This is a genomic window from Kitasatospora sp. NPDC056800 (assembly GCF_042789775.1).
Lineage (GTDB): Bacteria > Actinomycetota > Actinomycetes > Streptomycetales > Streptomycetaceae > Kitasatospora.
Window position 1 is genome coordinate 1 of the sequence record NZ_JBHUAL010000019.1, and the last position, 55,192, is coordinate 55,192.

Sequence of the window (55,192 nt, forward strand, 5' to 3'; positions counted from 1 at the left end):
CAACTGCTTCTACTGTAGCACGGTGCCCCGGGGGTGGACCGGGCTTTTTCCCGCCCCGGAGATCACGTTGGGTGCCCTCGCAACCGGGGCCGCGCCGCCCCGCCGTTGGGGGCCCCCGCCTGTTCGTACCGACCCGGTCAGGGCCGGGTCAGGGCACCGTTCACACCGACCCGGTCGGCTCAGCGCCGGCCGGCCGGCTCCGGCATCCCGTGGGCGCCGGCCACCGGGGCCGGGCCCTCGCCGTGACCGTGGCCGTGGCCGTGGCCCGGGGCGTCCGCGTGGCCGGGCCACCAGGCGCGGTGGCCGAGCAGCGCGGTGAGCGCCGGGGTGAAGAACATCGCCATCACGAAGGCCGCGATGAGGATGCCGATGGCGATCGAGAAGCCCATCTCGCTCATCATCGTGTTGCCGGCCAGCAGCATGGTGGCGAAGGTCGCGGCCAGGATGAACCCGGCGGCGGCCACCGTCGGGCCGGCGTGCCGGATCGCCTGGCTCGCCGCCTCGCGGGGGCTGCGGCCCTCCTGGGCCTCCTCGCGCAGTCGGGCGATCATCAGGATGTTGTAGTCGGTGCCGAGCGCGACCACGAACAGGTAGATCAGGATCGGCAGCATGAACATCAGGCCCTGCTCGCCCTTGATGTTCTGGAACAGCAGGGTGGTGGCACCGAGGGTGGCGCCGAAGCCGAGGCCGACCGAGGCCATCAGGTACCAGGGGGCGACCACGCTGCGCAGCAGCAGTCCGAGGATCACCATGATCAGGACGGCGGCTATCGGGAAGACCAGGCTGTAGTCGTGGGCCATCGCCGTGTTGATGTCCTTGTACACGGAGGTGGTGCCGGCGACGTAGGCCTTGGTGCCGGCGGGCGCGTGGTCGTGGGCGACCTTGCGGACCTCGCCGATGGTGTCGATGGCCTTGTTGCTGGCCGCCTCGTCCTTGAGGACGACGGTGATGTCGGCGGTGAGCCCGTCCTTGCTGACCCCGTGCTCCGGGTCCGGCAGGGCCGCGCTGGAGACGCCGTCCACCTTGCCCAGGTCCGCCACGTAGCCCTTGAGCCCGGCGACGTCGATCTTGTTGCCGTTCTGGCTGGTCAGGTAGATGTGCGCGGGGTCGGCGGCACCGGCCGAGTAGGCCTTGATCATGGTGTCCTGGACGACCATCGACTCCTTGGTCTTCGGCATCGAGCTGCCGGCCATGTCGAAGGTGCCCTGGTAGCCGAGCGCGGCGACCGCGAGGCCGGCCATCACCAGGCCGGAGAGCAGGGCGGCGGCGCCCGGGCGGCGGCCGACGCTGCGGCCCATCGCGGCGAAGCGGGCGTTGGACGGCTCGCGCTGCCAGGCCTTGGAGGGCCAGAACAGGACCTTCTCGGGGATCAGGCAGAGGATCGCGGGCACCAGGGTGACCGAGGCGATCGCCGTGACGGCCACCGCGATGGCCAGCGACGGGCCGAGCGCCTTGAACATGCCGAGGCTGGACAGGACGAGCACGGCGAAGGCGACCACGACGGCACCGGCGGCGGAGGCGATCGCCTCGCCGACCCGGCCGACGGCGTTGGCGACGGCCTGCTTGCGGTCGTCACCGGCCCGCAGCCGCTCGCGGTAGCGGAACATCAGGAACAGGAAGTAGTCGGTACCGACGCCGTAGAGCACGACGGTGAGGATCTGTTCCATCGAGTTGTCGGCCTTGAGCCCGAACAGCTTGCTGGCGTCCGCGATCAGGCCGTTGGCGACCATCGAGTAGATGATCACCGAGAGGATCGGCAGCAGCGCGATGATCGGGCTGCGGAAGATGATCCCGAGCGTGAGCAGGATGATCACGACCGTGCCGAGGCCGATGAGCATGCCGGCCGTCTTGCCGGCGTCCTTCTGGTCCAGGTTCATCGCGGCCGGGCCGCCGACCTGGAACTTCAGGGTGCTGCCGGAGGCGAGCGCGGTGCCCTCGTCGCGGAGCTTCTTCGCGGCGTCGGTGAACTCGTCCGACTGCATCTTGGTCTTGTCGATGGAGACCATCGACATCGCGTACTTGTGGTCCTGGGAGTAGGACGCCGGAGAGACCGGGACGACCAGCTCGACCAGCGGGATCTTCTTGTCGGCCAGCCCCTGGGTGACCTTGGCCATGGTCGCCGCGTCGCCCTCGTCCAGCTTGCCGCCGTCGGTGCGCTCGAAGAGCAGCAGCGCGGACGGCGAGATGTTGGACGGGAAGGCCTTCTGCTGGAGCTCGGCGGCCTGGATGGACTCGTAGTGCTTGGGCAGGAAGGCGGCCTCGTCGGTGTTCGCCTTCAGCGGCGGGGCGGTCGCGACGATCGCGACCGCGGCGATCAGCCATGCGCCGATCACCCACCAGGGGCGGCGTACGACGAATTGTCCTAGTCGGTGGAACATGCTCGTGTGCCTCCTGGGCATGGTTCACCGCAGCCCTTGGGGGACGGGACGCTGGGCGACGGCAGGACCGGCGCGGGGAGTGCCGAGGGCACTCCCTTGCCGGTCGGCAGGTAAGTAGGTTTGGGGCATCATCCTACGAGTACTTGCTTGCCGCCCGGCAAGGAGCCCCCGTGTGCTTCAACCCCCGTCGGGCCGCCCGAAGCGGCCCCGGCCCAGTCTCTCCCGGACGCACCCCTCCTGACCTCGTGCTCCGGGTGGAGTCATCTCCCCCTCAGGGTGGAGGAGCATCCCCTACCCCCCAGGAGGAGATCTCGGGGTCGGAGGGTAGGGAAAACCCCACCCGGGCCCCGAAGGAAGCACCAGGAAACGGCCACCCGCCAGCCGGATTACCCGTCAGGACCGGCTTCCCTACTGTCGATCGGGACGCCGGAGCGCAGCCGGCGCACCCCAGAGCGGCGGTCCCCCGACCCAGGGCCCCCGCCGCTCCCGTCCGGCGACGACCGCCGCTCTCCCAGGGGGGGAAACCACCGTGAAGCCCGTGAAGTCCAGACTCGGCCTGGCGGCCGCGATGGGCGCCTGGAGCGCCCGGCACCGCAAGACCGCCGTGTTCGGCTGGCTGCTCTTCGTCGTCCTGGCCGCCGCGCTCGGCTCCGCCCACGGCAGCGTCAGGATCACCGACGCCGAGTCGGTCCCCGGACAGGTCTCCCGGGCCGCGCGGATCCTCGACGAGGCCGGGCTGAAGAGCCCGGCCGGCGAGACCGTCCTGGTCCAGAGCGCCACCCGCACCGCCGACGACCCGGAGTTCCGCACCGCCGTCGGCCAGGTGGTCGCCGCCGTGAACGGCACCGGCCGGGCCGCCGAGGTCCGCTCGCCGTACGACACCAAAGCGGTCTCCGCCGACGGCCACTCCGCGCTCGTGACGCTGACCCTCAAGGGCGACCGCACCGAGGCCGCCGACCAGGTCCAGCCGGTGCTGGACGCGGTGGCCGGCGTGCAGAGGCAGCACCCGGGCCTCACCGTCGTCCAGCTCGGCGACGCCAGCTCCGGCAAGTGGATGCGGGACCAGGTCGGGAACGACTTCGCCCGCGCCGAGTGGACGGCCGTGCCGCTCGCCCTCGGCATCCTGCTGGTCGCCTTCGGCGCGCTGGTCGCCGCCGTGCTGCCGGTGGTGCTCGCGCTCACCGCCTTCGTCGCGGCCGCCGGACTGGTCGCGCTCGGCAGCGGCTTCCTGCACACCAGCGGCGACGCCTCCTCGGTGATGCTGCTGGTCGGCCTCGCCGTCGGCGTCGACTACTGCCTCTTCTACCTGCGCCGCGAACGCGAGGAGCGGGCCGCCGGGCGCGACGCCGCCACCGCGTTGGCCGTGGCCGCCGCCACCAGCGGCCGGGCGGTGCTGGTCTCCGGCGTCACCGTGGTGGTCGCCATGGCCGGGATGTTCCTCACCGGGATCGCCACCTTCAAGGCGATGGCCTTCGCCACCATCCTGGTCGTGATCACCGCCGTGCTCGGCTCGCTCACCGTGCTGCCCGCGCTGCTGTCGATGCTCGGCGACCGGGTCGAGAAGGGCCGGGTGCCGTTCCTCGCCAAGCTGCGCCGCCCGGACGCCGCGCGGACCGGCGGACGCTTCTGGAACGCGGTGCTGACCCCGGTGCTGCGCCGCCCGCTGGCCGCCACCCTGCTCGCCGGCGCCTTCCTGCTGGCCCTGGCCGCGCCGCTGCTCACCATGCACACCGCCAAGCTGACCTTCCAGCAGCAGCTGCCCGCGGGCAACGCCCTGGTCGCCGCCTCGCAGAAGATCGAGGCCGCCTTCCCCGGCAGCCCCGCCCCCGCCACCGTCGTGATCAAGGCCGCCGACATCGACTCCCCCGCGATGACCGCCGCGATCGCCGACCTCAAGGCGAAGGCCCTGGCGAGCGGGCGGATGCACGGACCGGTGGAGGTCACGGTGCACGCCGACAGGAACGTCGCCACCGTCGACATCCCGCTCAACGGCACCGGCAACGACGCCACCAGCAACGACGCCCTGCGGACCCTGCGCGAGGAGCTGGTGCCCGCCACCGTCCTCACGGTGCCCGGCACCGAGGCCCCGGTCACCGGCGACACCGCCGGGTCGTACGACTTCAACCGGAAGATGGGCGACTCGATGCCGCTGGTCTTCGGCTTCGTGGTCGTCCTCGCCTTCCTGCTGATGCTCACCACCTTCCGCTCCCCGGTCGTCGCGGCCACCGCCGTGGTGCTCAACCTGCTCTCGGTCGGCGCCGCGTACGGGGTGCTGACCCTGGTCTTCCAGCACGGCGTGGGCGCCTCGCTGCTGGGCACCGCCGGGGTCGGCGCGGTGGAGTCCTGGGTGCCGCTGTTCCTCTTCGTGATCCTCTTCGGGCTCTCGATGGACTACCACGTGTTCGTGGTCTCCCGGATCAAGGAGGGCCACGACCGCGGCCTGCCGACCCGGGCCGCGATCGCCGACGGCATCCGCTCCACGGCCGGGGTGGTCACCAGCGCCGCGGTGATCATGGTGGCGGTGTTCTCGGTCTTCGGCTCGCTGTCCATGCAGGTGATGAAGCAGATGGGCGTCGGCCTCGCGGTCGCGGTGCTGATCGACGCCACGGTGATCCGCGGGGTGCTGCTGCCCTCGGTGATGACCCTGCTGGGCGACCGCAACTGGTACCTGCCGCGCTGGCTGAACTGGCTGCCGGACCTCTCGCACGGCGAGCCCGTCCCGCCCGCCGGCGCCGACCGGGGCCTGCCCGCCCAACCCGTCGGGCCGACGGAGGGGGCCCGCCACCGCCGGGCCGGGGTCTGAGCCTCCCCGGCCTCCCCGACCCGTTCGACCTGTCCGACCCGTCCGGCTTGTCCCACCCGCCCGACGCGTCCGGTGCCGGGCCCCGCAGCGCGCGGGGCCCGGCGTCCGTGCGTCATGATGATCACCGTCCGGGGTCCCCCGGATGAACGTCGGCGGAATGGGAACCCCAGTCATGATCCCCTTCGACGAGGGCCGCGCCCGGCTGCTCCTCGCCCAGGCCTGCGAGTCGGCCGGGCTGGCCGCCCCCGACGGGGCCACACTGCTCGCGCTCGGCGAGAACGCCGTCTTCGACCTCGGCGACCCGGCCGTGGTCGCCAAGGTCGGCCGCGGTCCCGAGCTGTACGACCGGGCGCACCGGGAGCTGGCGCTCGCCCACTGGCTGGCCGGCCAGGACGTGCCGGTGGTCCGCCCGTACGACGCGGTGGCGCCCGAGCCGCAGCTGGCCGACGGCCACCCCGTCACCTTCTGGCACCGGCTCGCGCCCGCCGTCCGGCCCGCCCGCCCGGTCGACCTCGCCCCGCTGCTGCGCGCCCTGCACCAGCTGCCGCCGCCGCCCTTCACCCTCGGCCGGCGCGACCTGCTGGCCCCGGTCGAGCGCTGGCTGGCCTCCGCCGAGGGCCACGTCGACCCGACGGACGTCGCCTTCCTGCGCCACCGCCGCGACGCCTTCGAGGCCGCCCTGCCCGACCTCGTCCCGCGGCTGCACCCCGGGGTGATCCACGGCGACGCGCTGCCGCGCAACATCCACGTCGGCCCGGACGGGCCGGTGCTGCTCGACCTGGAGTTCATGGCGAACGACCTGCGCGAGCACGACCTGGTGGTCCTCGCGCTCAGCCAGGACCGGTACGGCGTGCCCGCCGAGGAGTACCGCGCGTTCACCGAGGCGTACGGCTGGGACGTGCGCGAGTGGCCGGGCTTCACGGTGCTGCGCGGCGCCCGGGAGACGGCCAGCGCCTCCTGGGTGGCGCAGCAGGCGGCCAGCAACCCGGCCGCGCTGAAGGAGTTCCGGCGCCGGGTCGACTCGCTGCGGGACGGGGCCACCGAGGTGCGCTGGTACCCGTTCTGACGGGCGCCTCCGGTACCCGCGGCGGCGCGGGGCCGCCACCGGGGCGAGTGTGAGAAGACTCTTACGGCGGTTCGGTCCGGTCGGCAACCGGTGCACGTACGATCGGCGTCCTATCGGACAGTCATCCTGACCCGAGAGATCGGCACCGTACTCGCACCTCAGGAGCCGCCGCCATGCACCGGACCGCCCGCCGCCCCTCCGCCCCGAACCGACTGTCCCGATCCCGGCGCCGGCTGCTCGCGGGCTGTGCCGCGGTGGCCGCCGCCCTGGGGCTGACCGCGTGCGGGACCGCCAGCGGGGCGCTCCAGCCGCCGAGCGCGGCGGCGACCTCCGGGACGGCGTCCCCGGCCGACGCCCGGCCGAGCGGGACGGCGGCGACCGCCCTCACGCCGACCCCCGGCTCCGACGCCGTGCCGCCGGGCGCGGGCTCCCCGGCCGCCTCCCCCGCCTCCCCTTCCTCCCCGTCGGCGCCGGCCAAGCCGCACCCGCCCGCGGCCACCGGCACCCCCCTCTCCACCACGCCCACCGCACCGGCCACCCCGACCGCACCGGCCGCCGACCCGTCCTCGCCCGCCGCGCCGCCCCCGCACACCGGGGCGGGCACCGTGATCGGCTCCACCGCCTCCGGCGGCCGCACCGTCGCGCTCACCTTCGACGACGGCCCCGGCCCCGCCACCGGCCAGGTCCTCGACCTGCTGGCCCAATACCACGCCAAGGCCACCTTCTGCCAGATCGGCCAGAACGCCGCCGCCAACCCCGCCATGGTCAAGCGGATCCTGGCCGCCGGGCACCGGCTCTGCGACCACAGCGTCCACCACCCGCAGCCCTTCGCCAAGCTCCCCCACGACAAGGCCGCGTACGAGATCACCGCCGCCCGGAACATGATCCTCCAGGCGGGCGGCCCCGGCACCGAGGTCGGCTGGTTCCGCGCCCCGGGCGGCGGCTTCAACGCCGACAACGAGCACATCACCGCGAGCCTCGGGATGTCCTCGCTCGGCTGGTCCGTCGACCCGCGCGACTGGGCCCGCCCGGGGACGCCGGCGATCGTCTCGGCCGTGCAGAAGCAGCTCAAGCCCGGCGGCGTGGTCCTGATGCACGACGGGGGCGGCGACCGCGGCCAGACCGTGGCCGCGCTCAAGCAGCTGCTGCCCTGGCTGGTCGCCCAGGGCTACACCTTCGACTTCCCTGCCGCGTAGGGCCGTCGGGGCCCGCCGCCGCGGAGTTTCCCCCTCGTTCACCGACCGGACCGCGGGCGCGCGTACCGCCCGCCCCGGCCGTCGCACTAGCCTCCGGGCATGACTGCCGGTCCCCCGTCGAGCAAGCAACTCCCGTACCTGGAACCGCGCCTGGGCTTCGGCCGGGCGATCGCGGCACTGCTCCTGCTGGCGCTGTGCGCGGTGGCCGGCCGGCTGTTCGCGGCCGGGGTGGTCGCCTACCGGGAACCGGAGACCTGCACCCAGCAGCTCTGCCTCGGCTCGGCCGCCACCCAGGCGTACTGGGCCGGCGCCCTGTTCTGCTGGCTGACCGGCATGCTGGCGGCGGGCCGGGTCGGCCGCTCCCCCGGAGCCGGGGCCCCGAACCGGCTTCCCCCCGGCGGCGTGCTGTTCCTCGCCCTGCTGCTCGGGCCGCTCGGCGCGGCCTTCGGCCCCGGCGGACCGTACCGGCCCGCCCTGCCCGCCCTCGTGATCCTGGCGGCGCTCACCCTGCCGCTGGTCGTCCACTCCGAGTCCCGGCTCCGCGCGCAGCACCGCGCGTACCGCGCCGCCCGGACGGTCGCCGACCGGCTCGCCGCCCACGGGGTGAGCACCGCCGGCACCGTCACCGCCGTCCAGCCCGGCGAGCCCAGCGGCTACGCCCAGCCCCAGTTCCGGCTCACCGTCGGCTACACCACCCCCGACGGCGTCCAGCGCAGCCTGGTCTGCGCGATCCGCATCCAGGCCTACCTCGCGCCGAGGGTCGGACAGCTGATGACCGTCCGCTACGACCCGCTCGCGCCGGACACCGCCGAGGCCGCCATCGTGCCCCCGCCGGAGGGTGTCCGACCGCAGGCCTAGGTGTTCCGTCCCGTGAGGTCGGGGACGCGGCCGGCGGGCCTCACCGGGCGGGCCAGCGCGGGTCGACCACCGCCTGCGGGTCCTTGCCGCGGCGCAGCCAGGCCTGGAGGCCCTCGGCCCACTGCCGGTACCAGTCGATCTGCCGGCGGTGCAGTTCCGCGAGCGGCACCGCCCCCACCTCGGCCGGGTAGCGCCCGGCCAGCGCGACGGCGACCCGGACGGCGGCCAGCGCGTCGCTGCCCGCCTCGTGGGCGTCCGTCAGCTCCACCCCGTACAGCTCGCAGACCCGTTGCAGGGTGCGCGAGCCCTTGCGGTACTTGTCCACGGCCCGGTCGATCACCAGCGCGTCCAGCACCGGCCCGACCGGCCGCCCCAGGCGCTCGGCGAGCGTCGCCAGCCCGTGCCGGCGCAGCTCGGCGTCGAGCAGCGACAGGTCGAACGGCGCGTTGAACGCCACGACCGGCCGCCCGGCGGCGATCCGCTCGCACAGCGCGGCGGCTATCTCCTCCACCGCCTCCTTCGCCGGCCTGCCCTTGCTCCGCGCCACCTCGTCCCCGATCCCGTGGATCGCCTCCGCCTCGGCGGGTATCGGCACCCCCGGGTCGATCAGCCAGTGCGCGGCGTCCACCCGGGCGGCCCCGACGGTGTCCACGAGCGCGGCCGTGACGATGCGGTCCACGGCCGGGTCGGTGCCCGTGGTCTCCAGGTCGAAGCCGACCAGTGGCTGCTGCCACCAGCTCATCAGGTGTGTCCTTCCGTCCTGCCTCTCGAAACAGCCCCTATCATCACCCGCCCCACCGACAACCCGTCCCGCGGGGAGCCCGATCATGGACCCGGTCGCCCTACGCTGTCCCTCGGACCCGCACGAAGGAGCCGACCATGAGTACCGCCCCGAACCTGCCCGTGCCCCCTCACCGGCACGACGAGCCCCATCCGCTGCGGACCATCAGAGAGATCCGCGGGTCACTGCCCGAGGACCAGGTCGAACACTTCGACGCCGAGCTCGCCGACACCGACATCGACGCGCTTCCCGCGATGCTGCACCGCTGGGCGACGCTGGGCACCGACGGCTTCCTGGACTTCCTCCTGACGACGCCCTTCGACGGGCTGGAGTTCGGGGCGCGCTCCTACGACGACGAGGGCGACCCCGAGTGACCTATCTGCTGGACACGAACGTGGTCGCCGAAATCACCACGCGGCCGAAGCCGGCCCCCGCCGTCATCGCATGGGCCCGGTCCGTCCCGGCCACCGAGCACTCCCTCAGCGTCATCACCGTCGCGGAGATCGAGGCAGGCGTCAGAGCCGTCTCCGACCCGGCGCGTCAGGCCGCTCTCGGACGGGTCCTCGACGGCCTCCGGGCGGAGTACGAGGGGCGGATCGCCGTCATCGGAGAGCGGGAGGCCGCCGCATACCTCTCCGTTCACCGTCGACTCAAGAGCCTCGGGGCCACCATCGATCCGCCCGACGCGCTGATCGCGGCCACGGCCATCGCGAACGGCTGGACGCTCGTCAGCCGCAACGTCAAGCACCTGGCGCGGACCGGTGCGACCGTGCTGAACCCGTGGACGTACTGACAGCCCGTCACGCCCGACCCGGCCGGGCGTGACGGGAGGCACGCGCTACCGGGCCGGGGGCCGGGTGGGGAGGGCGAGGCGGGTGGGGAGGACGCTGGAGGCGACGGCGAGCAGCAGGCACAGGAGGGTACTCGCGGCGAGCGGGGTCCAGGGCAGGCGGAGGGGGACGGCGGCCTGGCCGGCCAGGACGCGGTGGTTGAGCAGCGCGGTGGTGCCGTACTGGGTGAGCGCGGTGACGGCGAGGGCGAGCAGGGCGGCGGTGGCGACGACCAGGACGGCCTCCAGGGCGACCATCCACGTCACCTGGCGGCGCACCGTCCCGGCCAGCCGCAGGACGGCGAAGTCGCGGCGGCGGTCGGCGGTGCTCATCACCATGGTGTTGACGATGGCGATCAGCGCGTAGAGCAGGGCGGGCCCGAGGATCGTGGTGGTGGCGATCCAGGCGTAGTGGGCGCCGGGGTCGGGTCCTGGGTCGCGCGCGTCGGTGAGGGTGCCGCCGAGCCGGTCGGCCGGTTCGGCGTCGAGGTGGACGGCGGCGGGGCGGGCGTCGGCGAGGTGGCCGGCGGCGGCCTCGCCGCTGAGCAGGACCTCGTCCAGGCCGAGCTGGGTGCGGTAGACCAGGGCGAGCCGCAGGCTGGTGACGGTGCCGTCGGCGAGGCGCAGGTTGACCTGGTCGCCGAGCTTCCAGCCGTGGCCGCGGGCCTGGTCGGTGGAGGCGGCGAGGGTGGCGCCGTGCAGGTCGGCGGCGCTGCCGTCGACGGCGGGCAGGGTCCAGGCGGTGGCGAGGTCGCCGTCGACGACGGTGGCGGCGGAGGGCACGCTCGCGGGCGAGTCCTCGCCGTGGTCGTCGAAGTCGGCGGTGGCGGCGCCGAGGCCGGTGACCACGGTGGCGGTGGTGGCGGTGGCGTGCAGGTCGGGCCGGGCGGCGGTGAGCCGGTGGGCGGCGTCGGCGGGCAGCGGGGCGGCGGCGGGGCGCAGCACGTACCGGGCGGCGGTGGTGGCCCGGTTCTGGGCGGTCATGGCGTCGGCGAAGGCGGCGGTGGAGCCGATCACGGTGCCGGTGAGCGCGATGGTGAGGAAGGCCGGGGTGGCGGTGGAGACGGTGCGGCGCACGGCGGTGAGGGCGTTCTGCCGGGCGAGCAGCGGGGCGGCGGCGACGGCCCGGGTGAGCGGGGCGCTGAGCAGCCGCAGCAGCGGCGGGACGACGGCCGGTGCGAACAGGGCGAGCACGGTGATGGCGAGCAGGTCGGCGCCGAGGACCCACTGGGAGGCGAGTTGCGGGTCGGCGGGCTGGTCGCCGGGGGCGGCGGGCAGGGTGGGCGCGGCCAGGTAGTAGCCGACGGTGGCGGCCAGGGCGGTCAGGCCGAGCAGCGCGCCGGTCCAGCGCAGCGGGGTCATGACCCGGCGGTCGGCGGCGGCGTCGCCGAGCGCCTCGACGGCGCGCACCCGGCCGGCCCGCAGGGCGGCGGTGACGGCGCCGAGCAGGGCGACGAGCAGGCCGACGGCGGCGGCGAGCAGCATCGGCCCGGCGGCGGGGCGCGCGGTGAACCCGTCGGGGGCGGCGCCGCGGGCGGCCAGCCAGGCGGCGAGGGCGGGGGCGCCGGGCAGCGAGAGCAGGCAGCCGCTGACGGCGGCGGCGAGGGCGACGGCGGCGGCCTCGCCGGTGATCAGCTGGACGATCTGCCGCGGTGTGGCGCCGACGGCGCGCAGCATCGCGATCTCCTGGCGGCGCTGGGCGACGGCGAAGGCGAAGGTTCCGGCGACGACGAAGACCGCGACGAAGGCGGCCATCGCGGCGGTGAACTGGAGCACCTTGTGCAGGGAGGGCGCGCCGAGCGGGGAGTCGTCGCCGGCGGTCTCGTTCAGCAGGCTGCCGGTGGTGGCGACGAGCAGGACGCCGAGGGTGAGGGCGACGTAGGAGCCGGCGAAGGCGGCCTTGCGGCGGCGCAGGCTCGCGGCGGCGACGGGCAGCAGGGTGAGCGGTGAGGTCATGCCGCCGTCTCCAGGGCGGTCATCCGCTCGGCGACCTGCTGGGCGGTGGGGCGGGGCAGGTCGTCGACGATCCGGCCGTCGGCGAGGAAGAGGACGCGGTCGGCGTAGCCGGCGGCGACGGGGTCGTGGGTGACCATGACGGTGCTCTGGCCCTCGCGGTCGACGAGGTCGCGCAGCAGGGCGAGGACGTCCCGGCTGCTGGCGGAGTCGAGGGCGCCGGTCGGCTCGTCGGCGAACAGCATCCGGGGCCGGGTGATCAGGGCGCGGGCGATGGCGACGCGCTGCTGCTGGCCGCCGGAGAGCTGGGAGGGCAGGTGTCCGGTGCGCTCGCCGAGGCCGACCTGGGCGAGGGCCCGGCGCACCTGCGCGGGGTCGGGTCGGCGGCCGGCCAGCCGCAGCGGCAGGCCGACGTTCTGTTCGGCGGTGAGCGAGCCGACCAGGTTGAAGGCCTGGAAGACGAAGCCGATCCGTTCGCGGCGCAGCACCGTCAGTTCGGTCTCGCCCATCCCGGAGAGGTCGGTCCCGTCCAGGGTGACCCGGCCGCTGTCGGGCCGGTCGAGGCCGGCGCAGCACTGCAGCAGGGTGCTCTTGCCGGAGCCGGAGGGGCCCATGACGGCGGTGAACCCGCCGCGGGCGAACTCGACGTCCACCCCTCTGAGTGCCCGTACGGCCTCCGGCCCGGTTCCGTAGGTGCGGTGTACGTCGTCGAGGCGCAGTACGGCCCCGCTCTCCCCCGTGATCTTCACGGGGGCTACACCTACCACGGGGGTCACGGCCCTGACCAGGACGTTTGGGGGAATCGTTATGCCGCCAGTTATGCCGTCAGCTGCGCCGTCGGTTACGCCGTCAGCCGTCGTGTCCCGGCGTGGACTTCGGCGCGGGCTTCGGCTTCGCGGACTCCGGTCCCGCCGACGGGGCGGTGCAGGTGGACGTCGACCGGGTCCTCGTGGACGACGGTGAAGCCGTGGCGTTCGTACAGCCGCTGGGCGGCGCCGCCGCGGAGGACGACGAGGCGAAACGGTTCTCCGGCGGCGTCGGCCTCGGCGAGGAGGTGGCGCAGGACGGCGGTGCCCAGGCCCCGCCCCTGGAGGTGCGGGGCCAGGTAGAACAGCTCCAGGTGGCGTCCGCCCCGCTCGTCGGGGCGGACGGTGACGCAGCCGGCGAAGGCCCGGTCGACCAGGAGTACGGAGGTGTACCTGGTCGAGAAGGACGCCCGCACCCGCTCGCGGGAGCGGGCCGGGTCCCAGCGGCCGAGGCGTTCCAGGTCGGCGCGCATGACCCGGGCCTTGAGGTCCGTGACGGGTTCGAGGTCGTCGGGGGTGGCGGGGCGCAGGCTCCAGGCGGGGTCGCTGTTCACGGCCCGCAGTCTGGCAGCCGCGCCGCCGCCCCGACCAACCGGCCTAGGAGACGGACCGGGAGTCGGCCCAGATGCCCTCGAACTCCTCGCGGTAGACCTCCAGCAGTCCGGGCTCGGTGCCGCCGGGCTGCTGGCCGGCGCCGCCGCGCAGCACCAGGGCCGGGGACTCCATGCCGCGGGCGCGGCGCAGGTAGGGCTGGATGACGCCGAGGTCGCGGCCCTGGCGGCGGCCGCCGGCCTGGCCGGGCGTGCGGGGGCCCTCGACCAGGTAGGCGGTGAAGCGCGGGGTCTCGTCGAAGACCCGGATCTCGAAGCCGCCCTGGTCCCGCAGCCGGGCCCGGACCCGCCGTACGTGCATGATGTTCATCTCGATGGAGCGGGACAACTCGCTGCGCCCGAGGCCGAGTTCGCGTTCGCGGCGGCGGACGGCGCTGCTCGCCGGGTTGAGGAAGAGCAGCCGGACCCGGCAGCCTTCGCCGGCGAGGCGCACCAGGCGCTTGCCGGTGTAGTTCTGGCAGAGCATGCCGAGGCCGATGCCGAGCGCGTCCAGCCGCCGGGCGCCGTCCAGCAGGTCCTCGACGGGCAGGTCGCGCTGGAGCCGGACCCGGTCGGCGTGGACGGCGACGACGTCCGCGTACCGGCCGGCCACCAGGGACTCGACGACGTCGGCGGGCACCCCGCCGGCGCCGCCGTCCAGCACGGCCAGCAGCCGGGCGGCGGCGCGTTCGGTCTGGGCCAGCACGGTCTGGGTGAGCACCCGGTTGCGGGAGACGACGTGCCGGGCCACCTCCAGTTCGTCCAGCGCCAGTTCGATCTCGCGCCGGTCGGCGAGGTACGGCTCGAAGCAGGGCCAGTGCTGCACCATCAGTTCGCGCAGCTGGGGCAGGGTGAGGAAGACCAGCGGGTCGTCGTCGGCGGGGTCGAGCAGGTAGCCCTTGCGGCGGCTGACCTCGCGCACGGCGCCGGCCCGGTGCGCCCACTCCTCGCCGGCCGGGCCGGCCGCGGCGGTGACCCAGTCCTCGCCGTGGGCGGGGGCGTAGATCGGGTGCAGCACCTCGTCGACGAGGGCGCGCAGCCGCTGTTCGACCAGGTTGAGCCAGACGTAGGCGCGGCCGGACAGCCGGACCCGCTGGTAGGCGTCCTCCCACTCGGCGGCCGACCAGGCCAGGGCGGGTATCTCGACGGGGCCGCTCTGGGCGGGCACCAGGGCCCGGCCGGTCAGGGTGGGGCGCATGACCACCGTGGGCGCCTCGCTGCGGGCCGCGCCCCGGCCGGGCCCGTCGGGCCCGGTGCCGCGGCCGCCGGCGGGGAACACCATGCGCCACCTCATCTGGTCGCCGCACCGACCCCCGCGGGCGCGGGGACCGTTGACGGGCTGTCGGGAGTCGGCCCAGGCGGCCGGACGATCAAGGGTACTGCCCGTCGCGAGCCGCCCGCAGCCGGATGCCCGGGGGCTCTCCCGCACCACCGGGAGCACTCTTCACACGAATGCCCGACGGGCGCTCGTTCGGCCCAACCCGGGCCGGATCTCCCGGACGCCGGGGGAGGGCTCGGGGAGTATGCGCTGTGCCGCGCGTCACGGCGACTGTGCCGTGCGTCACGGCGCACGCTTGCGCACATGCCCGGCCGTCCGGCCGGGAAGAGAGCGTCCGGGTCCGGGCGGACGGCCGGGCCACTCATCGGACTACACGTCAGTTTCCGTCGGCAGCAAGGAAGTTGAGGAGTCATGCAGGTCTGGCCCGGTACTCCCTACCCGCTCGGCGCCACCTACGACGGGGCCGGCGTCAACTTCGCGGTGTTCTCCGAGAGCGCCGACCGGATCGAGCTGTGCCTGATCGCCGAGGACGGCTCCGAGACGGCCGTCGAGCTGCGCGAGACGGACGCCTTCGTCCGGCACGCCTACCTCCCGGGCATCCAGCCCGGCCAGCGCTACGGCTTCCGCGTGCACGGTCCGTACAACCCGGGCCTGGGCCAGCGGCACAACAGCGCCAAGCTGCTCCTGGACCCGTACGCCAAGGCGATGAGCGGCCACATCGACTGGGACGAGTCGGTCTACGGCTACCACTTCGGCGCCCCCGAGCGCCGCAACGACCTCGACTCCGCCCCGCACACCATGCACTCGGTGGTCGTCAACCCGTACTTCGACTGGGGCACCGACCGCCCGCCGCGCACCGACTACCACCGCACCGTCATCTACGAGGCCCACGTCAAGGGCCTCACCCGGCTGCACCCGGGCATCCCCGAGGAGATCCGCGGGACGTACGCGGGCCTGGCCCACCCGGCGGTGATCGAGCACCTGGCCAAGCTCGGCGTCACCGCGATCGAGCTGATGCCGGTGCACCAGTTCGTCCGCGACCACCGGCTGCGGGACCTGGGCCTGGCCAACTACTGGGGCTACAACACCGTCGGCTTCTTCGCCCCGCACTCCTCCTACTCCTCCACCGGCGACCGCGGCCAGCAGGTGCAGGAGTTCAAGTCCATGGTCAAGGCGCTGCACGCGGCCGGGATCGAGGTGATCCTGGACGTCGTCTACAACCACACCGCCGAGGGCAACCACCTGGGGCCGACACTGTCGCTGCGCGGCCTGGACAACGTCTCCTACTACCGCCTCGCCCGGGACCAGCGCTTCTACGAGGACACCACCGGCACCGGCAACAGCCTGCTGATGCGCAGCCCGCACGTGCTCCAGCTGATCATGGACTCGCTGCGCTACTGGGTCACCGAGATGCACGTCGACGGCTTCCGCTTCGACCTCGCCGCCACCCTCGCCCGGCAGTTCCACGAGGTGGACCGGCTCTCCTCCTTCTTCGACCTGGTCCAGCAGGACCCGGTGGTCTCCCAGGCCAAGCTGATCGCCGAGCCCTGGGACCTCGGCGAGGGCGGCTACCAGGTGGGCAACTTCCCCCCGCTGTGGACGGAGTGGAACGGCATGTACCGGGACACCGTGCGGGACCTGTGGCGCGGCGAGACCGCCGCCCTCGCCGAGTTCGGCTCCCGGCTCACCGGCTCCTCCGACCTCTACCAGGACGACGGCCGCCGGCCGATCGCCTCGATCAACTTCGTGACCTGCCACGACGGTTTCACCCTGCGCGACCTGGTCTCGTACAACGAGAAGCACAACCAGGCCAACGGCGAGGAGAACCGGGACGGCGAGTCCTTCAACCGCTCCTGGAACTGCGGCGTCGAGGGCCCCTCCGCCGACCCGGCCGTCGAGGAGCTGCGGGCGCGCCAGCAGCGCAACCTCATCGCCACCCTGATGCTCTCCCAGGGCGTGCCGATGCTCTCGCACGGCGACGAGCTCGGCCGCACCCAGCTGGGCAACAACAACGCCTACTGCCAGGACAACGAGCTCACCTGGGTGCACTGGCCGCAGGACGACGGGCCGCAGGCGCGGCTGCTGGAGTTCACCCAGGGGATGATCTGGCTGCGCCGCGACCACCCGGTGTTCCGGCGGCGGCGGTTCTTCCACGGCCGGCCGGTGTCCGGGCGGCCGGGGGCGGCCGGGCCCGCCTCCGCCGTACCGGGCCGGGGCGGGCACGGCCCCGGCGCGCTAGGCCCGGGCGGGCCGGCCGTCGGCGGGTTCGACGACCTCACCGACATCGCCTGGTTCACCCCGGCCGGGGAGGAGATGACCAAGCGCAACTGGGGCGCCAGCTACGCCAAGTCGCTGACCGTCTTCCTCAACGGCTACGCGATCTCCGAACCGGACCGGCGCGGCGGGCGGATCGTCGACGACTCCTTCCTGCTGCTGTTCAACGCCCACTTCGAGCCGCTGGAGTTCACCGTGCCCGCCGACCACGGGCAGGAGTGGCAGGTCGTGGTCGACACCGCCCGGTCCCGGCTGCCCGCCCCGGGGACGGGCGCCCGGGTCAAGGCCGGGGACTCCCTCTGGCTCACCGACCGCTCGCTGATGGTGCTGCAACGGCCCGCGTAGCACGGTGACGGCGGCCCCGGACCGGCTCGTACGGGGGCGCGCGGCGCCGTCGGACGGCCGGGGCGGTCACCTGTTCGGGTCAGCAGCGGGTCTTGGCGGCGGCCTCCCCCGGGTACCTATGGAGCTATGACCCCCGCCGCCGAGCCCGCGCAGCCCCGCCCGGCCGCCGCCGTCCCCTCGTCGTCGTACCGCCTCCAGCTCCAGCCCGGCTTCACCCTCCGCGACGCCACCGCCGCCGTCCCCTACCTGGCCGCCCTCGGCGTCTCCCACCTGCACCTCTCCCCGCTGCTGGAGGCCGTCCCCGGCTCCACCCACGGCTACGACACCGTCGACCACACCAGGATCAGCGAGCAGCTCGGCGGCGAACCGGCGCTGCGCGCGCTGGCCGCCGAGGCGCACCGCCACGGCCTGCGGCTGATCGCCGACGTGGTGCCCAACCACATGGCCGTGCCCGCCCCCGAACGGCTCAACCGGCCGCTGTGGCAGGTGCTGCGCGACGGGCCCGACTCGCCGTACGCGCACTGGTTCGACATCGACTGGACCGCCCAGCCGGGCCCCGCCGACGCCCCCGGGCGCGGACGGGTGCTGCTGCCGCTGCTCGGCGACCGGCTCGGCGCCGTGCTGGACCGGCTCACCGTGGACGGCGACACCCTGCGCTACCACGAGCACGAGCTGCCGCTGCGCCCCGGCACCTCCGGGCTCCCGCTGGAGGAGCTGCTCGCCCGCCAGTGGTACCGGCTCGCCTGGTGGCGCCTGGCCCGCACCGAGCTCAACTACCGGCGCTTCTTCACCGTCAACGAGCTGATCGCGCTGCGCGCCGAGGACCCGGAGGTGTTCGCCGCCACCCACGCCGTCCTGCTCGCCCTGCACGCCGACGGCGTCCTGGACGGCTTCCGGATCGACCACCCCGACGGGCTCGCCGACCCGCGCGGCTACCTGCGGCGCCTGGCCGACGCCACCGGCGGGGCGTACGTGGTGGTCGAGAAGATCCTCACCGGCGAGGAGCGGCTGCCCGAGGACTGGCCGGTGGCCGGCACCACCGGCTACGACGCGCTGCGCCGGATCGACGGCGTGCTCCTCGACCACGCGGGCGCCTGCCGGCTGGCCGGGGCGTACGAGTCCTTCCTGCACGGCGGCCCGGTCCGGGACCTCTGCGCGGACCCGCACCCCGCGGTCGCCGAGGCCCGGCGCGGGCGGGCCGACATGACCGGGCCGGACGGCGAACTCGCCGCCGAGGTCGAGCGGCTGGTCCGGATCGCGCTGCGGATCGGCGCCGCCGAGCCCGCGCACGCCGACCACGCGCCGGGGCAGCTGCGCGCGGCGCTCGGCCGGCTGCTCACCGGCTACCCGGCGTACCGGCCGTACGCCCGGCCCGGCGAGGCCGTCCCGGCCGCCTCGGCGCGGCAGCTGCGGGCCGCCCTGGACGGCTCCGCCGACCCGACCGACCGGCTGGTGGCCGCGCTCGCGCTCGGGGAGCTGGGCCGCGGCGCGGACAAGGACGAGTTCTGCGCGCGCTTCGCCCAGACCGCCGCCGCGGTGGCCGCCAAGGGCGTCGAGGACACCGCCTTCTACCGCTGGAACGCCCTGCCCGGCCTCAACGAGGTCGGCGGCGAGCCGGCCCGGCCCGGACTGCACCCGGCGGAGTTCCACGACTGGTGCCGCGCCCAGGAGCGCACCTGGCCGCACGGCATGACGGTGCTCTCCACCCACGACACCAAGCGCAGCGCCGACGCCCGGGCCCGGCTCGCCGTGCTCGCCGAACGGCCGGACGCCTGGGCCGCCGAGGTCGACGCCTGGTCTACCGCCGCGGGCCCCGCCGCGCCCGGCCTCGACCGGGACGCCGACTGGCTGCTCTGGCACACCCTGGTCGCCGCCTGGCCGATCGACCCGGACCGGCTGGCCGCCGCCCTGCTCAAGGCCGTCCGCGAGGCCAAGCTGCACACCTCCTGGACCACCCCCGACCCCCGCTACGAGCGGGCCCTGGAGCAGCGCGCCCGCTCCGTCCACGGCAACCCCGGGCTGCTCCCCCGGGTCGAGGGCGCCGTGCACGCCCTCGCCCCGTACGCCCGCGCCAACACCCTGGCCGCCGCGCTGCTGCACCTCACCGTGCCGGGCGTGCCGGACCTCTACCAGGGCGGCGAGGAGCCGCTGTACACCCTGGTGGACCCGGACAACCGGGGCGTGGTGGACCTCGGCGCGCTGGCCGTGCGGCTCACCGACGCGGCCGCGCCGCGCCCCGGCGACCTCGCCCGGGAGAAGCTGCACCTCACCGCCACCGCGCTGCACCTGCGCCGCTCCCGGCCGCTCGGCTCCTACCGCCCGCTGCCCGCCGCCGGCCCGGCCGCCGACCACCTGCTGGCCTTCGCCCGGGGCGCGGACGTGGTCACCGCCGTCACCCGGCTGCCGTACGGGCTGGAGCGGGCCGGCGGCTGGCGCGACACCGTGCTGGAGCTGCCGGCGGGCGGGCCGTGGACGGACGAGCTGACCGGGCGGGGCTTCCCGGCGGGCGCGGTGCCGGTCGCGGAGCTGCTGACGGCGCTGCCGGTGGCGCTGCTGACGAGGAGGGGCTGATGCCGGTCTACCAGGTGTGGGCGCCCCGCGCCGCCACCCGGGTACGGGTCGAAGTCGACGGCACGGCCCACGAGTTGGCCCGCTGCCCGGACCGGGACGGCTGGTGGTCCGGCGAGGCCCCGGCGGGCGACTACGCCTTCCGGCTGGACGACGGCCCGCCGCTGCCCGACCCGCGCTCGGCCCGGCAGCCGTACGGCCCGGACGGGCCCAGCCGCGCCGTGGACCACGCCGGGTTCCGCTGGTCGCGGACCGGCTGGCACGGCCGGGCACTGCCCGGCGCGGTGCTGTACGAGCTGCACGTGGGCACCTTCACCCCCCGCGGCACCTTCGAGGCCGCCGCCGAACACCTGGACCACCTGGTCGAGTTGGGCGTGGACTTCGTCGAGCTGATGCCGGTCTGCCCGTTCCCCGGCAAGCACGGCTGGGGCTACGACGGGGTCTCGCCCTGGGCCGTCCACGAGCCCTACGGCGGGCCCGAGGGGCTCAAGCGCTTCGTGGACGCCGCCCACCGCAAGGGCCTCGGCGTGGTGCTGGACGTCGTCCACAACCACCTCGGCCCGTCGGGCAACTACCTTCCCGCGTACGGGCCGTACTTCACCGACCAGCACCACACCCCGTGGGGCGCGGCGGTCAACCTGGACGCGCCCGGCTCGGACGAGGTGCGCGCCTACCTGATCGGCAGCGCGCTGGCCTGGCTGCGCGACTACCGGATCGACGGACTGCGGCTGGACGCCGTGCACGCCCTCGCGGACGACCGGGCCGTCCACTTCCTGGAGGAACTCTCCACCGAGGTCGGGACGTTGGCGGCCGCCACCAACCGGCCGCTGTTCCTGGTCGCCGAGTCCGACCGCAACACCCCGGCCACCACCACCCCGCGCGAGGCGGGCGGGCAGGGCCTCACCGCCCAGTGGAGCGACGACTTCCACCACGCCCTGCACTGCGCGCTCACCGGCGAATCCCACGGCTACTACCGGGACTTCGCCCGCGAGCCGCTCGCCGCCCTCGCCCGGACGCTCACCCGGGGGTTCTTCCACGACGGCACCTGGTCCTCCTTCCGCGGCCGCACCCACGGGCGCCCGTTCACCCCGCTCGACGCGGGCCACCGGCTGCTCGGCTACCTCCAGACCCACGACCAGGTCGGCAACCGGGCGCTCGGCGACCGCGTCTCGGCCGGCCTCTCCCCCGGCCGGCTCGCCTGCGGCGCGGCCCTGGTGCTCACCTCTCCGTTCACCCCGATGCTCTTCATGGGCGAGGAGTGGGGCGCCGCCACCCCCTGGCAGTACTTCACCGACCACACCGACCCGGACCTCGCCGAGGCCGTCCGACAGGGCCGGCGGCGGGAGTTCGCCGAGCACGGCTGGGCCGCCGAGGCCGTCCCCGACCCGCAGGAACCCGCCACCGTACTGCGCTCGGTCCTCGACTGGACCGAGCTCCGGCGCGCCCCGCACAGCGAACTCCTCGCCTGGTACCGGACGTTGATCCGGCTGCGGCGCGAACGGCCGGAACTGTCCGACCCCGACCTCGGCGCCGTACGGGTCACCCACGACGAGGCGGCGGGCCTGCTCGTGGTGCACCGGGGGCCGTACCGGATCGCCGTCAACCTCGGGCCGCGGGAGGCCGCACTGCCGCTGGGGGCCGCCGGGCGCGAGGTGGTCGCGGCCTTCGGGGCGGCGGAACTGGACGGGACGGCGGTGCGGGTGGCGGCGGACGCGGTGGCGATCGTGCTGACCTGAGCCGTCGGACCCGACCGGCTCACCCGGCCGGCTACCAGAGGAAGGTGCCGATCCGCTCCCGCAGCGACGGGGCGTCCAGGCCGTAGGCGGCCAGGTGCTCCTCGATCGAGCCGTAGTGCCGGTGCTCCTCACGCGGCACGCCCAGGCCCAGCACCCGGTGCGGGCGGTCGGCGAGCGCCGCGTGCGCCTCGTTGGCGGAGGTGCCCGCCAGGTACGGCTCGACCAGCACCACGTCCGCCCGGTCACCCAGCGCCGCGCGCAGCCCGGCGGCGTCGAAGGGGCGCACCGTCGCCGCGTACAGCACGGTGACGTCCAGGCCCCCGGTGGCCGCGAGCACCGCGTCCAGCATCGGCCCGACGGCGAGCACCACGCCGCGCGAGCCCGTCCGGACGGTGGCGAAGCGGCCCGGCTCGACCGGCACCGCGGCCGCGTTCTGGTGCCCCGAGAGCCGCACGTAGACGTTGCGGTCGCCGTCCGCGTAGGCGTGGCGCAGCAGCCGCTCGGCCTCGTCCGGGTGGCCGGGGACGTGGACCGTCCAGTCCGGCAGGGTGTCCAGCAGGGCGACGTCGCCCGGGGACATGTGGGTACGGCCGCCGGCCGGCCAGTCGTACGAGCCCGCCGCGCTCACCAGCACGGCGCCGACGCCCTGGTGGACGAGGTCCAGCTTGACCTGCTCGAAGGGCCGCTCGATCAGGAAGCTGGCGAAGGTGTGGGCGATCGGGCGCATCCCGGTGAGGGCCAGGCCGCCGGCCGCGCCGACCAGCAGCTGCTCGCGGATGCCGACGTTGACGACCCGGTCGGGGTGGCGCTCCTGGGCCGGGGCGAAGGCGGCCGCGGTGATGTCGGCGAGCACCACGGCCAGCCGGGGGTCCTCGTCCAGCAGGCGGGTGGTGACGTCCACGAAGCGGTCGCGCATGGTGTCCATCGGTGAAGTGCCTTTCGTTGCGGGGGTGGTCGGTGGTCGGGTCCGGCGGGGGCGGGCCGCCCGCTCAGGAGTCCTTGGGCTCGACCCGGGCGACCACCACGTGCGGGCGGCCCGGATGCTCGGCGGTGTAGGCGCGGTGCAGCGCCTCGTGGTCGCGGCCGTCCACCGTCGCGGTCGACCAGCCCTCGGCCGCGAACCGCTGGGCGAGGCCGCCCTGCCAGCCGTGCGTGGCCGAGGAGTTGTCGATCACCACCACGTGCAGCCGGTCCAGTCCGTACGCCCCGGCGAAGGCCACCGCCTCGGCGTTGGAGCCCTCGTCGAACTCCGCGTCGCCGACCAGCACCCACACCGCCGGGTCGGTCAGGCCCTGCGCCCGCAGCCCGAGCGCGGTGCCGACGGCCAGCGGCAGGCCGTGCCCGAGCGAGCCGGAGGCGATCTCCACGCCGGGGACCAGCGTGCGGTCCGGGTGGTGGCCGAGCGGCGAGTCGTAGCCGCCGAAGCTCGGCAGCACCTCCGGGGAGATGAAGCCCTTGGCCGCCAGCACCGCGTAGTAGGCCATCGGGCCGTGGCCCTTGGAGAGCAGGAAGCGGTCCCGGTCCTGGGCCTCGGCGGTGGCGGGGGTGACCCGCAGCACCCGGTCGTACAGCACCCAGAGCGCGTCCAGGGTGGAGGTGGCGGCGGGGCCGTGCTTCTCGTCGCCGGTCATCAGGCCCATCAGGGCCGAAAGGTCCTCGAACCGGGCCCCGGTGGCGGTGCCCGCAGTCGCGTTCGTCGTCATGACCACGATGGTGCAACTTAAAGCCAGCTTGAGGTCAAGCGGTTACAGTGGGCTCCCATGACCGCCCATTCCGACGGCCGTCGGACCCCCGGCCCGCACCACACCGACCTGCTCACCATCGGCCAACTCGCCGACCGCAGCGGCCTCGCCCCCTCCGCGCTGCGCTACTACGAGAGCCTCGACCTGATCCAGGCCACCCGCACCACCGGCGGCCAGCGCCGCTACACCCGCGGCACGCTGCGCCGGATCGCCTTCATCCGCGCCGCCCAGCGGGTCGGCCTCTCCCTGGACGAGGCCCGGGTCGCCCTCGACCGCCTCCCCGAACGCCCGGCCCCCAGCGGCACCGAGTGGGACCGGGTCGCCGGGTCCTGGCAGAGCCGGATCGACGAGCAGATCGCCGAACTGGAGCGGCTGAAGGCCAAGCTCACCGGCTGTATCGGCTGCGGCTGCCTCTCGCTGACCCGCTGCGCCCTCTACAACGCCGCCGACCGCGCCGGCGAGGCCGGCCCCGGCGCCCGCTACCTGCTCACCCGCGACCCGGACACCGGGCCCGAGCCGGTCCCGCCGGCCGTCGAGGCCTGCGGCACCCGCCGGAGCGGGCGCTGACCGCCGGAGCCGACACTGGCCGCCGGAGCGGGCGCTGACCGCCGGAGCCGGTGCTGAAAAGCCTTTGCGCTGCGGGTGCCCGCCTGCTTACGGTGCCGCCGTGCTGCCCTTGGTGCTGACGGACGAGGAGTGGGACGCGGTCGTCCCCGACGAGACGGTGATGCGCCCCGGCGCGGAGGCGCTCTGCGCCCGGCTGGGCCTCGCCGGCCTGCCCCTGGAGCGCTTCCCGGAGGGCTCCGTCCCGGTGTACGCGGTCGGCGACGCCCTCGTGCTCAAACTGTTCCCGGCGGCCGGCGCCCGGGACGCCATCGTCGAGGAGCGCGTGCTCACCCGCCTGGACGGCGCCCTGCCGATCCCCACCCCGTCCCTCCACCAGGCCGGCGAGGACGCCAACGGCTGGCGCTACCTCCTGATGTCCCGGCTGCCCGGGCAGGGCCTCGCACCCGCCTGGCCGCGCATCCCGCGGCCCGACCGCGAACGGATCGGCCGCCGCTGCGGCGAGGCGCTCGCCGCCCTGCACGCCCTCGACCCCGAACCGCTCGCCGACACCCTCGGGCCCGGCGACTGGCCGGCCTTCCTCGCGCGCCAACGGGCGGGCGCGGTGGACCGCCAGCGCGAGCGCGGGCTGGCCGAGGAGTGGCTGGAGCAGATCCCGGACTTCCTCGCCGCCGCCCCGCTCCCCACCGCCCCCGGGCGCGCGCTGCTGCACACCGAGTTCATGCGCGAGCACCTGCTCACCGACCCCGCCGACGGCTGGCGCCTCACCGGCCTGCTCGACTTCGAGCCCGCGATGATCGGCGACCCGGCCTACGACCTGGTCGCCGTCGGCCTCTTCACCACCCGGGCCGACCCGCACCTGCTCGGCCACCTGCTGGACGCCTACGGCCGCGCCGTCGACCCGCGCCTGCTGATGGCGTACACGCTGCTCCACGTCTACAGCAACCTGCCGTGGTACCTCCGGGAGTTGAAGCCCTCGGCGCGGACGCTGGACGCCCTCGCCGAGGAGTGGTTCGGGGTTTCCTAGGGACGTTTTGCGGACGCTTTGCGACGCGGGTCAGGGACGCGGGTCAGTGCGCAGCAGGCTGTACCGGACGACGTCACGCCACTCGCCGCCGCGGAAGGTCACCGCGCGCTGCACGCCCTCCCGGGTGAAGCCGAGCTTCTCCAGGACGCGCTGCTCCGCCAGGTTGCCCGCCTCGGTGTCCGCCTCCAGCCGCATCACCGGCGAGTGCGCGAACAGGTAGTCCACCAAAAGCCGTTGGGCCCGGGTGCCGATCCCCCGCCCGCGCGCCCCCGGCACCAGCTGCACACCCAGGCTCCAGTACGGGGCGGACGGCCGCACCCCGCTGCGGTTGGCGGCGACGAAGCCGCCGAACCCGCCGTCGACGACGACCGCGAGCATCACCTGCTCGTCCTCCAGCAGCCCGCTCGCCGCCCAGCGACGACGGTGCCGCTGCGGGTCCCGCCAGCCGTACCACTGGAATTCACCCAGCGCCTGCGGATCGTTCACCAGCTCCTCGAGGGCGCCGAGGTCGGCCTCGACCATCGGGCGCAGGGTGACGCTTTCTTCGCTCATGTCGGCGTCAACGCAGGATCCGGTGGCACCGGTTCCTCATTCCGTCGGAAATTCCGCGCGCCCGCCCCGCGCCTGTCCCATCGCCTCGCGATTCACCGCGCCGGGCACGACGTCGGCGCCGCCTTCACAGGACGATCGAGCGGGCGAGCCGGAATCCGACGTCGTCGATCCGCAGGGTCGGGTGGCTGCGGCGGCGGACGGAGGCGCGGCAGCTCCAGTGCTCGTCGAACCAGCCGCCGCCGCGCAGAACGCGGTAGTCGCCGTACACCTCGGGGTCGTAGCGCTCCCAGCACCACTCCCAGACGTTGCCGAGCAGGTCGTACAACCCGTAGGCATTGGGGAGCAGTTCGCCCACCGGGTGCGGCCGCTCGTCCGAATTGCCGCGGTGCCAGGCGATCTCGTCCAGCGGGCCGTAGCGCGGGCCGTCCGTACCGGCGCGGCAGGCGTGCTCCCACTCGGCCTCGGTGGGCAGCCGGTAGCCGCCGGCGGCGCGGTCCCAGGAGACCTCCTCGCCGTCGACCCGGTAGGCGGGGGCGAGGCCTTCGCGCCGGGAGAGTTCGTTGCAGTAGTGGACGGCGTCGAACCAGGAGACGCTGTGCGCGGGCCGCCGGTCGCCGCTCGCCCCCTCGTACTGCTCACGGGTCACCGGACAGGCCGCCAGCTCGTACGCGGCCACGTCGACGGCCCAACTGCGCTGGGTACGACGGTCGGAGAGGGTGACGCGGCCGGCCGGAACGGTGATCATCCACCGATCCTAGGCGGCGCCCCGCAGCAGGGCGATCGCGGACTGCTCGGCCAGCTCCTCCGCGTGCGGCGGCAGCGGCGCACCGGCGTGCAGGGGGCCGCGGACGACGGCGAGCGGCAAACCGGTGACGGCCAGGGTGACCCGGTCGAGGTCCAGCGGCGTGGCGGCGCCGAGCCGCCCGGCCAGCCCGGCCAGGGCCTCCCGCACCCGGAGGCCGCCCTGCCGGTCGCGCAGCCGCTGCTCCTCGGACCACTCCGCCCGACCGAAGGCCTCCGGGCCGTGCAGCAGGACGACAGCCCGCTCCCGGTGGGCCCGGCACCAGGCGACGACCTGCCGGGCGAGCGCGCCCGCCGCGAGGTGCGGCTCCTCGTGCGCGTCGATGGCGGGCAGGCAGGCGCCCTGGAACTCCTCGACCGTCCGCAGCCACAACTCGGCCAGCAGGGCGGCCCGTTGGGGGAATCGGTGGTAGACGGAGCCGTTGGGCGCACCGCTCTCCCGGGCGACGGCGGACATCGTGACGGCGGCCGGCCCACCGGCGGCCGCGAGCCGTACGGCGGCGTCGAGGAGGGCGGATTCGTCATGGCGGGGTGGCCTGGGCATGTAGTAGAGAGTACTCTCCAATTCAATTGGAGGGGATCATCCAAAACCAGGAGGGGAGCCCCGGCATGGCCGTGCTCAACATCCACGAACGCACCGTCCCGGCACCGGCGGAGACCGTCGGCGCCCTCATCGACAGCCTCGCGAGCCCGGACGACCGGCTCTGGCCGGGCCCGCGCTGGCCCCGGATGCGGTTCGACCGCCCGCTCGCCCCCGGCGCCACCGGCGGCCACGGCCCGGTCCGCTACACCGTCTCCGACTACGCACCGGGCCAGTGGGTGCGCTTCCGCTTCGACGGCCCGCGCGGCTTCGACGGCCACCACGAGTTCACCGTCCACCCGGCGGGCGACACCACCGTCCTCCGCCACACCATCGCCATGCGCCTGCACGGCCCGGCCCTGCTCGCCTGGCCCCTCGCCTTCCGCTGGCTGCACGACGCCCTCCTGGAGGACTGCCTCGACCGGGCGGTACGGTCGGTCGGCGGCACCGTCCCCCACCCCGCCCACTGGAGCCCGTACGTCCGCCTCCTGCACCGCCTGATCCCCCACTGACCGGCGCCTGCCCGACCGAGGCCCGAAGCCGGAGGCGGCCCTGGCTTCCCCTGCCTGCCCGCGCACGTGAACGCGTGCGCGGGCACGGTTTCCCACCGCCCAGCGCCCCGTCTCCTCAAGCAGCCCCGCGCCCAACGCGGGGCTGCCCACCTCGGTCCAACCGCCAACCGGACCGTGGGCTCAACGCCCGGCCACGAGGCGGGTTGTGTCTTGGGTTGCGAATTTCAAGCAGGTATCCGACCGTCAGTTTTCGGGTGGCCTCGTACCGAACACGAGGCCACCCTCACTTGACGTCTGTAGCGGTGTCACGACACGGTGTTACCCACACGGACTTGCAGCCAACTTCGCGGAAGGGGCAGTCATGACACTTCGCTTCATCGGGATCGACCCGGACTCGCCGAACGGTGGCTCTCCGACAGTCTGGCTCGAAGACGAAGCCGCGGAGATCGTCGTACAGGGGCTGCTCCCCTCCACGGACACGCTCCGCACCATCAGCGAGACCGAGTGGGTTCCTGATCACCCCGTCGGCATCCCGGACCACGAGGGCGTCGTCCGTATCCCTGTTCGGATGATTCCGGCTTTGCGGAAGGTGTGCGATGACGCAGAACGTGCCGGACTTTGGCGCCCTGCTGCGGAGCGCTGAGCGCTCGGCAGTCCACCTGGAGATGCGGGACTCCTATGCGGACGACCCGGTCTTCGCCGACTGGCGCGCGGGGCTACCGGTCGACCGCCCCGACGCCTACGAGCTTCCCGAGGAGTACCAGGCCTGGGCTGAGCTGGTGAAGGAGACCGTGGCCCGGGGCGTGATCATGCGTCGTGCCCGGATCGTCTCCGAACCCGTCACCGACTACATCCGTTGGGAACACGCCATCACAGAACGGCACAACATCGCCCTCGGCGAGCACGTGCGCTGGCTCCCCCGCCGCCTGGCGTCCGATCTCTCACTGCCTGGAAATGATCTTTGGCTGATCGATGACCGCCTGGTCCTCTTCCACTGGTTCACCGGCGACGGCGACTGGGCCGGCCACGAGTTCACCGAAGACCCGGCCACGGTGAAGCAGGTCACCGCCGCGTTCGAAGCGGTGTGGGATCGCGCTACGCCACACGCGCGGTATCCCGTCTGACTCACCATCGGCACCGGGCAGTCCATCACATGTCGTCGTCCCCGTCGTCCAGTGTCGTCGAGGCCCGCAAAGCCCTCGCCAATCGACTGACCGAGATCCGCAAGGACGCCGGGCTCACCGGCGACGAGCTCTCTGCCCGGTGCGGGTGGCACCCTGCCAAGACCAGTCGTATCCAGAGCGGCAAGTCCGCACCCTCCGAGGACGATCTCCGCGCCTGGTGCACTGCATGCGATGCCGAGGAGCAGCTCCCTGACGTCATCGCCACCGCCCGCGCCGTCGAATCGATGTACACCGAGTGGCGTCGGATGGAGCACGCCGGGCTGCGGGCCGCGCAGGAGTCCGTCGGCACGCTCTACCAGCGCACCGAGGTCTTCCGTGTGTACGCGAGCCGGGTCATTCCCGGCATGGTGCAGACAACCGACTACACCGCTGCCGTACTGCGCTCGATCCAACGCGACCGAGTGCCCGTCGATGACGTCGAGGAGGCCGTGGCGGCGCGGCTGGACCGCCAGCGCATGCTGTTCTCCGGCCGGCATCGATTCGGGCTGCTGGTCGAAGAGTACGTGCTCCGCGCCGCAGTGTGCGACGCCAGGACGATGGCGGACCAACTCGACCACCTCATCACTGCGTCCGCCAGCCCCTTCGTCAGCCTGGGCATCATCCCCACCGGTTGCCACCGATCCCAACTTCCGGTCGAGGACTTCTACATGTTCGACGAGGCCGAGGTCGCCGTCGAACTGACCTCCGGGTATCTGCGCATCACACGACCTCGCGAGATCGCCGATTACCTGCGCACCTACACCGCACTGGCAGGAATGGCCGTCTACGGCACGAAGGCTCGGCAGGTCATCACCTCGGCGATCGACGCACTCGGGTGAATCGGCGCAAGATGGCGCAACTTCTTTGAAAGAGCGATCTGTTGCTCCGTAGCGTCATGAGTGCTCCGCCATGCGGAGCGTCCACGAGCGCAAGGAGAGGCCTTGTCACTCCTACGAGCCGAGCGGAGCAGTGCCTTGCAGGTCACCGACCCACCGCAGCCGAAACCGAAGTCCGAGCCCAGGCCGACGACACCGCGTCCGCCGGACCGGTACCGGCCCACCGGGCTGTACACCCGAAGCAACCCCCACGGAGGACCCGCGATCGGGATGGCCGGGAAGCACGCGGGCGACCAGGACCCGGGCAAGGACAAGCCGTCGAAGGACACCTCGCGCCCGGCGCCCGCCCCGAAGCACGAGAAGAAGGACAAGTGACGGAGAGCCTCCACCCGCAGCAGGCCGCCTCGCGCGGCCTGCTGCGGGCCATCAGCGAAGAGCTCGGCCGTCCCGTCCCGTCGGAGTGGAAGGACGCCATCACGGCGGTCCCGCGCCACCGTTTCCTCCCGGAGCGGATCTGGCTCTCCGACGACAGCGGCGACCTCGAACCGTGCGACATCCGCTCCGAGCCCGACCGCTGGTTCGCGGCCGCCTACGCCAACGCTCCGGTCGTCACCCAGGTCAATGACGGCGAGGAGCCGACCGACGGCTCCGACGCCTGGCCGTCGTCCTCGGCGTCCTCACCAGCGATGGTCGTGCGAATGCTCGAAGCACTCGATGTCCGCCCCGGCCAGACCGTCCTGGAGGTCGGCACCGGCACCGGCTGGAACGCGGCTCTGCTCGCGCACCGGGCCGGTCCCGGCCGTGTCGTCTCGATCGAGATCGACCCCGCGGTCACCTGGCGGGCCCACTCGTCCCTGAACGCGGCGGGCGTGGACGTGGAGGTCGCCTGCGGGGACGGAGCCCTTGGTTGGGCCCGGCGGCAGCCGTACGACCGGGTCGTCTCCACCTGCTCGGTCAGCCGGGTGCCGACGGCGTGGATCGAGCAGACCCGCCCCGGCGGCACCATCGTGACGCCGTGGGAGAGCCCGATGCTCTCCTGGGGACTGCTCACCCTCACCGTCGAAGGCGGGCGCGCGACCGGGCGGTTCAGCCCGGACGCCTCGTTCATGCTGATGCGCGGCCAGCGGATCGACCTGCGCATCTTCCGGGACATCGTCCGTGACGACCACGAACCCGAGGAGTCCACCACCCGGCTCTCACCGTGGCAGGTGAGCGGCGAGGACCTGGACGCGCGGTTCGCCCTCGGGCTGAAGCTCGGCGACGTGTGGACGGCCTGGCAGCACGAGCCGGATGCCGAAGGAGTGGCCTCCCGGCTCTGGGTGGCCACGACGGACGCGCGCTCGTGGGCCGCCGTCGACCACGACGGCCGGCAGGAGGACCGCTTCGCCGTCCGGCAGTACGGCCCGCGCCGCCTCTGGACCGAGATCGAGGACGCCCACGCCTGGTGGGAGAAGCAGAACCGGCCGGGCCCGGACCGGTTCGGGCTCCGTATCACCGGCGAGGAACAGCTCGTCTTCCTCGACGAGCCGACCGCCGCCGTCGGCCGGGTGCCGTAGCGCGCGACCGAGCCGGGGCGGCCGACAAGCCGCCCCGGCTGGTCGGGTGGCTACTCCCAGCGCCAGCCGTTGTTGTCCCGGCAGGTGAGAACACGGCCGTTGGCGTCGCTGCCGGTGTCGCCGTGGGCGCTGTTGGGGCAGATGCGACCCCGGACTATGCAGTTGCCCTTGGAATCCGTGGTGCAGGCTGACGCCTGGTGCTCCGAGGGTGCGGCGGGCTGCGGCGCGGGCGGGGCGTGCGTCGGAGCCGGGGCGGGCGGGGCGGCGGGAGCGGGAGCGGCGGGAGCCGGGGCGGCCGGGGCTGGGGGTGCTGCGGGAACGCTCGGCACCACGGGATCGGCCGGTGCGGTCGCGGTCGGGGAGGCCGGGGCCGGGGCAGGGGCGGGGTCCGCCGGGGCGGGCGCGGCGCCTCCCGGGCAGTCCTCCTCGTTCTTCACCACGGACAGCGTCACCGTCGTGTCCTTCGCCGAGGGTTCCCCGGCGGCCGGCTGCTGGGAGCAGACCTTCCAGTGGCTCGGCATGAGGACCGACCGCGTGTGGGACTCGCCCGCGTGGACGTCCTGGAACGTCACGTTCTTGGCGGCCCGGGCGTCCGGCTGCTGGAGGGCGTCCTTGGCCTTGTCCCCGTGCATTCCGACCACACTCGGGATCGGAATCGGCGTCGCCGCCGACGACGTTTCGTCGGCCGAGGCCTTGCACCCGGCCGCGAGGAGGGTGGCGGCCAGCGCCGCGGCGGCGAGGGCGGTCGCCCGCCTCCGGCGGGAGGGGCGCAGCGGTCGGGCTTCGTGGGTCTGGGCGGTCGTCGGCTGTATCACAGCAGGCACTTGGTCTTCCGGGTGAGCGGCGGGCATGGCGGACGGAACTTCGAGCGGGCAAAACTTTTCGAACGTACACCACCTCACTGGCGGAAGCCTGGGAATCCCCGCCGGGAATCCTTGATCGAAGCGTGATGTCGACCCCCTCCCCGGGGCCTCTCCCCGCCCGCCGGAAACGGCCCGTCCCGGCCTCCGGCGACAGCGTGGCCGCCCCCCTCCACGCCCCCGAGGCACCCGTCCACACCAAGGCGAGGAAGCCCCCAACAGCCCACCACCCAGCGGCTTTTGCCGCGATCGCGCCCACCCCCCGAGCGTCCTACGCTCAGCCGTATGAACCGTACGATCCGCACCACCGAAGACGTCCTCGCCCTCCTCGACGGCTTCTTCCGGCCGGCCGAACCGTTCTGGGACCGGTTCTACGAGGACCGGTCCGCCGAGCGCCCGTTCTTCGCGCCGAAGCCGGACGAGAACCTGGTCTCCTACCTGGACCGCGGCCTGCTGCCGCCGGCCCCCGGCCGGGTGCTCGACCTGGGCTGCGGCACCGGCCGCAACGCGATCCACCTGGCCTCGCTCGGCTTCGAGGTGGACGCCGTCGACCTCTCCGCCACCGCCCTCGCCTGGGCCGAGGAGCGCGCCCGCGAGGCCGGCCCCGGAGCCCGCCCGCGCTTCCACCGGGCGAGCATCTTCGAGGTCCAACTCCCTTGCGACACCTACGACCTGGTCTACGACTCCGGCTGCCTGCACCACCTGCCGCCGCACCGCCGGGTCGGCTACCTGGCCCTCCTGGACCGCGCCCTCGCCCCGGGCGGGCACTTCGCCGTCACCGCCTTCGCGGCCGGGGCGATGGGCTCCGAGCGGCCCGACGAGGAGCTCTACCGGCTCGGCTCGCTGGAGGGCGGGCTGGCCTACTCGCCGGCCGAACTGCGCTCGCTGTTCCGCGAGTTCGAGCCGCTGGAGATCCGCCCGATGGCGGCGCACGGCCCGGTTTCCGAGGCCTTCGGCGTCCCCTTCCTCCTCACAGCACTCTTCCAGCGAACTGCCAGCCTCTAACCAGCCTCTCATCCTCCGCCCCTAGCCTCCGGCCCTATGAACGTCTCCCTGCTCGACGGCTGGTTCCCGTGGACGGTCCAGGCCGCGGCCCTCGCGCTGCTCCTGGCCACCGCCGCCCGACGGGAGCGGGCGTGGCTGCGGAGGCGGGGGCCGGTCGCGCTCGGGACGGCGCTGGCGCTCACCGCGGCCGGCGCCGTCGCCGTGCTGACGCTGGGCGGGATCACCGACCCGGTCCCGTTCGGGGTCTGGCTGTGGAGCGGGGTGGCGGTCGCGGCGCTGTGCGTGCTCGGCTTCGGCTGGCGCGGCGCGCGGTGGTGGCGCCGGGCGCTGGTCGCCCCGACCGTGCTGCTGGCGCTGTTCTGCGCGGCGAACAGCGTGAACATCGCCACCGGCTACTACCCGACGCTGGACGACGCGATCGGCGAGCTCGGCGGGCAGCCGCTGCCGGAGCAGATCACCCTGGACGAGCTGAAGTCGATCCACGGCCGGACGGGCACGGGCCGCATCGTCCAGGTCGACATACCGGACACCGCCAGCGGCTTCGCCCACCGCCAGGAGCTGGTCTACCTGCCGCCCGCCTGGTTCCGCAGCCAGACCCGGCCCAAGTTGCCCGTCCTGGAGATGATCGGCGGCGAGTTCGCGGCGCCCGACAACTGGATCCGCTCGGGCAACGCCGTGAAGACCGCCGACGCCTTCGCCGCCCGGCACAACGGCTTCGCCCCGATCCTGGTGTTCGTGGACGCCACCGGCGGCTTCCGGGTGGACACCGAGTGCGTGGACGGCCCGCACGGCCAGGCCGAGAGCCATCTGCTCAAGGACGTCCCGCCGTTCGTCCAGAAGACCTTCAACGCCGCCACCGACCCGCACAAGTGGGGCGTGGCCGGCTGGTCGATGGGCGGCACCTGCGCCGTCGACCTCACCGTCGAGCATCCGAACGTCTTCACCCACTTCGGCGACTTCTCCGGTGACAAGGGCCCGTCCACCGGCGACAAGGACCACACCGTCCAGGAGCTGTACGGGGGCGACGCCGCGGCCTGGGCCGCCCACGACCCGCTGACCGTGCTCGCCCACCACCCCAAGTACCAGGGCGTCTCCGGCTACTTCGCCCAGGGCGACGAGGAGCACGGCCAGATCGACTCCGCCAAGGCCCTGGAGGCGGCGGCCCGGAAGGACGGCATCCGCACCGTGAACGTGGTCGGCTCCGGCAGGCACACCTGGCAGACCGGCGCCGCGTCCTTCGCCCAGGCCCTCCCCTGGCTCGCCCAGCAGCTCGGCGTCCCGGGCACCCATGCGTAACGGCACCCACGCGTAACGGCTCACCCGCACTACGGCGCGCTCCCTCCTCCCCGTTCGACGGCCGCCGCCCGTCGCGCGGTTCAGCTCCGGGTGCTGACGTCGCGCACCCCTCCGCCGCCGGTCGCCGGTCCCGGCACACCCGCCCCCACCAGCCCGGATGCGCCGCACCCGGCCCGCGCGCGGTGCCGGTCGCGCGCCCCTGGGATCCCCCGCACGCCGTCCGCCACCCGACACCACCTGCCCCACAGGACCCACCAACCCCAAAGGGAATCCGGGCCTCCGGCCGGAACCCGGCTTTGCGAGCGGCCGTTCGGTGGCATAGGTTTCGACCGCCGCCGATGCGCCGCCACGACCCTGACCACCCCTCATCTCCGAGGCGGGCGGCGGGCCGAGGAGCCGACGGCCCTAACGCACAGGGGGAGGCCCGCCATGCCGAGTGCCCGCGACCGCGCGTCGCGCGGGCGGCGAGGACGGACGGCCGGCGCCGCGCACCAGCGGCCCGCGGCCGACCCCGCCCTTCGCCCCCAACGGCAGGGCGGTGCGCGGCCGACCCCGTTCCACGCCACCGGACACCCGAGGAACAGTCAGTTGCGCACCACCAGAGTCGTCACCGCCACCGCCGCCGCCCTCGTCTGCCTGGGCGCGCTCAGCGCCTGCGGGCCCGACAGCGGGGACGGCGGCCAGACCGCCCTCCCCGCCGCGGCCCCCACGCCCAGCACCAACCCCACCAAGCCCGCCGGCTCCGACAAGGGCATCCCGGACAAGGCCTGGATGGACACCAAGAACATCCCGATGGACGAGAGTTACCACTACACGCCGCTGGCGGCCAACGCCAAGCAGGTCTCCGGGCCGGTCCAGTTCAAGGGCCTGGAGCTGTGCCGCGCCGCGATCGCCAAGGACGACGAGCCGCTGTTCACGGGCACCGCCGCCGCGAAGTCCGAGGTCGGCTTCGGCGGGGACCGCTGGGCGGCCCAGCAGACCCTGCTGTTCCACGGCGACCCGGTCCACAGCAGCGCCGCCAAGCAGTCCACCAACATGGCCGAGGCCCGCCTGGCGGAGGCGCTCAAGTCCTGTGCCAAGACCGCGCCCGGCGCCACCGTGAAGGTCGAAAGCGCCCCGGACGCGCCGTACTTCGCCGCCGTCCTGACCGTCCCGCAGGCCGACGGCGGCACCGTCACCCTGCACGAGTACGTGGTCGGCGACGGCGGTACGGTCAGCGAGCTGGCCGTCTGGGCCACCACCAAGGCCGGTGCCCAGCCCAAGGACGCCTGGAAGGCCCCCGAGGACAAGGCCGTCGGCACCGGCATGACGGCGGCGATGTGCGAGGCGCTCCCCGGCTGCGACGGGCGCTGACGTCCGGCGCGCGCCCGGTCCGCCCGACCCCTCCCGAGGACGGGAACGGGGCGGACGGACCGGGCGGCCCGATCAGATCAGGCCCGGGCTCACAGCCCCAGGACGCTGAGCGCGGTGGTCCAGTCCTTCGCGATCGCGGCGCGCGCGTCGTCGAGGCCGGCCCGGCCGCCGCAGACCGCGTTCTTGAGCTTGGTCTCGACGGAGTCCTTGCTCTGCGCCGGCTGGCTGCCGTAGCGCGGCTCGGGCCACAGGTTGGCCGGGTCGCGCGGGGCGCCGCCGAGCTCCAGCGGGACGAGGTGGTCCTCCTCGTAGTCCGCCGTGCTGGTGTCCGCGTAGCCGTAGGCCGCGATCTGCTGCACCTTCAGCGCGTTGGTGTAGCTGCTCGGCGGGCGGACGGTGGCGGTCCAGCCGGAGACGCAGATGGTCTGGCCGATGGTCGCCTGGGTGACGTCCGGGTTGTACGCACCGGGGGTGCAGGACGGGTCGGGCAGCGGCAGGTACGCCTGCGAACAACTCGCCGCGAGCGTACGGGCCTTCTGGGCGGTGCCGTGGGCCGGGGCGGCGGCCTGCGCGGTGCCGGCGGCGAGCCCGGCGGCGGCGAGGGCGGCCGCCGAGGCGGTGACGGTGAGACGGTGACGGAGCATCATGGGGGAAGCACTCCTGGTCCGGCCCGGCCTCTCGCCGGGCGACTGTGCTCATGACAGCACCACCCGGCCGACCACCGTCAGATCCGTGACGTGAACGCCTGGTGACCGCGTCTCCACAACCGCGCCCCGACGAGCGCCCCGCGCGAGGACCCCGCGCGAGCGCCCCGCCCCCGTCTCCCCGCCCCGCCTCTCGGCCGTGCGGTCAGCCCCGCAGGACCGCCAGCTCGACCTCCCGGCCGGCCAGGCCGTCGGGCGCCGGCAGCGTCACCCCGGAGGGCTCGAAGCCGGCCTTCCGGTACATCGCCTCGGCCCGGGGGTTGTCCTCGTGGACGAACAGCCGCACCCGCTCGATCCTGGGCCCGGTGAGCGACCACGCCCACTCCTGGAGGGTCCGGATCAGGTCGAGCGCCAGCCCGGTGCCCCGCGCCTCCGCGCGGACGAACACCCCGACCACGTGCACCTGGTCGACCTCGATGACGTCGCCCTCCAGGGCGCCGTTCCCGCCGGTCAGCTCGACCACCCCGGTCATGCTGCCGAGCCAGCGCCCGTCCTCGGCCTCCGCGATGAACTGCGCCGCGTGCGGGTCCGTCGCCGCCCGGGTCGTGCGGTCCTGCCAGAACTCGTCGGGCTTGGTGACGGCCTGCTCGTAGACCTCCAGGAAGGCCACGGCCGCGACCGGGTCCCGCAGCGCGTCCAGCCGGAGGTCCCGGGCCCGCTGCCAGTCCTCGACCCGTACCTGTCTGATGATGATTCCGGTGCTCATCGCCTGATCATTCCATCGGCACCATTGGCCCGCGCAACCGATTTCCAAGGCCGCAGACCTCTAGCCCCGGGACGACTCCAGCAGCCGCGCCAGCAGCGCCGCCGGCCCCTCCGGCAGGCTGCCGTGGACGAGTTCGGTGCGGTGCACCAGCCGGGGCGCGGCGATCGGCGCGTACCCGACCTCGGGCGCGGCCGCGAGCACCGGCTCGGGCAGCAGGGTGAGCCCGTGCCCGGCCGCCACCAGCGCGAGCAGTCCGTGCAGGTCGGTGCCCTGGTAGCGGGTCGCGGGCCGGAAGCCGTCGACGCCCGCGGCCGCGCGCAGCCGGGCCGCGGTCGGGGTGAGGTCGGGGGCGTCCAGCCAGCGGGCGGCGGAGAGGTCGGCGAGCGCGAGGCCGGCGCGCCCGGCCAGCGGGTGGCCGACGGGCAGCGCGACGGCGACCGGCCGCTCGGCCACCGCGACGGTGCGCAGCGGCCCGACGTCGGGCAGCGGCAGCGGGTCGCTGGGCGCGGCCAGTCCGTCGACCAGGGCGAGGTCGACCTCGCCGGTGGCGACCTGGGCGGGCAGCACGTCCTGGGCGAGGACCCGGACCACCGGTTCCACCCTCGGGTACGCCCGCCGCACCTCGCCGAGTGCGCGCCCCAGTGCCGCACCGACCGCCAGCGCGGTGGCCCCGAGCACCAGCCGGGTGTTCGCAGCGCCCGCCAGGCGTGCGACGTCGGCGCGCGCCGCCTCCAGCCGGACCAGCAGCGGCGCGGCGTGCTCCAGCAGCCGCTGCCCGGCCCCGGTCGGGCCGACCGGGCGGCGGAGCAGCAGCGCGGTCCCGAGGTCCGCCTCCAGCGCGGCGATCTGCTGGGAGACCGCGGACTGGGTGTAGCCGAGCTCCCGGGCCGCCTCCGAGAAGGAGGCGAGGCGGGCGACGGTGACGAAGGTGCGCAGTTGCTGCGGGTCCACGGTGGACATCAACCGATCTGATCGAAGCTTAAGGAATCATCGTTGGCGCTGATCTCGGGTGCGGGGTCAGGATAGCCGCATGACGCATCAGACCCCGCGGGTCGCCCTCGTCGGCGACCGCTCCCCCGCCGTCCGCTCGCACGCCCGGATCCCGGGCCTGCTGGACGCCCTCGCCGAGCACGACCACCTCGTCCTGGACGCCTACTGGATCCCGACCGGGGACGCCGCCGCGCCCGGCGCCCTGGACGGCTTCGACGCGGTCTGGCTGCTGCCCGGCAGCCCGTACCGCAGCGAGGCCGGCGCGCTGGCCGCCGTCCGGACCGCCCGCGAGCGCGGCATCCCCTTCCTCGGCACCTGCGCCGGGTTCCAGCACGCGGTGCTGGAGTACGCCCGGAACGTCTGCGGCCTGGCCGGGGCCGTGAACGGCGAGGACCACCCGGACGCGGAGCAGCAGGTGATCGTCCCGCTGGCCTGTTCGCTGGTCGGCCACGAGGGGGCCGTCACCGTCACCCCGGGGAGCCTCGCCGAGCGGGTCCTCGGCGCCACCCGCACCCTGGAGCGCTACCACTGCGCGTACGGACTCAACGGCGCCTACCTGGAGCGGCTGGCCGCGCACGGCCTGCGGTTCAGCGGCGCGGACGAGTCGGGCGAGGTGCGCGTCCTGGAACTGCCCGGCCACCCGTTCTTCCTGGCCTCGCTCTTCCAGCCCGAGCTGTCCGGCGACGGCACCCGGGCGCACCCCATGATCCGTGCCCTGGCCGGCGCCGCCGTGGCGCACGCGGACGCGGACACCCCGGCCGCGACCGTGGCAACGGCCTGATCAAGCCCCGCACCTGAGCGCGTCTCATGCGCGAGCGCGTCTCACATCGGCAGCGACCGCAGCCGCACCGGCCCCTCCGGCCACCCGGCCCCGACGGCCAGCGGCGCCCACATGGTGCGCAGCGGCATCTCCGCCAGCCGCCCCTCCGGCTGTTCCACCGTCACGCCCTCGGCCACCTCCCGGAAGCCGAGCCCCCGGTAGAACGCGGCCAGCGGCGGGCGGCAGAACAGCAGCGCGTACCGGTGGCCGAGCGTGCGCGCGTGGTCGAGGGCGGCCCCGACCACGGCCTGCGCGAGGCCGCCGTGGCGCCGGTCGGGCGCGACGCAGACCCCGCCGACGCCCATCACGGCCAGGTCGGTGCCGCCCACGGTGAGCGGCAGCGGCACCAGTCCGGTGTGGGCGACGAGCCGGCCGTCGGCGGCCCGGACGCCGAAGTGGATCTCCTTGGGGCGGAAGGTCAGCCCCGTGTACGCGACGCCGTACGGGTCGTCCCCGGGGCCGAGGATCTCAGCCTGCTCGGCGCGGCCGTACTGCGCGAGCCGTTCGACCACGGGCGCTCCGACGAGCGGCTGTTCGGCGGGAGACTGTCCGGCGGGAGGCTGTCCGGCGAGCGGCGGCGCGGGCGAGAAACGATCATCCATTCCGCCATGCTCCCCTCCCGCCGGAGCCTTCCACCAGTCCCTTCCCGGCCACTCGGTCCGACGACTGCTCGGGCCGACGGCCGCCGGCCGCCGGGCGCCCCGATCGGTCGCCGGGGGCCGACCCGGCGTCAGGCCGCCGCGCGCCGCACCAGCTCCGCCCAGACCTCGGCCACCCGCGCCTCCAGCTCCGCCAGGCCGCCGCCGTTGTCGATCACCAGGTCCGCGATCTCCAGCCGCCCGTCCCGGGAGGCCTGCGCGGCCATCCGGGCCCGGGCCTCCTCCTCGGCCATCCCGCGCAGCCGCACCAGCCGGTCCAGCCGCACGTCGTCGGCCGCGTCCACCACCACGACCAGGTCGAACAGCGGCGCCAGGCCGTTCTCGGCCAGCAGCGGCACGTCGTGCACCACGACCGCGTCCGGCGCGGCCGCCGCCTCCAGCTCGGCGGAGCGGGTCCGCACCAGCGGGTGGACGATCGCGTTCAGCGCCTTCAGCCGCTCCGGGTCGGCGAACACGACCGCGCCGAGCGCCGGACGGTCCAGCGAGCCGTCCTCCCGCAGCACCCCCGGTCCGAACTCGGCGACCACGGCCGCCAGACCGTCCGTTCCGGGGGCGACCACCTCGCGGGCGATCACGTCGGAGTCCACGATCACCGCGCCGTGCGCGGCGAACAGCCGGGACACCTCGCTCTTGCCCGCACCGATGCCGCCCGTCAGTCCGATCTTCAGCATGGCGTCAGGCTACCGGTGCCCCCTCGAACCCGTCAGCAGAGGCCCGGCCGGCCCAGGCCCGGTCGGCCCGGCTCCGACCCGAACAGGCCCGGCTCCGATCCGAACAGGCCCGGCGAAGCCCGGACCCGGTCGAGCGCAGGCCCGGTCAGCCCAGCTCCAGGCTCTCGCCCTCCCCCAGCACCAACAGCTCCGCACCCGTCCCCGGCCCGTCCGGCCCGACCAGCCGGGTCTGCACGGCGAGCCCGATCGGGCTGAGCACCGCCTCGTGCACCGGCACCGCACGGCGCGGCGAGGCTTCCCGGACGTAGTCGACCACCTCGGAGGCCTTGCTCCAGGGGGCCGCGATCGGCAGCAGCAGGGTCTCCACGGCGTGCGGCGGCACGGTGAACGCGTCGCCGGGATGGAACAGCCGGCCGTCGAAGAGGAAGCCGATGTTCCGCACCGGCGGGATGTCCCGGTGGATCTCCGCGTGCCACTCGCCGTGCACCGAGACGCCGAGCCCGCCGACCTCGAAGGCGTCGCCCTCGCCGACCACGCCGACCCGCTGCGCCACGCCGTCCAGCTGGTCGGCGACGGCCCGGTTGGTCCACACCCGCAGCGCCGGGTCGGCCTCCAGCGCGGCGCGCAGCCGGGACTCCTCGAAGTGGTCCATGTGCTCGTGGGTGATCAGGACGGCGTCCGCCCCGGCCAGGGCGGCGGGGTCGGTGAAGCTCCCGGGGTCGACGACGACCGTGCTGCCGCCGTGCTCGACGCGTACGCAGGCATGTCCGAACTTGGTGATTCGCATGCTCGAAACCCTACAGCAAGGCTGTACAGCAGTGCTGGATATTTTGCCGATAGACTTCCCCCATGACCAGCGAAGCCCCGCACCCGGACACCCTGGAACTCGCCGCCGACCTGCGCGCCGCCCTCGGCAGCCTGGTCCGCTCCCTGCGCGACAGCGACGAACTGCCGCAGAACCAGGCCGCCGTCCTCGGCCTGCTGGTCCGCGACGAACGCTCCTGCACGGTCGCCGAACTCGCCGCCCTCCAGCGGGTCCGCCACCAGTCGATGGCCCGCACCGTCGCGCTGATGACCGAGGCCGGACTGGTCGTCCAGCAGCCCCACCCCACCGACGGCCGCAAGCTGCTCGTCACCGCCACCGGGGCCGGCCGCACCGCCCTGCTCGACCAGCGCGCCCGCCGCGAACACCGGATCGCCACCGCCATCGAGTCCCGCCTCGACCCCGCCGAACGGGACCGGCTCCGCGCGGCGGTCGACCTGCTACGCCGGCTGGGCTGAGCCCACCAGGCCGTCGCGGGCCGCCGCCTCCCCGTCGGCCGGCCTCGGTGCCGGGACCACCGCCGACCCGTTCTCCGGCACCGACCCGCTCTCCGCCGCCGGCACCACCGGCCGCGGCACCGGGACATCCGCCGCCCCGATCTCCGGCAGGTCGACGTGCTCGCTCAGCCCGAACCGCCGGTGCAGCCGCCGCAGCGGGGCGGGCGCCCACCAGTTGAACTCGCCGAACAGGCTCATCGCGGCGGGCACCAGCAGGCACCGCACCAGGGTGGCGTCCACCGCGACGGCGACGGCCAGCGCGATGCCCATCTGCTTGACCATCAGCATGTCCCCGAGCGCGAACCCGGCGAAGACGATCACCATCAGCAGCGCCGCCGAGGTGATGATCCGACCGCTGCGCTGCACGCCCAGCTCCACCGCCCGGACGCAGCCGTGCCCGCGCAGGGTCAGCTCCCTGATCCGGGCGAGCAGGAACACCTCGTAGTCCATCGACAGCCCGAAGGCGAAGGCGAAGACCAGCACCGGTATGAAGGTCTCCAGCCCGCCGGTCGGGCTGAACCCGAGCAGCCCGCTGAACCAGCCGTCCTGGAACACCAGGGTGAGCGCGCCGAGCGAGGCGCCCAGCGAGAGCAGGTTCATCAGCAGCGCCTTGACCGGCATCACCACCGAGCCGGTCATCAGGAAGAGCAGCACCAGCGTCCCGGCCGCGACCAGGCCCAGCGCCCACGGTCCGCGCGAGAGCAGCTCGTCCTGGAAGTCCACCACCAAGGCCGCGCCGCCGGTGACGTAGGTGGTCAGCCCGCCGCGGTCGGCCCGCAGCTCCTCGACCACCTGCCTGGCCTGCCCGCCCTGCGGGTCCCCGGGCACCAGGACGTCGATCGTGGAGACCGCGTCGCCCACCGGCGACACGGCCCGCACCCCGCTCACCCCGGGCAGCTTGGCGACCACCTCGTCCGCGTACGCCTGCGCCACCGGCGCCCCGCCCTCGACCACCACGGTGATCGGTGCGGCCGAGGCCTGCGGGAAGCGCTGGTCGATCGTCTCGGCGACCTGCCGTCCGGCCGAGGAGGCGGGCAGGACGGCGGCGCCGGAGCTGCGCATCTCGGCGTGGAGGAACGGCGCCCCGGCCGCCAGCAGCAGGGCCACCGAGGCGAGCGTGACCAGGACCGCCCGCTTGCGCACCCGGCGCACGGTCCGGCTGAAGAACCCCTCGTCGGCCACGGGCGCGGCGGGCGCCTTGATCCGCGCGCCGGCGAAGCCGAGCAGGGCGGGGATCAGGGTCAGCGCGGCGGCGACGGCGATCACCACGACGCTCACCCCGGCCGCGGCCACCGCGCCGAGCACCGGGCTGGTGAAGACGAACAGGCCGGAGAGGGCGACGGCGACGGTCAGTCCGGAGAAGGCCACGGTGCGCCCGGCGGTCGCCGCGGTCCGTTCGACGGCGGCGGCGATGTCCGCGCCGTGGCCGCGTTCCTCGCGGAAACGATTCACCATGAGCAGCGCGTAGTCGATCGAGAGCCCGAGCCCCAGCACCGTGGCGATCGGCAGCACGCTGGTGTCGATGTCCATGATCCGGCTGAACCCGAACATCGCCAGCAGCGCGCCGCCCACCGAGGCGACCGCCCCGATCGCCGGCAGCGCGGCCGCCGCCAGCCCGCCGAAGACCAGCACCATGACGATCAGCGTGAGCGGCAGCGTCACCAGCTCGCCGAACCGGGTGTCCTTCTCGGTCTGCTTCTTGACCTCCTGCTGGAGCACCAGGTCCCCGCCGACCGTGACGTGGGCGCCGCCCGCCCCGTTCAGCGCGGCGAGCCGCTGGGTGACGGCGTCGGTCTGGGCGGTGCTCGCGGTGTCGGCCATCCGTACGGTGACCAGGCTCGCCGTCCCGTCGGCGGAGCGCAGCGCGGCCGGCGCCGGTCCGGTGCCGTACGCGTCGAGGGCGGAGGAGACCCCGGGCAGGGCGGCGATCTCGGCGGTGGCCCGCTCGACGGCGGCCCTCACCTGCGGATCGTCCACCGGCCGGCCGTCCACCACGGCGGTGACGGTGCCCTTGGCCGGGTCGGCCGCGGCGACCACCGCGCCGCCCCGGTCGGCCTCGGCGCTGGCGGAGGAGGCCCCGGCCACCGAGCCCTCGAAGACCCGGCCACCGATCAGGACGCCGACCACCAGGACGACGGCCCACAGGCCGAGCACCCAACGGCGGTGGCGGAAGCAGAACCGGCCGACGGCCGCGAGCCTGCCGCCGACCACGGCGGTGGGGGCGGCGGGAGAGGGAGTGCGCATGAGGAGCCTTTCGGGCGGCTCCCCTCAATCTAGGGGCAACCCGAACTACGGCCTATAGATGGGCAATGAGCCCCATCTCACACTTTCCTTCACATAAACCACACATAAGTCAGGGCGTGATAAGTCATGGCGAAAAGCAAATGACGGAAAGCGCATGGGGAAAAACAAATGGGCCCCACCCGGAAATCCGGGTGGGGCCCACCGTCTAGCTATCGGCTAGCGGGAAGCGAGAGCCTCAGCTCTGGCCGCCGGCCAGCTTCTCGCGCAGAGCGGCCAGGGCCTCGTCGGAGGCCAGGGCGCCCGAGCCCTCGTCGCTGCTGGACGAGTAGGAACCACCGGCGGCAGCGGCGACGGCGTCGCCACCCTCCTCGGCGGCCTGGGCGTCGGCCTCGCGGCTCTTGATGACCTGCGCCTGGTGCTGCTCGAAGCGCGACTGCGCCTCGGCGTACTGGCGCTCCCACTCCTCGCGCTGCTTCTCGAAGCCGGGCAGCCAGTCGTTCGCCTCGGGGTCGAAGCCCTCCGGGTAGATGTAGTTGCCCTGGTCGTCGTACGAGGCGGCCATGCCGTACAGGGTCGGGTCGAACTCGACCTCGGCCGGGTTGGCACCCAGGGCCTCGTTGGCCTGCTTGAGCGACAGGCTGATGCGGCGACGCTCGAGGTCGATGTCGATGACCTTGACGAAGATCTCGTCGCCGACCTGGACGACCTGCTCCGGGATCTCGACGTGGCGCTCGGCCAGCTCGGAGATGTGGACCAGACCCTCGATGCCCTCGTCCACGCGGACGAACGCACCGAACGGAACCAGCTTGGTGACCTTACCCGGAACGACCTGGCCGATCTGGTGGGTACGGGCGAACTGCTGCCACGGGTCCTCCTGGGTCGCCTTCAGCGACAGGGAGACGCGCTCGCGGTCCATGTCAACGTCGAGAACCTCGACGGTGACCTCCTGGCCGACCTCGACAACCTCGGACGGGTGGTCGATGTGCTTCCAGGACAGCTCGGAGACGTGCACCAGGCCGTCGACGCCACCCAGGTCCACGAAGGCACCGAAGTTGACGATCGAGGAGACGACGCCGGAGCGCACCTGGCCCTTCTGCAGGGTGGTGAGGAAGGTCTGGCGGACCTCGCTCTGGGTCTGCTCCAGCCAGGCACGGCGGGACAGGACCACGTTGTTGCGGTTCTTGTCCAGCTCGATGATCTTGGCCTCGAGCTCCTTGCCCACGTAGGGCTGGAGGTCGCGGACGCGGCGCATCTCGACGAGCGAGGCCGGAAGGAAGCCACGGAGGCCGATGTCGAGGATGAGACCACCCTTGACGACCTCGATGACGGTACCGGTGACGATGCCGTCCTCTTCCTTGATCTTCTCGATCGTGCCCCAGGCACGCTCGTACTGAGCGCGCTTCTTGGACAGGATGAGACGACCCTCCTTGTCCTCCTTCTGGAGAACCAGGGCCTCGATGTTGTCACCGACGGCGACGACCTCGTGCGGGTCAACGTCGTGCTTGATCGAGAGCTCGCGGGACGGGATGACGCCCTCGGTCTTGTAACCGATGTCGAGGAGGACCTCGTCACGGTCGACCTTCACGATGACGCCCTCGACGATGTCGCCATCGTTGAAGTACTTGATGGTCTCGTCGATGGCGGCGAGGAAGGCCTCCGCGTCGCCGATGTCGTTGACCGCGACCTGCGGGGTGGTGCTGAGGGAGGAGTCGGTGGGGCTCGTCATTAGGAAAAGGGCTCCGGTACGGACATGAAAGTCGTAGGTAATGCCACGCGGAGGGCCCGTATCGCTCCCACCGAAAGCCGGACAGCCAAGAACACGGCACACCGGTGGTCCCGTAACAACGAGAACCGGCGTCCGTCTTGCGACCGTGGGGTCTTCGACAGATGCGAGCGCGACCTGCTCCGTCCGAGGCGCGCAGGCCCGCAGCGCAACTTGTAGCATACGGGGACGGCCAGGCACGGTCAATGCCGAAGGACGGCAAGACGGTGGAGCCCGGTACGGATCAGGCCATATCCTCCGAATGCGCGCCTCGCGGCGGCGCCCGAAGGGGCCACGTCCCCGGATGCCACCGCCAGGATCCGGACCCTGACGGGCCGGTTCGCGGCAGCGGCGCTTCCGCACTCCATACCCTACGCGATGGGCATTGTCACCGTGGCCACCACCCCCCAAGCAGACCTGCACGATCTTGACACCTCCGCCGCGCGGGTCGAGGAAGAGGGCGACGACGCGGTGCGCCGCGCGGCCGGCACCGGGGAGAGCAGCCGGGCCAGCCGGCACTGGTGGGACCGCAACGCCGACGAGTACCAGGACGAGCACGGCGAGTTCCTCGGCGACGACCGCTTCACCTGGTGCCCCGAGGGCCTGGACGAGGCCGACGCCCGCCTGCTCGGCGACGTCGCCGGCCGCGACGTGCTGGAGATCGGCGCCGGCGCCGCCCAGTGCTCCCGCTGGCTGGCCGCCCGGGACGCCCGGCCGGTCGCCCTCGACATCTCCTACCGCCAGCTCCAGCACTCCCGCCGGATCGACCTCGGCCGCGGCACCACGCCCGTCGCCGTCGTCCAGGCCGACGCCGCCGTCCTCCCCTTCGCCGACGCCTCCTTCGACCTCGCCTGCTCCGCCTACGGCGCCGTCCCGTTCAGCGCCGACACCGCCGCCCTGATGCGCGAGGTCCACCGGGTCCTGCGGCCCGGCGGGCGCTGGGTGTTCTCGGTGACCCACCCGATCCGCTGGGCCTTCCCGGACGAGCCCGGCGTCGAGGGCCTCACCGCGACCTCCTCCTACTTCGACCGCACCCCGTACGTCGAGCAGGACGAACAGGGCCGCGCCACCTACGTCGAGCACCACCGCACCGTCGGCGACCGGGTCCGCGAACTCGTCGCCGCCGGCTTCCGGCTGGTCGACCTGGTCGAGCCCGAGTGGCCGGCCGGCCTGGAGCAGGAGTGGGGCGGCTGGTCCCCGCTGCGCGGGCGGCTGATCCCCGGGACCGCGATCTTCGTCGCCGAACGGGGCTGATGTCTTGCTGAACCCGGCCTGGCGCGAACTGCCCGTCCGCACCGCCCTGCCCGCCCTGCACGACGCGCTGGACGGCCCCGGCACCGCCGTCCTCGCCGCGCCGCCCGGCACCGGCAAGACCACCCTGGTGCCGCTCGCCCTGGCCGGACTGCTCGCCGACGGCCGGCCCGTACGCCGGGTGCTGGTCGCCGAACCGCGCCGGCTCGCCGTACGGGCCGCCGCCCGGCGGATGGCCTGGCTGCTCGGCTCGTCCGTGGGCCGCGAGGTCGGGTACACGGTGCGCGGCGAGCGCCGCACCGGGCCGGACACGGTCGTCGAGGTCGTCACCACCGGCGTCCTGCTGCAACGCCTCCAGCGGGACCAGGAGTTGCCCGGTGTGGACGTCGTCGTCCTGGACGAGTGCCACGAACGGCACCTCGACGCCGACACCGCGCTCGCCTTCCTGCTGGACGTCCGGGCGGCGCTGCGGCCCGAACTGCGCCTGGTCTGCGCCTCCGCCACCTCCGACACCGAGGCCTGGGCCGAACTCCTCGGCGGCGCCCCGGTGGTGGAGGCCCACGGGACCTCCCACCCGGTCGAGGTGGTCTGGGCACCGCCGCCGCGCGCCGTCCGGCCCGCCCACGGCACCCGGGTCGACCCGGCACTGCTCGACCACGTCGCGGCGGTGGTGCGGCGAGCGCTGAGCGAGCGGGACGGGGACGTGCTCTGCTTCCTGCCCGGCGTCGGCGAGATCTCCCGGGTCGCCGGGCAGCTGGGCGGCCTGCCTTCTGTTGATGTCCTCCAGCTGCACGGCCGCGCCCCGCAGGCCGTCCAGGACGCCGCGCTCACCCCGTCCCCTTCACGGCGGGTCGTGCTCACCACCGCCGTCGCCGAGTCCTCGCTCACCGTGCCCGGCGTCCGGGTCGTCGTCGACGCCGGACTGGCCCGCGAACCCCGCACCGACCACGCCCGCGGCCTCGCCGGGCTGGTCACCGTCCGCGCCTCGCTCGCCGCCGCCCGCCAACGCGCCGGCCGCGCCGGGCGCGAAGCCCCCGGCACCGTCTACCGCTGCTGGAACGAGGCCGAGGACGCCCTCGCCGCCCGCTTCCCCACCCCCGAGATCGCGCTCGCCGACCTCACCCCCTTCGCCCTCCAGGCCGCCTGCTGGGGCGACCCGGACGCCACCGGCCTCGCCCTGCCCGACGCCCCGCCCGCCGGGGCGATGGCCGCCGCCCGGCAGACCCTCACCGCCCTCGGCGCGGTCTCCCCGGACGGACGGGCCACACCGCGCGGCGTCCGGCTCGCCCGCACCGGGCTGCACCCCCGACTGGGGCGCGCCCTCGTCGACGGGGCGGCGGCGGTCGGAGCGCGGCGGGCGGCCGAGGTCGTCGCACTGCTCTCCGAGGAGCCGCCGCGGGCCCTGGGCGACGACCTCGGCGCGGTCTGGCGGACCGTCCGTTCCGCGAAGGACCCGTACGCCGGCCGCTGGCGCGACGAAGTCCGCCGCCTGCTCCGCGCCACCTCCGACGAACCCGCCACCGACCTACCCGACGCGGCCGCCGCCGGACTCGTCGTCGCCCTCGCCTTCCCGGAGCGGATCGCCCGCGCCCGCGTCGAACGGCCCGCCCCCGGCGAGCGCAGCCCGTACCTGATGGCCTCCGGCACGGCCGCCGAACTCGCCCCCGGCACCGTGCTCGGCACCCTGCCCTGGCTCGCCGTCGCGGTCGCCGACCGCCCGGCGGGGTCGCACTCGGCGCGCATCCTGCACGCGGCGGCGCTCGACGAGGCCACCGCCCTGGCCGCCGGGGCGGCGCTGGTCAGCAACCGTGCCGAGGTCCACTGGGACACCCGGCGGGGCGAGGTCGTCTCCCGCCGGGTGGAATCGCTGGGCGCCATCGAGCTGGCCGAGAAGCCGCTCAACCGCCCCGACCCTTTGCTCGTCCGGTCTGCCCTCCTCGAAGGCCTCGCCCGCGAGGGAGTGAGCACCCTGCTGACGTTCCGGTCCAACCTGCGCGAGCGCCTCGCCTTCCTCCACAGCGCCATCGGCGCCCCCTGGCCGGACGTCAGCGACGAGGCCCTCCTCGACCGCGCCGACGAGTGGCTGGAGCCCGAACTCTCCCGCGCCCGCCGCCGCACCGACCTCGCGAGGATCGACACGACCGCCGCCCTCCAGCGCCTCCTCCCCTGGGCCACCGGTGAAGCCGGCCGCCTGGACGAGCTGGCCCCCGAGCGCATCACGGTGCCCAGCGGATCGAAGATACGAGTCGACTACACGACCGAACGCCCAGTGCTGGCAGCCAAGTTGCAGGAACTCTTCGGCTGGACCAAGACCCCCACCCTGGCCGGTGGTCGCATACCGTTGACCATCCACCTCCTCTCCCCCGCCGGCCGCCCCGCCGCCGTCACCGGCGACCTGGAGTCCTTCTGGCGCGAGGGCTACCGCGCCGTCCGCGCCGACCTCAGGGGCCGCTACCCCCGCCACCCCTGGCCCGAAGACCCCACCACCGCCGAACCCACCCGCCGCCTCAACGCCCGGAAGTGACAGGAGAGGACGACCCCCGCATGACACTGACCACCCCGACCGCCACCCGCCCCGGCGAGGCCGGACTCCCCTTCGCAGCTCTGATCCTGGACTTCGTCGGCGTACTGACCGCCAATGCCGGCCCCGCACACGGCGAGTGGTGCCTCGCCCAGGGCCTCGACGCCGGGGCGTGGCGGCAGACGCTCGGTTACGAGCCGGAAGCCAGCCGCCTGTACACCGAACTCGAAGCCGGACGGCTGAGCCAGGCGGAGTGGAACCGGCGGGTGGCCCCCATCCTCGGCGTGCCGGAGCACGAGAACCTGATGGGCCGGGCATGGTCGGGCGTCCGGCCCGCCGACGACATGATCGCGCTCGCCCGCTCGGCACGGCGGGCCGGCCTCAAGGTAGCGCTGCTCTCCAACTCCTTCGGCCTCGACCCGTACGACCCGTACGAGGCCCTGGGCGTGTGGGAGTTGTTCGACGTGACGGTGGTCTCCGAGCGGGAGGGTGTGGCCAAGCCCGATCCGGCGATCTACCAGCTCACCCTGGACCGACTCGAACTGCCCGGCGAGGCCTGCCTGTTCGTGGACGACCACCCGAGGAACCTGCCCCCGGCCGAAGCCCTCGGCATCACCACCGTCCTCGCCGACGGGCAGCCTGGCACTCCCGCCCGGATCGCAGCTCTGCTGGGATTCCCTGCCGAGCTCTGAGCCTTCACAGCGCGTTGGACCTGCGGCCGAACAACGAACAGTGGCTGGCGCACCACGAGAATCGCCCCGGAGCGCCAGTCAGCCAACCGCTTCCGGGTGTCGGGACGACCATGGAAGCGGCCAAAACCAGTGAGTCCGCCGCGGAGCGTCCGGGGCACCCTCCTAGACACACCTGGACATGGCCCACCACCTCCGCCGCCTGGCCTGTCACAGCAGGTGACGACCGTCATGAGCCCGGACACTTGGCGCAGCGTCGCCCCGAAGCCCGTCCAGGACACGTACGGCATAGACCTCGGCCATGCGTTCGGAGACCTCGGCCGGCGAGAGCCAAGCGACCTCGACCGACTCCTCCGAGAGCCGCATCGCCTCGCTCTCCGGTCGGCAGCGAAGGACGAGGGCGACAATACCTCGGCTCACGTTCTTGTAGACGCCGGTCAGCCGCTCCACGCCGACCTTGATCCCGGTCTCCTCATAGATCTCGCGGCGCACGCCGTCCTCGATGGCCTCGCCCAGTTCCAGCACGCCACCCGGGGGTTCCCAAGTTCCGTTGTCAGCCCGACGAATCGCCAGCACGCAGCCGTCCTCACGCACCACCACTCCGGCGACGGACACCGAGTGGAGTGGCATTGACCGGGCCTTCCCTGCACTGTTACTCATGTGCAGGAGAATAGGAGCCCTGAAGGACTATGGCGAGTGGTGAGGTGGCCTCGTCGGCCACAGCGAAGTACCTACAGATAGCGGCCGACCTCGCCGCACAGATCAAGTCGGGCGCCCTGCCTCCCGGCGCGATCGTGCCGAGCGAGGCCGAACTCATGCAGCGATACGGAGTCGCGTCCGGGACAGCACGCAAGGCTGTCGCCGAACTCCGAACAGCTCAACTCATCGAGACGCACCACGGTCGAGGCTCGTTCGTCCGGTCCCGCCCGCCGGTACAGCGGAAGTCCGCGGACCGATTCCGCCGCGCCCATCGCAAGGCCGGCAAGGCCGCGTACCTCGCCGAGGCTGAGACCTCTGGCGGCATCCCATCCGTGACCGTGCTGTTCGTGGGCCCGACAGAAGCGCCTCCTGAGATCGCCGATCGATTGGGCCTTCCCACCGGCACCCAGGTACTGGCTCGCAAGCGCCGGTACTTCCGCGATGGGACACCCACCGAGGAAGCCACGTCGTACCTGCCGTGGGATGTGGCCAAGGACATCCCTGAAGTCTTCGCCGAGAACCCTGGCGGCGGCGGCATCTACGCCCGTCTCGAAGAGCACGGCTACTCTCTGGCCGAGTTCACCGAGTCCGTTCGGGCCCGGCTCGCGACCAAGCCCGAGACCAGAGCGCTCACCCTGAGCCCCGGCGCGCCAGTGATCCATCTCGTTCGCGATGCCATCACTACAGATGGCCGGGTAGTGGAGGTATGCGACACCGTCATGGCCGCCGACCAGTTCGTTCTCGACTACCGGTTCCCTGCCCATGACTGACTAGCCATCAACTCCCTCAACCCGTCGCGAGATTCTTCTCGCGACGGGTTGACTCATGCACAGGAGTAGGGCACTCTTCTATTCGCTACTCATGTACATAAGTGCATGGCGTGGTCTCATTTACAGGAGATGGCCGAGTCGTGCCACCCGGCCGCTGGATGGCGTCGCAGCAGGAACGTGAGGCACGACGAGCCTCTCCATCCGCACACACTGGTTCCCTTGGGGTACTTCGCCATGGTCAAAACCTGCTATCGCCCCCGCCGACGCCCACACGAGCTCCTGGGTCGGCTGTCAGAACACCGGCGGCCGACCCAACTTCGCCATCCGCCACACCGTGCTCCACCGCATCGGCCGTCGTGGCGGACAGGGCGTGCGCACGCCCTCGAAGAAGCCGGACCACCACGCCTTGAGACCGGACAACGGCGGCCGGCGGACCACCGTGTAGGCCGCCCAGGAGGTGAGGTAGACCGGCACCAGGATGGCCGGCAGGTGGCGCTTGGCCAGCCAGACCCGGTTGCGGGCCGTCAGCCGGTAGTAGGTGGCGTGCCGGGCCGGGTCGGTGCGAGGGTGCTGGAGCACCATGTCGGCGCGGTAGTCGATGTGCCAGCCCGCGTCCAGGGCGCGCCAGGCGAAGTCGGTCTCCTCGTGGGCGTAGAAGAACGCGCCGGGGAACAGCCCGACCTGGTCGATCACGCTCATCCGGATGGCGTGGCCGCCGCCCAGGAACGTGGTCACCGGCCCGGACTGCATCGGATCACTGGCGCCGAGGCGGGGAACGTGCCGGCGCTGGGTGAACCCGGTCTCGTCCGCGATGCGGAAGGACACAATCCCGAGCCCCGGGTCCTGCTCGAAGGCTTCCCGGACCAGCCGGAAGGTGTCGGTGCGGGGCAACAGGCCGTCGTCGTCCAGGACGACCAGCACGTCCGTGCCACCCAGTTCGCGCAGCCGCTCGACGCCGGCGTTGCGGCCGCCGGGGATGCCGAGGTTCTCGGGCAGTTCCACGGGGTCCACCCAGTCCGGCAGTTCGGGCAGTTCCACGCCCTGCCCGAGCACCACGGTCCGCACGCCGTCACTGTCGCCGCCCTGGGCCCGCACCGAGTCCAGCAAAGCCGTCAGCTCCGCCGGCCGGTTTCCCATCGTCAGCACCACCACGCCCAGCGTGACGCCCATCGCACTCAACCCAACCGTGAGGAACCTTCATGATCTCGCCGACACCGCAGCCGGGGCGCGCGCCGCCGCGCGTGCCGGCCGGGACGGGCCGACTGCCGGGCCACCCTCCCACACTGTCCGCTCCCACTGGCGCCCGAATGCTCCCGATTCGCCCGTAGGGAGGCTGTCCGCTCCATCCACAGCCGCCCGGGTGACGCCCCCGGTCCCCCTCTCCCCTTTGCGGGCAGGCGCCGTCCGATCACCCGGACAAGCCCAGCGCGCAGTGCACTCCCTTCACACGCACCCCTCCCCCGAGGTACTTCGCCATGCTCGAAACCCACCGCCCCCGCCCCTTCGTCGCTCACCTCGACTCCCGCATCGAGTCCACGCCCCTGGCGCGCTACCTGCTCCGCGCGTACCTCTCCGGGCTGCCCTCCGGTCACCGCTACGCCGATACCGCCGAACTCCTCCTCGGCGAACTCTTCGCCAACGCCGTCCAGCACTCCGACGCCCCCGACGACCGCCACATCGAGATCCGCTTCACCCTCGTCAACTCCCGCCTCCGGCTGGAAGTCCACGACGCCTGCGCCGCCCACCCCACCCTCCGAGTCGCCACCCCTGACGACGAGCACGGGCGCGGACTGTTCCTCGTCAACGAGCTCGCCGAACGCTGGGGCTGCACCAACCGACCGGGCGGCATCGGCAAGTTCGTCTGGGTGCTCATCGCCCCCGCGCCCGCACCCGCCCTCGCCACCGCCTGAAAGCCGTCCCCCCATGCACCTCACGACCCTGGCCCGGCACGCCCTCTCCCGCGGCCGGACCCCCGCCGACACCTACGCCCTCCTCGCCCGCCGCACCCGCAAGCCCCTCCCCTCCGCCCGCGCCGTCTGCCTCGCCCTCACCATCCCCCTCGCCGAAACCACCCGCCGCCTCAACGACTGCTACGACGCCCTCCTCGCCGACCCCCGCCCCGACTCCGAGACCGACACCGGCGAACTCCTCGAAGCCCTCGGCGTCTTCGACATCCCCAAGTCCCTCACCGACACCGAACTCACCATCGTCGACCACCTCCTCACCGCCATCGACGCCCACGGCAGCCTCCGCCCCGGCCACCACCACGGCCTCACCCGCTGGTTCACCACCGGCAACCTCACCACCGCCTACCTCTCCCTCACCACCACCCACCCCCACCCCCGCACCGGAAACCCCACCCTCTACTGGACCACCCTCACCACCGCCGGCGAACTCCTCACCACCACCCGACACTCCGACACCCGCATCAAGTACGCCCTCACCCACTGCCGCACCCAGACCACCAAGCACCAGAAGTCGACGGGTCCGACTTCCTACTCCTCGCCGCCCGAGGCGAGCGTCCGATGAACCTTCCACCCCCTCGGCATCTCCAACCGCCTGAGTCCCGCCGAGCCATGGCCAGAGCCCCTCCCCTCCAGGACGGGGCTGCAACGACACAATCCGGACCACGACCAGGAGAAACGCATGACCCAGACGCCCGCACCGTGGGGCATCAGCAGGATGGGGCCCTACCCGGCCACCGCCACGCTCCCGTCGTTCACGCCCGTGATCGACCCCGAGACGCAGATCGCCGTCATCGTGGACGAGAACGGCCGAACGGTCGAGCTGGGGAACCACGGCACCAGCACCAGCGGTCTCACGCCCACCCACACGAGCCCCGGTGACGGGGCCAAGCCGGGCGGGGCCACGGACAGCGACGTGACCGAGTCCTACGACCAGGACCAGAGTTCCGGCTGATGGACAACCGAAGCAGGTCGGTGCTGGTGCTGACCAACTCCTCCGACGTGACAGCGGATGTGGTCCTGCGGGTGCTCGCCGAGCGCCGGGTACCGGTGGTCCGTCTCGATCCCGGCACCGACCTGCACGCGGGTGCCTCGCTGACGGCCGTGTACGGCACCGGTGCTCGGCGGGGCATCCTGCGCACGTCGAGCCGCGAGCTCGACCTCACGGCTGTTCGATCGGTCTGGGTCCGCCGACCGTCCCCCTTCGAGGGGCCGCCCGACCTCGCCGGGCAGGACCGCCGGTTCGCCGCCTCACAGGCCTTCTGGGGGGCGGGCGGCATCCTGGCCTCACTTCCCGGGGCGCACTACGTGAACCACCCGTGGCTCAACCGGGCAGCGGAGTACAAGCCGGCTCAGCTCGCCACCGCGCAGCGCTGCGGATTCCGGGTGCCCGACACCCTGATCACCGACGACGACCACGAGGCACGGAGTTTCGCCGCCGACCACGTCGCCGGCATGGTCTACAAGCCCCTGTGGAACACCCCGTACTCGGTGGACGGGCAGGCCCGGGCCGTCTGGGTGCACGAAGTCCGCGGCCAGGACATCACCGAGGCCGTGACAGCGTGTCCGCACCTGTTCCAGGCCAGGGTTCCCAAGGCGTTCGACACCCGGGTGACCGCTGTCGGAAACCGGCTCTTCGGCACCCGCATCGACAGCCCGGACCTCGACTGGCGATACCGCCAGGACCGAATGCGTTGCAGTCCGATCGACGTCCCCGCCCCGGTCGCCGAGGCCATCACCCGCTACCTCGCCGCCTTCCAACTGGTTTTCGGGGCATTCGACTTCGCCGTCACCACTGACGGCACGTGGTCCTTCCTGGAGTGCAACCCGAACGGGCAGTGGGCGTGGCAGCCGGCCGGGACCACCCATCGGATCGCGCACACGATCGCCGACCAACTGGAAAGAGGTCACCACGAATGACCACGTCCGACATCCTTCGCGCAGCCCTCGTCGACCAGCTCACCGGGAACGGCACGCTCACCGACCCCGCGTGGATCGACGCCGCCACCGCTGTACCGCGTGAGCTGTTCGTCTGCGGCTACTTCGTCCCGATCGACGGGAGCGCCCCCACCGGCTACCGGGCCGTGCGCCATGGCGACCCCGGATACCTGGA

At 73.6% G+C, this 55,192-nt stretch carries 52 protein-coding genes (1 of these 52 cut by a window edge); 30 read left to right on the top strand and 22 right to left on the bottom strand.

Annotated elements, in window-relative coordinates; translation table 11 throughout:
• Window positions 1-179: 179 nt before the first annotated feature.
• Window positions 180-2,378 carry an MMPL family transporter gene (locus ACFRQN_RS06600; RefSeq protein WP_380738717.1) on the bottom strand — a complete coding sequence of 733 codons (2,199 nt, stop codon included), beginning with the start codon at window positions 2,376-2,378 and terminating at the stop codon, window positions 180-182.
• A gap of 568 nt (window positions 2,379-2,946) precedes the next feature.
• Here ACFRQN_RS06600 and ACFRQN_RS06605 point away from each other — a divergent pair.
• The 4 genes from ACFRQN_RS06605 to ACFRQN_RS06620 all read left to right on the top strand — a co-directional run bounded on the left by ACFRQN_RS06605 (window position 2,947) and on the right by ACFRQN_RS06620 (window position 8,301).
• The gene (locus ACFRQN_RS06605) at window positions 2,947-5,181 is read left to right on the top strand and encodes an MMPL family transporter (RefSeq protein ID WP_380738788.1); all 2,235 of its coding nucleotides are present in this window, start codon (window positions 2,947-2,949) and stop codon (window positions 5,179-5,181) included.
• 157 nt (window positions 5,182-5,338) lie between these two features.
• The gene (locus ACFRQN_RS06610; RefSeq protein WP_380738719.1) at window positions 5,339-6,247 is read left to right on the top strand and encodes a phosphotransferase enzyme family protein; all 909 of its coding nucleotides are present in this window, start codon (window positions 5,339-5,341) and stop codon (window positions 6,245-6,247) included.
• 173 nt (window positions 6,248-6,420) lie between these two features.
• Entirely contained in the window at window positions 6,421-7,443 is a 1,023-nt protein-coding gene (locus ACFRQN_RS06615; RefSeq protein WP_380738721.1) for a polysaccharide deacetylase family protein, read from the top strand.
• A 99-nt stretch (window positions 7,444-7,542) separates the two neighbouring features.
• Window positions 7,543-8,301, top strand: a complete 759-nt coding sequence (locus tag ACFRQN_RS06620) for a DUF3592 domain-containing protein (protein WP_380738723.1) — start codon at window positions 7,543-7,545, stop codon at window positions 8,299-8,301.
• A gap of 40 nt (window positions 8,302-8,341) precedes the next feature.
• Here the strand turns inward: ACFRQN_RS06620 and ACFRQN_RS06625 are convergent, their stop codons facing one another.
• Window positions 8,342-9,043, bottom strand: a complete 702-nt coding sequence (locus ACFRQN_RS06625; RefSeq protein WP_049659490.1) for an exonuclease domain-containing protein — start codon at window positions 9,041-9,043, stop codon at window positions 8,342-8,344.
• Between the two features lie 137 nt (window positions 9,044-9,180).
• On the opposite strand from ACFRQN_RS06625, the gene ACFRQN_RS06630 reads away from it, so the two are divergent.
• Complete coding sequence (locus ACFRQN_RS06630; protein ID WP_375873928.1) at window positions 9,181-9,456, top strand: hypothetical protein; 276 nt, start codon at window positions 9,181-9,183, stop codon at window positions 9,454-9,456.
• Window positions 9,453-9,875, top strand: a complete 423-nt coding sequence (locus ACFRQN_RS06635) for a type II toxin-antitoxin system VapC family toxin (protein ID WP_375873929.1) — start codon at window positions 9,453-9,455, stop codon at window positions 9,873-9,875. Before ACFRQN_RS06630 ends, ACFRQN_RS06635 begins: the two co-directional genes overlap by 4 nt.
• Before the next feature lie 45 nt (window positions 9,876-9,920).
• Here the strand turns inward: ACFRQN_RS06635 and ACFRQN_RS06640 are convergent, their stop codons facing one another.
• From ACFRQN_RS06640 to ACFRQN_RS06655, 4 genes are all read right to left on the bottom strand, one after another.
• Window positions 9,921-11,867, bottom strand: coding sequence for an FtsX-like permease family protein (locus tag ACFRQN_RS06640; RefSeq protein WP_380738726.1), 1,947 nt, complete (start codon window positions 11,865-11,867; stop codon window positions 9,921-9,923).
• Window positions 11,864-12,607 (bottom strand): ABC transporter ATP-binding protein, encoded by a 744-nt coding sequence (locus tag ACFRQN_RS06645; protein ID WP_369808346.1) that lies wholly within the window; start codon window positions 12,605-12,607, stop codon window positions 11,864-11,866. Before ACFRQN_RS06645 ends, ACFRQN_RS06640 begins: the two co-directional genes overlap by 4 nt.
• Before the next feature lie 98 nt (window positions 12,608-12,705).
• Complete coding sequence (locus ACFRQN_RS06650; protein WP_380738728.1) at window positions 12,706-13,224, bottom strand: GNAT family N-acetyltransferase; 519 nt, start codon at window positions 13,222-13,224, stop codon at window positions 12,706-12,708.
• 43 nt (window positions 13,225-13,267) lie between these two features.
• Window positions 13,268-14,542 carry an SAV2148 family HEPN domain-containing protein gene (locus ACFRQN_RS06655; protein WP_063780326.1) on the bottom strand — a complete coding sequence of 425 codons (1,275 nt, stop codon included), beginning with the start codon at window positions 14,540-14,542 and terminating at the stop codon, window positions 13,268-13,270.
• Window positions 14,543-14,950: 408 nt separating this feature from the next.
• On the opposite strand from ACFRQN_RS06655, the gene glgX reads away from it, so the two are divergent.
• From glgX to treZ, 3 genes are all read left to right on the top strand, one after another.
• Entirely contained in the window at window positions 14,951-17,158 is a 2,208-nt protein-coding gene (gene glgX, locus ACFRQN_RS06660; RefSeq protein ID WP_380738730.1) for a glycogen debranching protein GlgX, read from the top strand.
• Window positions 17,159-17,284: 126 nt separating this feature from the next.
• A complete protein-coding gene (gene treY, locus ACFRQN_RS06665; RefSeq protein ID WP_380738732.1) occupies window positions 17,285-19,729 on the top strand; it encodes a malto-oligosyltrehalose synthase in 2,445 nt (814 codons plus the stop codon).
• A complete protein-coding gene (gene treZ, locus ACFRQN_RS06670; protein ID WP_380738734.1) occupies window positions 19,729-21,462 on the top strand; it encodes a malto-oligosyltrehalose trehalohydrolase in 1,734 nt (577 codons plus the stop codon). Before treY ends, treZ begins: the two co-directional genes overlap by 1 nt.
• A gap of 31 nt (window positions 21,463-21,493) precedes the next feature.
• Here the strand turns inward: treZ and ACFRQN_RS06675 are convergent, their stop codons facing one another.
• The gene (locus ACFRQN_RS06675) at window positions 21,494-22,387 is read right to left on the bottom strand and encodes a transketolase family protein (protein ID WP_049654926.1); all 894 of its coding nucleotides are present in this window, start codon (window positions 22,385-22,387) and stop codon (window positions 21,494-21,496) included.
• Window positions 22,388-22,451: 64 nt separating this feature from the next.
• Entirely contained in the window at window positions 22,452-23,165 is a 714-nt protein-coding gene (locus ACFRQN_RS06680; RefSeq protein ID WP_049654931.1) for a thiamine pyrophosphate-dependent enzyme, read from the bottom strand.
• A 57-nt stretch (window positions 23,166-23,222) separates the two neighbouring features.
• Here ACFRQN_RS06680 and soxR point away from each other — a divergent pair, with 57 nt between their 5' ends.
• Window positions 23,223-23,771 (top strand): redox-sensitive transcriptional activator SoxR, encoded by a 549-nt coding sequence (soxR, locus tag ACFRQN_RS06685; RefSeq protein ID WP_380738736.1) that lies wholly within the window; start codon window positions 23,223-23,225, stop codon window positions 23,769-23,771.
• A gap of 100 nt (window positions 23,772-23,871) precedes the next feature.
• A complete protein-coding gene (locus ACFRQN_RS06690; RefSeq protein WP_380738738.1) occupies window positions 23,872-24,795 on the top strand; it encodes a phosphotransferase family protein in 924 nt (307 codons plus the stop codon).
• Window positions 24,796-24,825: 30 nt separating this feature from the next.
• On the opposite strand, the gene ACFRQN_RS06695 is transcribed toward ACFRQN_RS06690, so the two are convergent.
• The 3 genes from ACFRQN_RS06695 to ACFRQN_RS06705 form a co-directional block, all read right to left on the bottom strand.
• Window positions 24,826-25,347, bottom strand: coding sequence for a GNAT family N-acetyltransferase (locus ACFRQN_RS06695; RefSeq protein ID WP_074000991.1), 522 nt, complete (start codon window positions 25,345-25,347; stop codon window positions 24,826-24,828).
• Between the two features lie 124 nt (window positions 25,348-25,471).
• Complete coding sequence (locus ACFRQN_RS06700) at window positions 25,472-26,092, bottom strand: formylglycine-generating enzyme family protein (protein WP_380738740.1); 621 nt, start codon at window positions 26,090-26,092, stop codon at window positions 25,472-25,474.
• 9 nt (window positions 26,093-26,101) lie between these two features.
• Window positions 26,102-26,692: a TetR/AcrR family transcriptional regulator gene (locus ACFRQN_RS06705; protein WP_380738742.1), complete on the bottom strand. Its 591-nt coding sequence runs from the start codon at window positions 26,690-26,692 to the stop codon at window positions 26,102-26,104.
• A 65-nt stretch (window positions 26,693-26,757) separates the two neighbouring features.
• On the opposite strand from ACFRQN_RS06705, the gene ACFRQN_RS06710 reads away from it, so the two are divergent.
• The 5 genes from ACFRQN_RS06710 to ACFRQN_RS06730 all read left to right on the top strand — a co-directional run bounded on the left by ACFRQN_RS06710 (window position 26,758) and on the right by ACFRQN_RS06730 (window position 30,795).
• The gene (locus tag ACFRQN_RS06710) at window positions 26,758-27,240 is read left to right on the top strand and encodes an SRPBCC family protein (RefSeq protein ID WP_380738744.1); all 483 of its coding nucleotides are present in this window, start codon (window positions 26,758-26,760) and stop codon (window positions 27,238-27,240) included.
• A gap of 361 nt (window positions 27,241-27,601) precedes the next feature.
• Window positions 27,602-27,883, top strand: coding sequence for a hypothetical protein (locus ACFRQN_RS06715; protein ID WP_380738746.1), 282 nt, complete (start codon window positions 27,602-27,604; stop codon window positions 27,881-27,883).
• Window positions 27,837-28,364: a DUF6879 family protein gene (locus tag ACFRQN_RS06720; protein WP_380738748.1), complete on the top strand. Its 528-nt coding sequence runs from the start codon at window positions 27,837-27,839 to the stop codon at window positions 28,362-28,364. Before ACFRQN_RS06715 ends, ACFRQN_RS06720 begins: the two co-directional genes overlap by 47 nt.
• 29 nt (window positions 28,365-28,393) lie before the next feature.
• On the top strand, window positions 28,394-29,242 hold the full coding sequence (locus tag ACFRQN_RS06725) for a helix-turn-helix domain-containing protein (protein WP_380738750.1): 849 nt from the start codon (window positions 28,394-28,396) through the stop codon (window positions 29,240-29,242).
• A 368-nt stretch (window positions 29,243-29,610) separates the two neighbouring features.
• On the top strand, window positions 29,611-30,795 hold the full coding sequence (locus tag ACFRQN_RS06730; protein ID WP_380738752.1) for a methyltransferase domain-containing protein: 1,185 nt from the start codon (window positions 29,611-29,613) through the stop codon (window positions 30,793-30,795).
• Window positions 30,796-30,845: 50 nt separating this feature from the next.
• Here the strand turns inward: ACFRQN_RS06730 and ACFRQN_RS06735 are convergent, their stop codons facing one another.
• Window positions 30,846-31,610 (bottom strand): hypothetical protein, encoded by a 765-nt coding sequence (locus ACFRQN_RS06735; protein WP_380738754.1) that lies wholly within the window; start codon window positions 31,608-31,610, stop codon window positions 30,846-30,848.
• Window positions 31,611-31,940: 330 nt separating this feature from the next.
• On the opposite strand from ACFRQN_RS06735, the gene ACFRQN_RS06740 reads away from it, so the two are divergent.
• From ACFRQN_RS06740 to ACFRQN_RS06750, 3 genes are all read left to right on the top strand, one after another.
• Complete coding sequence (locus ACFRQN_RS06740; protein WP_380738756.1) at window positions 31,941-32,660, top strand: class I SAM-dependent methyltransferase; 720 nt, start codon at window positions 31,941-31,943, stop codon at window positions 32,658-32,660.
• A gap of 36 nt (window positions 32,661-32,696) precedes the next feature.
• Window positions 32,697-33,956, top strand: coding sequence for an alpha/beta hydrolase (locus ACFRQN_RS06745; protein ID WP_380738758.1), 1,260 nt, complete (start codon window positions 32,697-32,699; stop codon window positions 33,954-33,956).
• A 588-nt stretch (window positions 33,957-34,544) separates the two neighbouring features.
• On the top strand, window positions 34,545-35,309 hold the full coding sequence (locus ACFRQN_RS06750; RefSeq protein ID WP_380738760.1) for a hypothetical protein: 765 nt from the start codon (window positions 34,545-34,547) through the stop codon (window positions 35,307-35,309).
• 89 nt (window positions 35,310-35,398) lie between these two features.
• On the opposite strand, the gene ACFRQN_RS06755 is transcribed toward ACFRQN_RS06750, so the two are convergent.
• From ACFRQN_RS06755 to ACFRQN_RS06765, 3 genes are all read right to left on the bottom strand, one after another.
• Window positions 35,399-35,956, bottom strand: coding sequence for a hypothetical protein (locus tag ACFRQN_RS06755; RefSeq protein WP_380738762.1), 558 nt, complete (start codon window positions 35,954-35,956; stop codon window positions 35,399-35,401).
• Between the two features lie 202 nt (window positions 35,957-36,158).
• Entirely contained in the window at window positions 36,159-36,719 is a 561-nt protein-coding gene (locus tag ACFRQN_RS06760) for a GNAT family N-acetyltransferase (RefSeq protein ID WP_380738764.1), read from the bottom strand.
• 60 nt (window positions 36,720-36,779) lie between these two features.
• On the bottom strand, window positions 36,780-37,679 hold the full coding sequence (locus ACFRQN_RS06765) for a LysR family transcriptional regulator (RefSeq protein WP_380738766.1): 900 nt from the start codon (window positions 37,677-37,679) through the stop codon (window positions 36,780-36,782).
• Between the two features lie 70 nt (window positions 37,680-37,749).
• On the opposite strand from ACFRQN_RS06765, the gene ACFRQN_RS06770 reads away from it, so the two are divergent.
• The gene (locus tag ACFRQN_RS06770) at window positions 37,750-38,490 is read left to right on the top strand and encodes a hypothetical protein (protein WP_074000978.1); all 741 of its coding nucleotides are present in this window, start codon (window positions 37,750-37,752) and stop codon (window positions 38,488-38,490) included.
• Between the two features lie 41 nt (window positions 38,491-38,531).
• On the opposite strand, the gene ACFRQN_RS06775 is transcribed toward ACFRQN_RS06770, so the two are convergent.
• The 3 genes from ACFRQN_RS06775 to ACFRQN_RS06785 all read right to left on the bottom strand — a co-directional run bounded on the left by ACFRQN_RS06775 (window position 38,532) and on the right by ACFRQN_RS06785 (window position 40,646).
• Window positions 38,532-39,131: a GNAT family N-acetyltransferase gene (locus tag ACFRQN_RS06775; protein ID WP_079271778.1), complete on the bottom strand. Its 600-nt coding sequence runs from the start codon at window positions 39,129-39,131 to the stop codon at window positions 38,532-38,534.
• A 128-nt stretch (window positions 39,132-39,259) separates the two neighbouring features.
• Window positions 39,260-39,859: a dephospho-CoA kinase gene (gene coaE, locus ACFRQN_RS06780; RefSeq protein ID WP_074000976.1), complete on the bottom strand. Its 600-nt coding sequence runs from the start codon at window positions 39,857-39,859 to the stop codon at window positions 39,260-39,262.
• A 145-nt stretch (window positions 39,860-40,004) separates the two neighbouring features.
• Window positions 40,005-40,646, bottom strand: a complete 642-nt coding sequence (locus ACFRQN_RS06785) for an MBL fold metallo-hydrolase (RefSeq protein WP_074000975.1) — start codon at window positions 40,644-40,646, stop codon at window positions 40,005-40,007.
• A gap of 62 nt (window positions 40,647-40,708) precedes the next feature.
• Here ACFRQN_RS06785 and ACFRQN_RS06790 point away from each other — a divergent pair, with 62 nt between their 5' ends.
• On the top strand, window positions 40,709-41,140 hold the full coding sequence (locus tag ACFRQN_RS06790; protein ID WP_074000974.1) for a MarR family winged helix-turn-helix transcriptional regulator: 432 nt from the start codon (window positions 40,709-40,711) through the stop codon (window positions 41,138-41,140).
• Here the strand turns inward: ACFRQN_RS06790 and ACFRQN_RS06795 are convergent.
• Window positions 41,123-43,423, bottom strand: a complete 2,301-nt coding sequence (locus tag ACFRQN_RS06795; protein ID WP_380738768.1) for an MMPL family transporter — start codon at window positions 43,421-43,423, stop codon at window positions 41,123-41,125. The two genes, ACFRQN_RS06790 and ACFRQN_RS06795, sit on opposite strands and share 18 nt — an antisense overlap.
• Before the next feature lie 235 nt (window positions 43,424-43,658).
• Window positions 43,659-45,149, bottom strand: coding sequence for a 30S ribosomal protein S1 (rpsA, locus tag ACFRQN_RS06800; RefSeq protein WP_049653883.1), 1,491 nt, complete (start codon window positions 45,147-45,149; stop codon window positions 43,659-43,661).
• A 414-nt stretch (window positions 45,150-45,563) separates the two neighbouring features.
• Between rpsA and ACFRQN_RS06805 the strand changes: the two genes are divergently transcribed.
• The 3 genes from ACFRQN_RS06805 to ACFRQN_RS06815 are packed head-to-tail and all read left to right on the top strand — an operon-like array spanning window position 45,564 to window position 49,649.
• Window positions 45,564-46,439 (top strand): class I SAM-dependent methyltransferase, encoded by an 876-nt coding sequence (locus ACFRQN_RS06805; RefSeq protein ID WP_079271777.1) that lies wholly within the window; start codon window positions 45,564-45,566, stop codon window positions 46,437-46,439.
• Between the two features lie 4 nt (window positions 46,440-46,443).
• Entirely contained in the window at window positions 46,444-48,960 is a 2,517-nt protein-coding gene (gene hrpB, locus ACFRQN_RS06810) for an ATP-dependent helicase HrpB (RefSeq protein WP_380738770.1), read from the top strand.
• 20 nt (window positions 48,961-48,980) lie between these two features.
• Window positions 48,981-49,649: an HAD family hydrolase gene (locus tag ACFRQN_RS06815; RefSeq protein ID WP_380738772.1), complete on the top strand. Its 669-nt coding sequence runs from the start codon at window positions 48,981-48,983 to the stop codon at window positions 49,647-49,649.
• Between the two features lie 207 nt (window positions 49,650-49,856).
• Here ACFRQN_RS06815 and ACFRQN_RS06820 read toward each other — a convergent pair whose 3' ends face one another.
• Window positions 49,857-50,318 (bottom strand): NUDIX hydrolase, encoded by a 462-nt coding sequence (locus tag ACFRQN_RS06820; RefSeq protein ID WP_380738791.1) that lies wholly within the window; start codon window positions 50,316-50,318, stop codon window positions 49,857-49,859.
• A gap of 17 nt (window positions 50,319-50,335) precedes the next feature.
• Between ACFRQN_RS06820 and ACFRQN_RS06825 the strand changes: the two genes are divergently transcribed.
• Window positions 50,336-51,115, top strand: coding sequence for a GntR family transcriptional regulator (locus tag ACFRQN_RS06825; RefSeq protein WP_074000970.1), 780 nt, complete (start codon window positions 50,336-50,338; stop codon window positions 51,113-51,115).
• Between the two features lie 291 nt (window positions 51,116-51,406).
• Here ACFRQN_RS06825 and ACFRQN_RS06830 read toward each other — a convergent pair whose 3' ends face one another.
• On the bottom strand, window positions 51,407-52,285 hold the full coding sequence (locus tag ACFRQN_RS06830) for a glycosyltransferase family 2 protein (RefSeq protein ID WP_380738774.1): 879 nt from the start codon (window positions 52,283-52,285) through the stop codon (window positions 51,407-51,409).
• 305 nt (window positions 52,286-52,590) lie between these two features.
• On the opposite strand from ACFRQN_RS06830, the gene ACFRQN_RS06835 reads away from it, so the two are divergent.
• From ACFRQN_RS06835 to tgmC, 5 genes are all read left to right on the top strand, one after another.
• Window positions 52,591-53,025, top strand: coding sequence for an ATP-binding protein (locus ACFRQN_RS06835; protein ID WP_380738776.1), 435 nt, complete (start codon window positions 52,591-52,593; stop codon window positions 53,023-53,025).
• Window positions 53,026-53,038: 13 nt separating this feature from the next.
• On the top strand, window positions 53,039-53,644 hold the full coding sequence (locus ACFRQN_RS06840) for a hypothetical protein (RefSeq protein WP_380738778.1): 606 nt from the start codon (window positions 53,039-53,041) through the stop codon (window positions 53,642-53,644).
• 117 nt (window positions 53,645-53,761) lie between these two features.
• A complete protein-coding gene (gene tgmA, locus ACFRQN_RS06845; protein ID WP_074000966.1) occupies window positions 53,762-54,034 on the top strand; it encodes a putative ATP-grasp-modified RiPP in 273 nt (90 codons plus the stop codon).
• A complete protein-coding gene (gene tgmB, locus ACFRQN_RS06850; protein ID WP_380738780.1) occupies window positions 54,034-54,999 on the top strand; it encodes an ATP-grasp ribosomal peptide maturase in 966 nt (321 codons plus the stop codon). Before tgmA ends, tgmB begins: the two co-directional genes overlap by 1 nt.
• Window positions 54,996-55,192, top strand: the 5' end (the start) of a protein-coding gene (gene tgmC / locus ACFRQN_RS06855; RefSeq protein WP_380738782.1) for an ATP-grasp peptide maturase system methyltransferase. The gene runs 946 nt beyond the window's last position; 197 of the gene's 1,143 nt are visible here — the first part of the coding sequence; it begins with the start codon at window positions 54,996-54,998; its stop codon lies off the right edge, out of view. Before tgmB ends, tgmC begins: the two co-directional genes overlap by 4 nt.

What these genes read in the sequence shown, in the direction of transcription:
- ACFRQN_RS06600 (WP_380738717.1), bottom strand. Translation starts at nt 2,378, where the DNA reads ATGTTCCACCGACTAGGACAATTCGTCGTACGCCGCCCCTGGTGGGTG.
- ACFRQN_RS06605 (WP_380738788.1), top strand. Translation starts at nt 2,947, where the DNA reads ATGGGCGCCTGGAGCGCCCGGCACCGCAAGACCGCCGTGTTCGGCTGG.
- ACFRQN_RS06610 (WP_380738719.1), top strand. Translation starts at nt 5,339, where the DNA reads ATGGGAACCCCAGTCATGATCCCCTTCGACGAGGGCCGCGCCCGGCTG.
- ACFRQN_RS06615 (WP_380738721.1), top strand. Translation starts at nt 6,421, where the DNA reads ATGCACCGGACCGCCCGCCGCCCCTCCGCCCCGAACCGACTGTCCCGA.
- ACFRQN_RS06620 (WP_380738723.1), top strand. Translation starts at nt 7,543, where the DNA reads ATGACTGCCGGTCCCCCGTCGAGCAAGCAACTCCCGTACCTGGAACCG.
- ACFRQN_RS06625 (WP_049659490.1), bottom strand. Translation starts at nt 9,043, where the DNA reads ATGAGCTGGTGGCAGCAGCCACTGGTCGGCTTCGACCTGGAGACCACG.
- ACFRQN_RS06630 (WP_375873928.1), top strand. Translation starts at nt 9,181, where the DNA reads ATGAGTACCGCCCCGAACCTGCCCGTGCCCCCTCACCGGCACGACGAG.
- ACFRQN_RS06640 (WP_380738726.1), bottom strand. Translation starts at nt 11,867, where the DNA reads ATGACCTCACCGCTCACCCTGCTGCCCGTCGCCGCCGCGAGCCTGCGC.
- ACFRQN_RS06655 (WP_063780326.1), bottom strand. Translation starts at nt 14,542, where the DNA reads ATGGTGTTCCCCGCCGGCGGCCGCGGCACCGGGCCCGACGGGCCCGGC.
- glgX (WP_380738730.1), top strand. Translation starts at nt 14,951, where the DNA reads ATGCAGGTCTGGCCCGGTACTCCCTACCCGCTCGGCGCCACCTACGAC.
- treY (WP_380738732.1), top strand. Translation starts at nt 17,285, where the DNA reads ATGACCCCCGCCGCCGAGCCCGCGCAGCCCCGCCCGGCCGCCGCCGTC.
- treZ (WP_380738734.1), top strand. Translation starts at nt 19,729, where the DNA reads ATGCCGGTCTACCAGGTGTGGGCGCCCCGCGCCGCCACCCGGGTACGG.
- ACFRQN_RS06675 (WP_049654926.1), bottom strand. Translation starts at nt 22,387, where the DNA reads ATGGACACCATGCGCGACCGCTTCGTGGACGTCACCACCCGCCTGCTG.
- ACFRQN_RS06680 (WP_049654931.1), bottom strand. Translation starts at nt 23,165, where the DNA reads ATGACGACGAACGCGACTGCGGGCACCGCCACCGGGGCCCGGTTCGAG.
- soxR (WP_380738736.1), top strand. Translation starts at nt 23,223, where the DNA reads ATGACCGCCCATTCCGACGGCCGTCGGACCCCCGGCCCGCACCACACC.
- ACFRQN_RS06695 (WP_074000991.1), bottom strand. Translation starts at nt 25,347, where the DNA reads ATGAGCGAAGAAAGCGTCACCCTGCGCCCGATGGTCGAGGCCGACCTC.
- ACFRQN_RS06700 (WP_380738740.1), bottom strand. Translation starts at nt 26,092, where the DNA reads ATGATCACCGTTCCGGCCGGCCGCGTCACCCTCTCCGACCGTCGTACC.
- ACFRQN_RS06705 (WP_380738742.1), bottom strand. Translation starts at nt 26,692, where the DNA reads ATGCCCAGGCCACCCCGCCATGACGAATCCGCCCTCCTCGACGCCGCC.
- ACFRQN_RS06710 (WP_380738744.1), top strand. Translation starts at nt 26,758, where the DNA reads ATGGCCGTGCTCAACATCCACGAACGCACCGTCCCGGCACCGGCGGAG.
- ACFRQN_RS06715 (WP_380738746.1), top strand. Translation starts at nt 27,602, where the DNA reads ATGACACTTCGCTTCATCGGGATCGACCCGGACTCGCCGAACGGTGGC.
- ACFRQN_RS06720 (WP_380738748.1), top strand. Translation starts at nt 27,837, where the DNA reads ATGACGCAGAACGTGCCGGACTTTGGCGCCCTGCTGCGGAGCGCTGAG.
- ACFRQN_RS06725 (WP_380738750.1), top strand. Translation starts at nt 28,394, where the DNA reads ATGTCGTCGTCCCCGTCGTCCAGTGTCGTCGAGGCCCGCAAAGCCCTC.
- ACFRQN_RS06740 (WP_380738756.1), top strand. Translation starts at nt 31,941, where the DNA reads ATGAACCGTACGATCCGCACCACCGAAGACGTCCTCGCCCTCCTCGAC.
- ACFRQN_RS06745 (WP_380738758.1), top strand. Translation starts at nt 32,697, where the DNA reads ATGAACGTCTCCCTGCTCGACGGCTGGTTCCCGTGGACGGTCCAGGCC.
- ACFRQN_RS06755 (WP_380738762.1), bottom strand. Translation starts at nt 35,956, where the DNA reads ATGATGCTCCGTCACCGTCTCACCGTCACCGCCTCGGCGGCCGCCCTC.
- ACFRQN_RS06760 (WP_380738764.1), bottom strand. Translation starts at nt 36,719, where the DNA reads ATGAGCACCGGAATCATCATCAGACAGGTACGGGTCGAGGACTGGCAG.
- ACFRQN_RS06765 (WP_380738766.1), bottom strand. Translation starts at nt 37,679, where the DNA reads ATGTCCACCGTGGACCCGCAGCAACTGCGCACCTTCGTCACCGTCGCC.
- ACFRQN_RS06770 (WP_074000978.1), top strand. Translation starts at nt 37,750, where the DNA reads ATGACGCATCAGACCCCGCGGGTCGCCCTCGTCGGCGACCGCTCCCCC.
- ACFRQN_RS06775 (WP_079271778.1), bottom strand. Translation starts at nt 39,131, where the DNA reads ATGGATGATCGTTTCTCGCCCGCGCCGCCGCTCGCCGGACAGCCTCCC.
- coaE (WP_074000976.1), bottom strand. Translation starts at nt 39,859, where the DNA reads ATGCTGAAGATCGGACTGACGGGCGGCATCGGTGCGGGCAAGAGCGAG.
- ACFRQN_RS06785 (WP_074000975.1), bottom strand. Translation starts at nt 40,646, where the DNA reads ATGCGAATCACCAAGTTCGGACATGCCTGCGTACGCGTCGAGCACGGC.
- ACFRQN_RS06790 (WP_074000974.1), top strand. Translation starts at nt 40,709, where the DNA reads ATGACCAGCGAAGCCCCGCACCCGGACACCCTGGAACTCGCCGCCGAC.
- ACFRQN_RS06795 (WP_380738768.1), bottom strand. Translation starts at nt 43,423, where the DNA reads ATGCGCACTCCCTCTCCCGCCGCCCCCACCGCCGTGGTCGGCGGCAGG.
- rpsA (WP_049653883.1), bottom strand. Translation starts at nt 45,149, where the DNA reads ATGACGAGCCCCACCGACTCCTCCCTCAGCACCACCCCGCAGGTCGCG.
- ACFRQN_RS06805 (WP_079271777.1), top strand. Translation starts at nt 45,564, where the DNA reads ATGGGCATTGTCACCGTGGCCACCACCCCCCAAGCAGACCTGCACGAT.
- ACFRQN_RS06815 (WP_380738772.1), top strand. Translation starts at nt 48,981, where the DNA reads ATGACACTGACCACCCCGACCGCCACCCGCCCCGGCGAGGCCGGACTC.
- ACFRQN_RS06825 (WP_074000970.1), top strand. Translation starts at nt 50,336, where the DNA reads ATGGCGAGTGGTGAGGTGGCCTCGTCGGCCACAGCGAAGTACCTACAG.
- ACFRQN_RS06830 (WP_380738774.1), bottom strand. Translation starts at nt 52,285, where the DNA reads ATGGGCGTCACGCTGGGCGTGGTGGTGCTGACGATGGGAAACCGGCCG.
- ACFRQN_RS06835 (WP_380738776.1), top strand. Translation starts at nt 52,591, where the DNA reads ATGCTCGAAACCCACCGCCCCCGCCCCTTCGTCGCTCACCTCGACTCC.
- ACFRQN_RS06840 (WP_380738778.1), top strand. Translation starts at nt 53,039, where the DNA reads ATGCACCTCACGACCCTGGCCCGGCACGCCCTCTCCCGCGGCCGGACC.
- tgmA (WP_074000966.1), top strand. Translation starts at nt 53,762, where the DNA reads ATGACCCAGACGCCCGCACCGTGGGGCATCAGCAGGATGGGGCCCTAC.
- tgmB (WP_380738780.1), top strand. Translation starts at nt 54,034, where the DNA reads ATGGACAACCGAAGCAGGTCGGTGCTGGTGCTGACCAACTCCTCCGAC.